General features: G+C 65.5%; 56 protein-coding genes, 1 other RNA gene, 1 pseudogene and 1 riboswitch (2 of these 59 only partly in view). Of the genes and pseudogenes, 26 read left to right on the top strand and 32 right to left on the bottom strand.

Features of this window, described 5'->3' with window-relative positions; translation table 11 throughout:
* Both LDO14_RS12735 and LDO14_RS12740 read left to right on the top strand, forming a co-directional pair.
* A protein-coding gene (locus LDO14_RS12735) for a M4 family metallopeptidase (protein ID WP_134163840.1) crosses the window boundary here: on the top strand, positions 1-637 show its 3' portion. 416 nt of this gene lie to the left of the window's left edge; only the last 637 of its 1053 coding nucleotides appear in the window; the start codon falls outside the window, past its left edge; the stop codon is at positions 635-637.
* Positions 638-694: 57 nt separating this feature from the next.
* The gene (locus tag LDO14_RS12740) at positions 695-1027 is read left to right on the top strand and encodes a protealysin inhibitor emfourin (RefSeq protein ID WP_056388014.1); all 333 of its coding nucleotides are present in this window, start codon (positions 695-697) and stop codon (positions 1025-1027) included.
* A 13-nt stretch (positions 1028-1040) separates the two neighbouring features.
* Here the strand turns inward: LDO14_RS12740 and LDO14_RS12745 are convergent, their stop codons facing one another.
* Positions 1041-2009, bottom strand: coding sequence for a helix-turn-helix domain-containing protein (locus LDO14_RS12745; protein WP_018768427.1), 969 nt, complete (start codon positions 2007-2009; stop codon positions 1041-1043).
* 81 nt (positions 2010-2090) lie between these two features.
* On the opposite strand from LDO14_RS12745, the gene LDO14_RS12750 reads away from it, so the two are divergent.
* The 3 genes from LDO14_RS12750 to LDO14_RS12760 all read left to right on the top strand — a co-directional run bounded on the left by LDO14_RS12750 (position 2091) and on the right by LDO14_RS12760 (position 7319).
* The gene (locus LDO14_RS12750) at positions 2091-2258 is read left to right on the top strand and encodes a hypothetical protein (RefSeq protein WP_166673023.1); all 168 of its coding nucleotides are present in this window, start codon (positions 2091-2093) and stop codon (positions 2256-2258) included.
* Positions 2259-2336: 78 nt separating this feature from the next.
* Positions 2337-6305, top strand: a complete 3969-nt coding sequence (hrpA, locus tag LDO14_RS12755; protein WP_223992019.1) for an ATP-dependent RNA helicase HrpA — start codon at positions 2337-2339, stop codon at positions 6303-6305.
* Between the two features lie 30 nt (positions 6306-6335).
* Positions 6336-7319 carry a beta-ketoacyl-ACP synthase III gene (locus LDO14_RS12760; RefSeq protein WP_134163838.1) on the top strand — a complete coding sequence of 328 codons (984 nt, stop codon included), beginning with the start codon at positions 6336-6338 and terminating at the stop codon, positions 7317-7319.
* A 25-nt stretch (positions 7320-7344) separates the two neighbouring features.
* Here the strand turns inward: LDO14_RS12760 and LDO14_RS12765 are convergent, their stop codons facing one another.
* From LDO14_RS12765 to LDO14_RS12775, 3 genes are read right to left on the bottom strand one after another with little or no spacing between them, the layout of a single operon-like run.
* Positions 7345-7773, bottom strand: a complete 429-nt coding sequence (locus tag LDO14_RS12765; protein WP_018768431.1) for an HIT family protein — start codon at positions 7771-7773, stop codon at positions 7345-7347.
* Positions 7770-8963 (bottom strand): NAD(P)-dependent alcohol dehydrogenase, encoded by a 1194-nt coding sequence (locus LDO14_RS12770; RefSeq protein WP_134163837.1) that lies wholly within the window; start codon positions 8961-8963, stop codon positions 7770-7772. Before LDO14_RS12770 ends, LDO14_RS12765 begins: the two co-directional genes overlap by 4 nt.
* Positions 8960-9874 carry a sulfurtransferase gene (locus LDO14_RS12775; RefSeq protein ID WP_134163836.1) on the bottom strand — a complete coding sequence of 305 codons (915 nt, stop codon included), beginning with the start codon at positions 9872-9874 and terminating at the stop codon, positions 8960-8962. The genes LDO14_RS12770 and LDO14_RS12775 overlap by 4 nt, the downstream gene beginning before the upstream one ends.
* Positions 9875-9982: 108 nt before the next feature.
* Between LDO14_RS12775 and LDO14_RS12780 the strand changes: the two genes are divergently transcribed.
* Positions 9983-11095 carry a PLP-dependent cysteine synthase family protein gene (locus tag LDO14_RS12780; protein WP_134163835.1) on the top strand — a complete coding sequence of 371 codons (1113 nt, stop codon included), beginning with the start codon at positions 9983-9985 and terminating at the stop codon, positions 11093-11095.
* Here the strand turns inward: LDO14_RS12780 and LDO14_RS12785 are convergent.
* Positions 11092-11748, bottom strand: a complete 657-nt coding sequence (locus LDO14_RS12785) for an MBL fold metallo-hydrolase (RefSeq protein WP_134163834.1) — start codon at positions 11746-11748, stop codon at positions 11092-11094. The genes LDO14_RS12780 and LDO14_RS12785 overlap by 4 nt on opposite strands.
* A 116-nt stretch (positions 11749-11864) precedes the next feature.
* On the opposite strand from LDO14_RS12785, the gene LDO14_RS12790 reads away from it, so the two are divergent.
* Complete coding sequence (locus tag LDO14_RS12790; RefSeq protein ID WP_018768436.1) at positions 11865-12326, top strand: Fur family transcriptional regulator; 462 nt, start codon at positions 11865-11867, stop codon at positions 12324-12326.
* On the opposite strand, the gene LDO14_RS12795 is transcribed toward LDO14_RS12790, so the two are convergent.
* The 5 genes from LDO14_RS12795 to LDO14_RS12815 form a co-directional block, all read right to left on the bottom strand.
* Positions 12304-13188 carry a metal ABC transporter permease gene (locus tag LDO14_RS12795; RefSeq protein WP_134163833.1) on the bottom strand — a complete coding sequence of 295 codons (885 nt, stop codon included), beginning with the start codon at positions 13186-13188 and terminating at the stop codon, positions 12304-12306. The two genes, LDO14_RS12790 and LDO14_RS12795, sit on opposite strands and share 23 nt — an antisense overlap.
* Entirely contained in the window at positions 13188-14003 is an 816-nt protein-coding gene (locus LDO14_RS12800) for a metal ABC transporter ATP-binding protein (RefSeq protein ID WP_134163832.1), read from the bottom strand. Before LDO14_RS12800 ends, LDO14_RS12795 begins: the two co-directional genes overlap by 1 nt.
* A complete protein-coding gene (locus LDO14_RS12805) occupies positions 14000-14977 on the bottom strand; it encodes a zinc ABC transporter substrate-binding protein (protein WP_134163831.1) in 978 nt (325 codons plus the stop codon). The genes LDO14_RS12800 and LDO14_RS12805 overlap by 4 nt, the downstream gene beginning before the upstream one ends.
* A 76-nt stretch (positions 14978-15053) precedes the next feature.
* A complete protein-coding gene (locus LDO14_RS12810; protein ID WP_018768440.1) occupies positions 15054-16124 on the bottom strand; it encodes a hemolysin family protein in 1071 nt (356 codons plus the stop codon).
* Positions 16121-17455, bottom strand: coding sequence for a hemolysin family protein (locus LDO14_RS12815; protein ID WP_134163830.1), 1335 nt, complete (start codon positions 17453-17455; stop codon positions 16121-16123). The genes LDO14_RS12810 and LDO14_RS12815 overlap by 4 nt, the downstream gene beginning before the upstream one ends.
* A gap of 593 nt (positions 17456-18048) precedes the next feature.
* Between LDO14_RS12815 and LDO14_RS12820 the strand changes: the two genes are divergently transcribed.
* The 4 genes from LDO14_RS12820 (at position 18049) to LDO14_RS12835 (ending at position 24004) form a co-directional block, all read left to right on the top strand.
* A complete protein-coding gene (locus LDO14_RS12820; protein ID WP_026265645.1) occupies positions 18049-21867 on the top strand; it encodes a multifunctional oxoglutarate decarboxylase/oxoglutarate dehydrogenase thiamine pyrophosphate-binding subunit/dihydrolipoyllysine-residue succinyltransferase subunit in 3819 nt (1272 codons plus the stop codon).
* A 155-nt stretch (positions 21868-22022) separates the two neighbouring features.
* The gene (locus LDO14_RS12825; RefSeq protein ID WP_134163829.1) at positions 22023-22622 is read left to right on the top strand and encodes a GDSL-type esterase/lipase family protein; all 600 of its coding nucleotides are present in this window, start codon (positions 22023-22025) and stop codon (positions 22620-22622) included.
* Between the two features lie 87 nt (positions 22623-22709).
* Positions 22710-23543 (top strand): DUF4097 family beta strand repeat-containing protein, encoded by an 834-nt coding sequence (locus LDO14_RS12830; protein WP_223992022.1) that lies wholly within the window; start codon positions 22710-22712, stop codon positions 23541-23543.
* A complete protein-coding gene (locus tag LDO14_RS12835; protein WP_018768445.1) occupies positions 23543-24004 on the top strand; it encodes a PadR family transcriptional regulator in 462 nt (153 codons plus the stop codon). Before LDO14_RS12830 ends, LDO14_RS12835 begins: the two co-directional genes overlap by 1 nt.
* 298 nt (positions 24005-24302) lie before the next feature.
* Here LDO14_RS12835 and rsrA read toward each other — a convergent pair whose 3' ends face one another.
* Together rsrA and LDO14_RS12845 are read right to left on the bottom strand one after the other, a co-directional pair.
* Positions 24303-24563, bottom strand: coding sequence for a mycothiol system anti-sigma-R factor (gene rsrA, locus LDO14_RS12840; RefSeq protein ID WP_018768446.1), 261 nt, complete (start codon positions 24561-24563; stop codon positions 24303-24305).
* Positions 24560-25333, bottom strand: a complete 774-nt coding sequence (locus LDO14_RS12845) for a sigma-70 family RNA polymerase sigma factor (RefSeq protein WP_223992024.1) — start codon at positions 25331-25333, stop codon at positions 24560-24562. Before LDO14_RS12845 ends, rsrA begins: the two co-directional genes overlap by 4 nt.
* Positions 25334-25608: 275 nt before the next feature.
* Between LDO14_RS12845 and LDO14_RS12850 the strand changes: the two genes are divergently transcribed.
* The 10 genes from LDO14_RS12850 to LDO14_RS12895 all read left to right on the top strand — a co-directional run bounded on the left by LDO14_RS12850 (position 25609) and on the right by LDO14_RS12895 (position 34093).
* A complete protein-coding gene (locus LDO14_RS12850) occupies positions 25609-26157 on the top strand; it encodes a DoxX family protein (protein WP_018768448.1) in 549 nt (182 codons plus the stop codon).
* Positions 26158-26163: 6 nt separating this feature from the next.
* Entirely contained in the window at positions 26164-27552 is a 1389-nt protein-coding gene (gene aroA, locus LDO14_RS12855) for a 3-phosphoshikimate 1-carboxyvinyltransferase (protein WP_018768449.1), read from the top strand.
* Positions 27536-28651 (top strand): ribosome small subunit-dependent GTPase A, encoded by a 1116-nt coding sequence (gene rsgA, locus LDO14_RS12860; RefSeq protein ID WP_223992026.1) that lies wholly within the window; start codon positions 27536-27538, stop codon positions 28649-28651. The genes aroA and rsgA overlap by 17 nt, the downstream gene beginning before the upstream one ends.
* Positions 28652-28695: 44 nt before the next feature.
* Positions 28696-29508, top strand: coding sequence for a histidinol-phosphatase (gene hisN, locus LDO14_RS12865; protein ID WP_018768451.1), 813 nt, complete (start codon positions 28696-28698; stop codon positions 29506-29508).
* A 152-nt stretch (positions 29509-29660) separates the two neighbouring features.
* Positions 29661-29774: riboswitch (SAM riboswitch) on the top strand.
* 36 nt (positions 29775-29810) lie between these two features.
* Positions 29811-31229, top strand: a complete 1419-nt coding sequence (locus tag LDO14_RS12870; RefSeq protein WP_223992028.1) for an aminotransferase class V-fold PLP-dependent enzyme — start codon at positions 29811-29813, stop codon at positions 31227-31229.
* A 102-nt stretch (positions 31230-31331) separates the two neighbouring features.
* Entirely contained in the window at positions 31332-32090 is a 759-nt protein-coding gene (locus LDO14_RS12875; RefSeq protein ID WP_142072213.1) for a class I SAM-dependent methyltransferase, read from the top strand.
* Between the two features lie 45 nt (positions 32091-32135).
* A complete protein-coding gene (locus LDO14_RS12880) occupies positions 32136-32849 on the top strand; it encodes a metal-dependent transcriptional regulator (RefSeq protein ID WP_018768454.1) in 714 nt (237 codons plus the stop codon).
* The gene (locus LDO14_RS12885) at positions 32821-33258 is read left to right on the top strand and encodes a CrcB family protein (protein WP_134163824.1); all 438 of its coding nucleotides are present in this window, start codon (positions 32821-32823) and stop codon (positions 33256-33258) included. The genes LDO14_RS12880 and LDO14_RS12885 overlap by 29 nt, the downstream gene beginning before the upstream one ends.
* The gene (locus LDO14_RS12890; protein WP_056388044.1) at positions 33255-33653 is read left to right on the top strand and encodes a CrcB family protein; all 399 of its coding nucleotides are present in this window, start codon (positions 33255-33257) and stop codon (positions 33651-33653) included. The genes LDO14_RS12885 and LDO14_RS12890 overlap by 4 nt, the downstream gene beginning before the upstream one ends.
* A 62-nt stretch (positions 33654-33715) precedes the next feature.
* Positions 33716-34093, top strand: a complete 378-nt coding sequence (locus LDO14_RS12895) for a hypothetical protein (protein ID WP_223992030.1) — start codon at positions 33716-33718, stop codon at positions 34091-34093.
* Between the two features lie 48 nt (positions 34094-34141).
* Here LDO14_RS12895 and LDO14_RS12900 read toward each other — a convergent pair whose 3' ends face one another.
* Positions 34142-35125 carry a trypsin-like peptidase domain-containing protein gene (locus tag LDO14_RS12900; protein ID WP_056388045.1) on the bottom strand — a complete coding sequence of 328 codons (984 nt, stop codon included), beginning with the start codon at positions 35123-35125 and terminating at the stop codon, positions 34142-34144.
* A 162-nt stretch (positions 35126-35287) separates the two neighbouring features.
* On the opposite strand from LDO14_RS12900, the gene LDO14_RS12905 reads away from it, so the two are divergent.
* Positions 35288-35752, top strand: a complete 465-nt coding sequence (locus LDO14_RS12905; protein WP_018768459.1) for a pyridoxamine 5'-phosphate oxidase family protein — start codon at positions 35288-35290, stop codon at positions 35750-35752.
* A gap of 12 nt (positions 35753-35764) precedes the next feature.
* Here the strand turns inward: LDO14_RS12905 and LDO14_RS12910 are convergent, their stop codons facing one another.
* Positions 35765-36820 (bottom strand): zinc-dependent alcohol dehydrogenase family protein, encoded by a 1056-nt coding sequence (locus LDO14_RS12910; RefSeq protein ID WP_223992032.1) that lies wholly within the window; start codon positions 36818-36820, stop codon positions 35765-35767.
* Positions 36821-36830: 10 nt separating this feature from the next.
* On the bottom strand, positions 36831-37709 hold the full coding sequence (locus tag LDO14_RS12915) for a hypothetical protein (protein WP_223992033.1): 879 nt from the start codon (positions 37707-37709) through the stop codon (positions 36831-36833).
* Positions 37710-37877: 168 nt separating this feature from the next.
* On the opposite strand from LDO14_RS12915, the gene LDO14_RS12920 reads away from it, so the two are divergent.
* Positions 37878-38348, top strand: a complete 471-nt coding sequence (locus LDO14_RS12920) for a pyridoxamine 5'-phosphate oxidase family protein (RefSeq protein ID WP_018768462.1) — start codon at positions 37878-37880, stop codon at positions 38346-38348.
* Between the two features lie 21 nt (positions 38349-38369).
* Positions 38370-39380 carry a zinc-dependent alcohol dehydrogenase family protein gene (locus tag LDO14_RS12925; RefSeq protein WP_223992034.1) on the top strand — a complete coding sequence of 337 codons (1011 nt, stop codon included), beginning with the start codon at positions 38370-38372 and terminating at the stop codon, positions 39378-39380.
* A gap of 4 nt (positions 39381-39384) precedes the next feature.
* Here the strand turns inward: LDO14_RS12925 and LDO14_RS12930 are convergent, their stop codons facing one another.
* The 16 genes and pseudogenes from LDO14_RS12930 to LDO14_RS13005 all read right to left on the bottom strand — a co-directional run.
* Positions 39385-40410 carry an ATP-dependent 6-phosphofructokinase gene (locus LDO14_RS12930; protein WP_018768464.1) on the bottom strand — a complete coding sequence of 342 codons (1026 nt, stop codon included), beginning with the start codon at positions 40408-40410 and terminating at the stop codon, positions 39385-39387.
* A complete protein-coding gene (locus LDO14_RS12935) occupies positions 40407-43592 on the bottom strand; it encodes an HAD-IA family hydrolase (RefSeq protein ID WP_223992036.1) in 3186 nt (1061 codons plus the stop codon). The genes LDO14_RS12930 and LDO14_RS12935 overlap by 4 nt, the downstream gene beginning before the upstream one ends.
* 87 nt (positions 43593-43679) lie before the next feature.
* Positions 43680-44141, bottom strand: a complete 462-nt coding sequence (locus tag LDO14_RS12940) for a pyridoxamine 5'-phosphate oxidase family protein (RefSeq protein WP_056388053.1) — start codon at positions 44139-44141, stop codon at positions 43680-43682.
* A gap of 116 nt (positions 44142-44257) precedes the next feature.
* Positions 44258-44626, bottom strand: a transfer-messenger RNA (tmRNA) gene (gene ssrA, locus LDO14_RS12945).
* A gap of 73 nt (positions 44627-44699) precedes the next feature.
* Entirely contained in the window at positions 44700-45173 is a 474-nt protein-coding gene (smpB, locus tag LDO14_RS12950; protein WP_009356865.1) for an SsrA-binding protein SmpB, read from the bottom strand.
* An 83-nt stretch (positions 45174-45256) separates the two neighbouring features.
* Positions 45257-46687 carry a M23 family metallopeptidase gene (locus tag LDO14_RS12955; RefSeq protein WP_018768468.1) on the bottom strand — a complete coding sequence of 477 codons (1431 nt, stop codon included), beginning with the start codon at positions 46685-46687 and terminating at the stop codon, positions 45257-45259.
* 29 nt (positions 46688-46716) lie between these two features.
* Entirely contained in the window at positions 46717-47631 is a 915-nt protein-coding gene (gene ftsX, locus LDO14_RS12960) for a permease-like cell division protein FtsX (protein WP_018768469.1), read from the bottom strand.
* Complete coding sequence (ftsE, locus tag LDO14_RS12965; protein ID WP_018768470.1) at positions 47628-48416, bottom strand: cell division ATP-binding protein FtsE; 789 nt, start codon at positions 48414-48416, stop codon at positions 47628-47630. The genes ftsX and ftsE overlap by 4 nt, the downstream gene beginning before the upstream one ends.
* Before the next feature lie 187 nt (positions 48417-48603).
* Positions 48604-49719 carry a peptide chain release factor 2 gene (gene prfB, locus LDO14_RS12970; RefSeq protein WP_018768471.1) on the bottom strand — a complete coding sequence of 372 codons (1116 nt, stop codon included), beginning with the start codon at positions 49717-49719 and terminating at the stop codon, positions 48604-48606.
* A gap of 73 nt (positions 49720-49792) precedes the next feature.
* Entirely contained in the window at positions 49793-50239 is a 447-nt protein-coding gene (locus tag LDO14_RS12975) for a pilus assembly protein TadG-related protein (RefSeq protein WP_018768472.1), read from the bottom strand.
* The gene (locus LDO14_RS21655) at positions 50236-50913 is read right to left on the bottom strand and encodes a hypothetical protein (protein WP_346656234.1); all 678 of its coding nucleotides are present in this window, start codon (positions 50911-50913) and stop codon (positions 50236-50238) included. The genes LDO14_RS12975 and LDO14_RS21655 overlap by 4 nt, the downstream gene beginning before the upstream one ends.
* Positions 50894-51307 carry a TadE family protein gene (locus tag LDO14_RS12985; protein WP_018768474.1) on the bottom strand — a complete coding sequence of 138 codons (414 nt, stop codon included), beginning with the start codon at positions 51305-51307 and terminating at the stop codon, positions 50894-50896. The genes LDO14_RS21655 and LDO14_RS12985 overlap by 20 nt, the downstream gene beginning before the upstream one ends.
* A 3-nt stretch (positions 51308-51310) precedes the next feature.
* The gene (locus tag LDO14_RS12990; RefSeq protein ID WP_018768475.1) at positions 51311-51607 is read right to left on the bottom strand and encodes a hypothetical protein; all 297 of its coding nucleotides are present in this window, start codon (positions 51605-51607) and stop codon (positions 51311-51313) included.
* A gap of 76 nt (positions 51608-51683) precedes the next feature.
* Entirely contained in the window at positions 51684-52625 is a 942-nt protein-coding gene (locus tag LDO14_RS12995; RefSeq protein ID WP_134163815.1) for a type II secretion system F family protein, read from the bottom strand.
* A complete protein-coding gene (locus LDO14_RS13000) occupies positions 52622-53479 on the bottom strand; it encodes a type II secretion system F family protein (RefSeq protein WP_223992045.1) in 858 nt (285 codons plus the stop codon). Before LDO14_RS13000 ends, LDO14_RS12995 begins: the two co-directional genes overlap by 4 nt.
* Positions 53476-53730, bottom strand: a pseudogene (locus LDO14_RS13005) (CpaF family protein); the annotation flags it as partial. The gene LDO14_RS13000 and the pseudogene LDO14_RS13005, both read right to left, overlap by 4 nt.
* Before the next feature lie 102 nt (positions 53731-53832).
* Between LDO14_RS13005 and LDO14_RS13010 the strand changes: the two are divergent.
* Both LDO14_RS13010 and LDO14_RS13015 read left to right on the top strand, forming a co-directional pair.
* Positions 53833-54165 (top strand): hypothetical protein, encoded by a 333-nt coding sequence (locus tag LDO14_RS13010; protein WP_223992047.1) that lies wholly within the window; start codon positions 53833-53835, stop codon positions 54163-54165.
* Complete coding sequence (locus tag LDO14_RS13015) at positions 54162-54404, top strand: hypothetical protein (protein ID WP_223992049.1); 243 nt, start codon at positions 54162-54164, stop codon at positions 54402-54404. The genes LDO14_RS13010 and LDO14_RS13015 overlap by 4 nt, the downstream gene beginning before the upstream one ends.
* Positions 54405-54859: 455 nt before the next feature.
* Here LDO14_RS13015 and LDO14_RS13020 read toward each other — a convergent pair whose 3' ends face one another.
* Positions 54860-55338 carry the end of a phage major capsid protein gene (locus LDO14_RS13020; RefSeq protein ID WP_223992051.1) on the bottom strand. 670 nt of this gene lie beyond the right edge of the window, so 479 of the gene's 1149 nt are visible here — the last part of the coding sequence; its start codon lies off the right edge, out of view; its stop codon occupies positions 54860-54862.

A 55338-nucleotide genomic window follows, 5' to 3' on the forward strand; every position in this document is an offset into this window, starting at 1 on the left:
TTTCTGGAACGGCACCCAGATGGTGTTCGGTGACGGCGACGGCGACGTCTTTGACCGGTTCACCAAGTCCCTCAGCGTTATTGGACACGAACTGGCGCACGGGGTCACCCAGTACTCGGCCGGGCTTGCGTACCGGAACCAGGCGGGCGCCCTTAATGAGTCGATGTCAGATGTCTTCGGCGCCCTCGTTGAGCAGTACGTCAAGAACCAGTCCGCCGCCCAGGCCAGCTGGCTGATCGGTGAAGGCCTCTTTACATCCAAGGTCCAGGGGCAGGCCCTTCGGTCCATGAAGGCGCCCGGAACGGCGTACGACGACGACGTGCTGGGCAAGGACCCGCAACCCGACTCCATGGACTCGTATGTCCGGACCAGCGCAGACAACGGCGGTGTCCACATCAACTCCGGCATCCCCAACCGCGCGTTCTACCTGGTGGCGAACGCCCTCGGCGGCAATGCCTGGGAGGCGCCCGGCCGCATCTGGTACGAGACCCTTACCAGCGGTTCGATGCCGCCGGCCGCAACCTTCACCGTCTTTGCCCGCGCCACGGCACGGGCCGCCGCGGACCTGTTCGGTTCGGGGTCAAAAGAGCATGACGCCGTAACGGGGGCGTGGGAAACTGTGAAGGTCAAGGTTTAACCACCCCGGCTGACCGTCACTGGCCGCCGGGCCACAGGGAAGCCCAGGGGCCATGCCATGAAGATCAAGGTGGAACGGAGCGGCGGGATAGCTGCGGTTACGCGGGTGTGGACGGTCGATGCGCAATCGGACAGCGACCTCAGCCAATGGCAGCCCCTGGTCGAGGCCTGCCCGTGGGATTCGGTACCCAAGACGCCAAGGGCAGCTGCCGAGCAATTTGCGGAAGCCCAACCGGACAGGTTCATCTACTCGATCCGGGCAGGGCAACGCAGGGCAGCACTTCCCGAGCAGGCCGTCACCGGACCCTGGCGGATTCTTGTGGACAGCGCACGGGAAGCGGCCGAGGAACTCCGCGCCCAGGAACGCCGCGACGAGCCCGCCCCGGGCTAGGGTGCAAAGGGTGCTACCCCGCCACAGCCAGTTGGCCGCGGAAAGCGCGGCGGTATGACTGCGGGCTGGTGTCCAGGACCTTGGCGAAGTGGTGCCGCAGCAGGACAGGGTGCCCGAAGCCGGACTCCCTGGCGATTTCTTCGATGTTCAGGTCCGTGGACTCAAGGAGTTCCTGGGCCCGGAGCACCCGCTGTGAATTGAGCCAGGCGGCAGGCGTCGCTCCGGTCTCGGACCGGAAGCGCCGGGCGAACGTCCTGGCCGACAGGTGCACGCGTGCCGCCAGTTCGCTTACCGTGTGCTCGCGGTCCAGGTTCTCCACCATCCAGCGCAGCAGCTCCTCCATGGGAGCTGAGCCGCAGGCCGGCATTGGCCGGTCAATGAACTGCGCCTGGCCGCCGTCGCGGTGCGGAGGAACCACCATGTCCCTGGCGATCGCGGCAGCCACCTTGGCCCCGAGTTCGACCCGCACAAGGTGGAGGCAGGCATCGATCCCGGCGGCGGTCCCTGCGGACGTAATGATGTTGCCGTCCTGCACGTAGAGTACGTTTTCGTCCACCTGCACGCCGGGATTTTCGGCGGCCAGTTGGCCGGAGTAGTGCCAGTGCGTGGTGCAGCGGCGCCCATCCAGCAAGCCGGCGCGGGCCAAGGCAAAAGCGCCCGAGCAGATGGACATCACCCATGCCCCCCTTGCATCAGCAGCCCTCAGCGCCTCGACTACGGATTCATGCAACTCGTCGCCCCTCCCGTAGGGGGCCATGATGACCAGGTCCGCATCTTCGGTGGCTTCAAGTCCCAGGCCCACGTTGAGGGTCAGGCCTGACTTCAACCGGACGTCGCCAGGCTCCGGCGTGCAGACGCGGAAGTCGAAGGCCGGGACGCCGCTCCCCCGGCCGGATCTGTCGATGCCGAATACCTCGCAGGCAGTGCCGAACTCGAACATCGAGAAGTTGGGAACCACGATGACGGCCACTGATTTGAGCATGCTTCCATTGTGGCAGGAATTATGTCTTTTTGGGCATTTCTGCCACTTTTTCCCTGTTGCAGGATGGAGAAGCATGGAGGCATGGAAATCCTCATAAGCCTCCTCATCCTCCTGATCCTCCTCGTGGCCGCAGCAACCATTTCAGCGCTTTTGCGTGATGGCCGGGGGCACACGCCTCCTGCTGAATCCCACGAAGCCTGGTCCGCCCTGGACCTCCCAAGCATCAACTACACGCTCCGCGTTTTCTAGGGCAGAACCAAAGGCGCCGGACACCTGCCGGCAGTACAAACGGGAAGCCGGGGCTCCCGCAGTAGACTGTCTGCAGCCATGACTTTTCATATCTCCTATCCCGCCGAGCTGCCGGTTTCCGAGCGCCGCGAGGACTTGATGGCCGCGATCGCGGCCAACCAGGTGACCATCATCGCCGGCGAGACCGGCTCCGGAAAGACCACCCAGATCCCCAAGATGTGCCTGGAACTTGGCCTGGGCGAGAAGGGACTGATCGGCCACACGCAGCCCCGGCGGCTGGCAGCCCGGACCGTGGCCGAGCGCATTGCGGAAGAGCTTGGCGTGGACATCGGCCAGGAGGTGGGCTTCCAGGTCCGTTTCACCGGTGAGGTAAGCAAGGCAACCAAGGTCAAGCTGATGACCGACGGCATCCTGCTTGCCGAGATCCAGCGGGACAGACTGCTGCGCAGGTACAGCACCATCATCATTGACGAGGCACACGAACGAAGCCTCAACATCGACTTCATCCTGGGCTACCTCAAGCGGATCCTGCCGCAGCGGCCGGACCTGAAGGTGATCATCACCTCGGCCACCATCGACCCGGAACGGTTCGCCCACCACTTCGGGACCCCGGAACAACCCGCTCCCATCGTCGAAGTCTCCGGCCGGACCTATCCGGTGGAAATCCGCTACCGGCCGCTGTCCCAGCCCAAGGCCGACGACGACGACCCCTCGGACGATGAACTCGAGGAGGACCGCGATCCCCTGGATGCCGTCTGCGATGCGGTGGACGAGCTCGCGGCGGAGGCGCCCGGTGACATCCTGGTCTTCTTCTCCGGCGAGCGGGAGATCCGCGACGCCGCGGACGCACTCCAGGCCCGGATCCAGTCCAACCGAAGGCTGTCCAACACCGAGATCCTTCCCCTGTTCGCGCGCCTGAGCCTGCAGGAGCAGCACAAGGTGTTCCACCCCGGCAGCAAGCGCCGGATCGTGCTTGCCACCAACGTGGCGGAAACGTCGCTCACGGTGCCGGGCATCAAGTACGTCATCGACACGGGCACGGCCCGCATCTCCCGGTATTCGCACCGCACCAAGGTCCAGCGCCTGCCCATCGAACGCGTCTCGCAGGCATCGGCCAACCAGCGCTCCGGCCGCTGCGGCCGGGTGTCTGACGGCATCGCCATCCGGCTCTACTCGGAGGAGGACTACGAGTCCCGGCCCCGGTTCACGGATCCGGAGATCCTGCGCACCAACCTCGCCGCCGTCATCCTCCAGATGACCGCCATGGGCGTGGCAAAGGGCCCCAAGGACGTTGAGGAGTTCCCCTTTGTCGAGCCGCCGGAAACGCGGGCCATCAACGATGGCGTTACCCTCCTTCGCGAGCTCGGCGCCCTGGCTCCCCCACGCCCGCAAGACAACGGCGGTAAGCCCGGGGCAGGCGGCGGCCTCACCGCCGTCGGACAGAAACTCGCCCAGCTGCCCGTCGATCCCCGCCTGGGCCGAATGATCGTGGAGGCCGGAAAACGCGGCTGCGTCCGCGAAGTCATGGTCCTGGCGGCCGCGCTGACCATTCAGGACCCCCGCGAACGGCCCACAGACAAGCAGCAGCTGGCCGCGGAAAAGCACAACCGCTTCCGGGACGAAAACTCGGACTTCACCGGCTACCTCAACCTCTGGAACTACCTGCAGGAGAAACAGCAGGAACTGTCCTCGTCGGCCTTCCGCCGGTTGTGCCGGGCCGAATTCATCAACTACCTGCGGGTTCGCGAGTGGCAGGACCTCTTCGCGCAGTTGCGCCAGCTTGCGCGGCCGCTGGGGATCGCCCTGGACAACAAGCGCCTGGCCGATCCCGTGGGCAACCATGACGGGATCCACATCAGCCTGCTGTCCGGGCTCCTGAGCCACATCGGAATCCTGGATGAGCGCAAGCGCGAGTATGCAGGTGCCCGCGGCAGCCGGTTCGCGATCTTCCCCGGTTCCGCGCTGTTCAAGAAGTCCCCCACGTTCGTCATGGCAGCGGAGCTGGTGGAAACCAGCCGCCTGTGGGCCAGGGTGGCGGCCAAATTCGATCCCCTGTGGGCCGAGCAGGTGGCACCGGACCTGGTGAAGCGCACCTACAGTGAACCGCACTGGTCCACGCGGCAGGGCGCGGTCATGGCCTACGAAAAGGTCACCCTTTATGGTGTTCCCATCATTGCCCAGCGGCGGATTAACTACGGCAGGGTGGATCCGGTCGTGGCCCGGGAGCTGTTCATCCGGCATGCCCTGGTGGAGGGTGACTGGAAGACCCACCACAAGTTCTTCCACCGCAACCGGGCGCTCCTGCATGAGGTGGAGGAACTCGAGGCACGCATGCGCCGCCGCGACCTGTTGGTGGATGACGAGACGCTGTTCGAGTTCTATGACGCCAGGATCGGCCCCGACGTGGTTTCCGAACGGCACTTCGATAAATGGTGGAAGGATGCCCGCCGGGAGAATCCGGACCTCCTGGACTACGACAAATCGCTGCTCCTCAGTGACGACGCCGATGACCTGGATGAATCGGCCTACCCCAAGACCTGGTTGCACAAGGGCTTCGAGCTTCCGCTGACGTACGAGTTCCACCCCGTGGCTCCTGGTTCACCGCCCAACCCGTCCGACGGCGTCACGGCCGAAGTTCCCGTCCTGTTCCTCAACCAGCTGGACGATGCCCCGTTCCGCTGGCTGATCCCCGGCCAGCGCGTGGAGCTGGTGACCGCGTTGATCAAGTCGCTGCCCAAGCAGGTCCGCAAGAACTTCGTTCCTGCCCCCGATGTTGCCCGGCAGGCGGTGGCGGTCCTCGAAGCGGACTTCGATCCTGCCCGGGATGAGCTGGAGCCGTCGCTGGAACTCGCGCTGCGGCGGATCCGCGGCGCCATCATCCCACCCGGTTCCTGGAACTGGGACGCCGTGCCTGCGCACCTGCGCGTGAGTTTCAAGGTGGTGGACAGCGGCGGCAAGGTGCTGGGCGAAGGAAAGGACCTGGCCGAACTGCAGGAGAGGCTGGCTCCTGCCACCCGGCGTGCGATTGCAGACTCGCTCGGCGCCACGCCGGCCTCCACTGCGCCCGGCGCCGGCGGCAAGGCCCAGCAGCGCAGGAACGGCAAGGCGTCCGACGCCGGAGCAGCCGCACGCCCGCAGGCTGCCGGGGTGCCGGGAACCTCCGCCGCGGCCGGGTTCGTGGAGCAGGAAGGCCTGACGGAATGGAGTTTCGGCACCATCGAACGCCAGGTGAGCAGCATGGTCAAAGGCCACACCGTCACCGGGTACCCGGCCCTGGTGGACCAGGGAACCTCAGTGTCGCTGCGGGTCTTCCAGACGCAGGAGGAACAGCTCGACGCGATGCGCGGCGGCGTGATCCGCCTGCTTGCCCTGCGGGTTCCGGCGCCGGACCGCTACGTCCTGGAGCACCTGAGCAACACGGAAAAGCTGACCTTCAGCCAGAACCCGCACGGCTCGGTATCCGCCCTCATCGCGGACTGCGCGCTGGCGGCCATCGACAAGCTCACGCCCGCAGACCTTCCCTGGGACCGGAAGGCCTTTGACCAGCTGTATGAGCTGGTGCGTGCCGAACTGATCGACACCGTCTTCACGGTCACCACCGTGGTGGAGCGCATCCTGGCCAGCACCCGCCGGATCGAGAAGCAGCTCAAGGGCACCACCAGCCTGGCCCTGATCAGCGCGCTCAACGACGTCAAGAGCCAACTGGAACAACTGGTGTATCCCGGTTTTGTGGCACGCACGGGCTACGCACAGCTCAGCCAGATGCCCCGGTACCTGGCGGCCATCGAGAAGCGGCTGGAGCGGCTGCCCGGCAACGTCCAGCGCGACGCCCTTAACATGGCTGTCGTCCAGCGGCTTGAGGACGACTACGACGATGCCGTCTCGGCGCTGCTGCCCGGACGGCGGGCAGGACGCGAGTTAACCCAGGTGCGCTGGATGATCGAGGAACTTCGGGTAAGCCTGTTCGCCGTCGAGCTCGGCACCGCGTATTCAGTGTCTGAGAAGCGGATCCGCGCCGTGCTCAACAAAGCACTGGCCCCCGCCTAGCGGCGGCCAGCCACCAAGGAGAGGAATCCAATGAAGCTCACGCTTGCCCAGGGCCCGGCAGGGACAGAGATTGCAGGGCTCGGCCACGCCCAGCCCGCGCGCATCATGGACAACCATGAGCTCGAGGGCATGATGGACACCAACGACGAGTGGATCCGCCAGCGCACCGGCATCGTCACAAGGCACATCGCCGGCGAGGGCGAGACAGTGGTGGACCTCGCGGTTCCGGCGGCACGGATGGCCCTGGCCGATTCGGGCGTCGCGGCCGCGGACGTCGACCTCGTGGTGGTGGCCACCACCACGGCCGCCGAACGTTCCCCCAACACCGCGGGCCGGGTGGCCGAGGCGCTGGGCCTGGGACGGGACGGCCGGGGACCGGCCATCATGGACGTCAATACGGCCTGTTCGGGCTTTGAGTACGCCCTCGGCGTGGCCGACCAGGCCATCCGCAGCGGCAGCGCCTCCCACGCGATCGTCGTTGGCGCGGAAACCCTCTCAGCCGTGACCGACTGGACGGACCGCGCGACGGCGGTGCTCACCGCGGACGGCGCCGGCGCCGCCGTCGTGCGTCCGTCGGAGACGCCCCGCATTGGCCCGGTGGTGTGGGGGTCCGAGGGCGGCATGGCCGATGCTGTCCGGATCTCCCCGCCGTCGGGCAGGTTTTCGCAGAACGGCCGCGAGGTGCTGCGGTGGGCCCTGACCAAAGCGCCGGAGCGTGCCCGCGAGACGGTGGCCAGGGCGGGGCTGGCAATGGACGACATCCAGGTCCTTGCCGCGCACCAGGCCAACCTCCGCATCATCGAACCGCTGGCCGAGGCCCTGGGGCTGTCGGACCGGATTGTCATCACCGACGTCACCGAGTCCGGGAACACGTCCGCTGCCAGCGTGCCGCTGGGGCTGAGCAAATGGTGGCACTCCGGAAGGATCCCGGCGGACGTCCCCGCACTGCTTTTCGGCTTCGGCGGCGGCTTCACCTATGCGGGCATGGTGGCGATGACGCCGCGCCGGGACTGATCTCCCTGCCAGCCTTCCCCGCGTCCTACCTGCCGGGCACGAACTCCCCGTACCCGGCGGCCCGGAGGCCGTCGCGCAGTTTCTCCGCGTTGGCGTCGAGGACTGCGGGGTCCGGGTTCTGGTCCGCCGATCCGAAGTCGAAGTCGGCCATGCTTTGCGATGGCCACACGTGGACGTGCAGGTGGTTGATTTCGTAGCCCGCCACGATAAGGCCCGCCCGGCGTGCCCCGAAAATGTCCACCTGGACGGCACCGATGCGCCGTGCCACTTCCATGACCTTGGCCAGTGTTTCCGGCGACGCGTCCGTCCAGCGGTCCACTTCTTCGGTGGGAACCACCAGCGTGTGGCCGTCCGCGAGCGGGCCGGTGGTCAGGAACGCCGAAACGTCGTCCTCCCGCCACACAAACCGGCCGGGGATCTCACCCTTGATGATCTTCGTGAACAGTGTGCTCATGCGTCTGTCTCCTCAGCGGCTGCCTGCAGCGTGCCGGTATCCAGCACGAACCGGTACTTAACGTCTCCTGCGACCATCCGGTCGTAAGCTTCATTCAGCTGGGCAGCGGTCACCATCTCAATGTCGGCCACCACGCCGTGTTCAGCGCAGAAATCCAGCATCTCCTGGGTCTCGGCAATCCCGCCGATCAAGGACCCTGCATAGGCGATCCGGCGCCGGATCAGAGCACCCGGGTTGACCGGCGGCATCGCCTCGGAGGGCAGTCCCAGCTGGAACAATGCCCCGTCCACGCGCAGGGTGCGGAAGAAGGGGTTCAGGTCGTGCGGGGCGGCAACGGTATCGATGATGAGGTCCACCGTGCGGTCCGCGGCCGCCATCGCCTCCCCGTCCCGGGACAGGACAACCTCGTCCGCGCCAAGCTCCAGCGCGGCCGCCACCTTGGACTCTGACGTGGTGAATACCACCACCTTCGCCCCCATCGCCTTTGCAAGCTTGACGGCCATGTGGCCGAGCCCGCCCAGCCCGACGACGCCCACCACGTCCCCTTCCCCGACGTCGAAGTGCCGCAACGGGGAGAACGTGGTGACGCCGGCGCACAGCAGGGGCGCGACGGCGGCCGGGTCCAGCGACGCCGGGACACGCAGGACGTACCGGCGGTCCACCACGATGGACGAGGAATACCCGCCCTGGGTGATTGCGTCACCGTTCCGCCGGTCCTTGGCACCGTAAGTGCCGGTCATCCCGTTTTCGCAGTACTGCTCAAGGCCGTCAAGGCAACTGTCGCACTCGCGGCAGGAGTCCACCATGCAGCCCACGCCCACCCGGTCGCCTATGGCGAAGTCGGTAACGTCCGCGCCGATCCTGCTGACGGTTCCCACGATTTCGTGGCCGGGAACCAGGGGGTACGCCTGGCCGCCCCATTCTCCGCGGGTTGCGTGCACGTCGGAGTGGCAGAGCCCGCAGAACTCGATGGCGATCTCCACGTCGTCCGGCTTGGGCGCGCGCCGGGCCACGGTCAGCGGCACCAGTCCGCTCTCCCGGGAGACCGCACCCCAGGCGCCGGCAAGCGACCCGGCTTCAGCGGCGGGGGCAGCATCAGATACGGGCTCCAGAGGGTTGGAGGGGTCGTTGGGTTGGGCTGGATCTATGGGTTTTGCTAGGGGCGGTGGTACCGGGCGTCCTGGTGTCATAGTGCGACGCTACCCCCGCCGCCTGCGGAGTTTCCAGCCGGCCTTCCGCCCTCCCGGGTCTCCGTTCCGCCGCCCCCGGGTTCCGGACCCATGGCCACCGGCAGCCCGGGCCGGTTGGACCACTCCGAAAAGGAGCCTGGGTACAGGGCTGCCGGAAACCCGGCGAGTTCCAGTGCAGCCACCTCGTGGGCGGCCGTGACGCCGGACCCGCAATAGACGGCCACCGGGAGGCCTGCCACCACGCCAAGGGATTCAAACCTCCGCCGCAGCTCTTCCCGCGGCAGGAACCGCCCGGCGTCGTCCACGTTCCCCGTGGTGGGGGCGCTCACCGCTCCAGGAATGTGTCCGGCACGGGGATCAACCGGTTCGACCTCGCCCCGGTACCTCTCCCCTGCCCTGGCATCGAACAGCAGCCCATCCCTCGGCCAGGCTGCGGCAGCACCGGCGTCGACCACTGGCATCTGCCCGCTGCCCAGCTCCACGTCGCCGCGCGCGGGATGGACCGGGCCCGGTTCGAGGGGCAGGCCGGCGGCACGCCAGGCGGCCAGGCCGCCGTCGAGCAGGTACACCTCATTGAGGCCGGCATCGCGGAGCATCCACCACACCCTTGCGGCCGCCATGTTCGCGCTGTCATCGTAGGCGACCACGACGTCGCCCTTCCTGACGCCCCAGCGCCGGGCCGACTCCTGGAACTGTCCGGCGGAGGGCAGGGGGTGCCGTCCCCGGTCCGCAACCGCCGGGTCGGACAGCTCGGAGGCCAGGTCCACGAAGACGGCACCCGGCAGGTGCCCTGCGAGATAGTGTTCGTGGCCGTGCGGATCGCCCAGGACCCAGCGCACGTCCAGCAGCACCGTCCGGCGCCCGGCGCCGAGCCTGGCCTGGAGGGCGGCAACGTCCATCAACGGTTTCATCGGTGCTCCTTCTGCAGCGTGCTGACGGCGGACGCGGGATATCCTGCCTGGACGGCCGCCGGTCCCACTCTAGACGGGGAGTTCCCGGCCCGCGGGTAGGCTGGACTGGTGACGATCGAGGGCAGCACCGGCAGGAACGATGGCGGAACGGACCGGGACTGGGCCGACCAGGCCATCCGCACCATCACCGCCGAAAACAACCGTTCCGCGGACACGCACCTGTACTCCGTGCCGCTGCCGGAACAGTGGGGCATCCGGCTGTACCTCAAGGACGAGTCCACGCACCGCTCCGGCAGCCTGAAGCACCGGCTGGCCAGGTCCCTGTTCCTGTTCGGGCTGGTCAACGGCTGGATCCGGGCGGACACCACCATCGTGGAGGCCTCAAGCGGCAGCACCGCGGTCTCGGAGGCCTACTTCGCCCAGTTGCTGGGTTTGCCCTTTGTCGCCGTGATGGCCCGCACCACCAGCCCGGAAAAGATCGCGCTGATCGAAAAGTTCGGCGGCTCCTGCCTGCTGGTGGAGAACGCCACGGATGTGTATTCGACAGCCGAAGAAGTAGCCGCCACCTGCAACGGGCATTACATGGACCAGTTCACGTTCGCGGAGCGGGCCACCGACTGGCGCGGGAACAACAACATCGCCGAATCGATCTTCGGGCAGCTCAGCCTGGAGCCGCATCCGGTGCCGGAGTGGATCGTGGTTGGCGCCGGTACGGGCGGAACCAGCGCCACGATCGGCCGGTATCTGCGCTACCACAGCCATCCCACACGGTTGCTGGTGGTGGACCCGGAGAACTCGGCCTTCTATCCAGGCTGGCTGGGGGAAACAGCCGGACGGCCCACCGGCCTGCCCTCGCGCATCGAAGGCATTGGCCGGGCCCGGATGGAGCCGAGCTTCATCCCTACGGTGATCGACCGGATGGTCCAGGTGCCGGATGCCGCCTCGGTGGCAGCAATGCGGCACCTGAACTCATTCGCCGGCCTGCATGCAGGTCCCTCCACCGGAACCAACCTGTGGGGAGTCTGGCAGACGGTGGCCCAGATGCTGTCCGAGGGCCGCAAGGGCAGCATCGTGTCGTTGATGTGCGACGGCGGCGAACGGTATGCGGGCAACTACTGGAACCAGGACTGGCTGGCTTCCCAGGGGCTGGATCCGGCGCCCTACGAGGCCGTGATTTCGCGCTTCCTGGACACCGGGGAGTGGACCGGCGCGCCGGCCTAAACCTCCACGGACTCGCGGGCGGCCAGGTGCCTGTATTCGGTGCCGTACTTGGCGCCGATCCGCTTGACATGGCCTTCAACGATGCCCAGGCCGTTGTCGTTGAGCAGGCCGTCATGGATCTGGAAGGCGCGCGGCGCCCGCACACCGATGACGAAGTCAACAACCTCGGCGGACTTGCTCCACGGCGCGTGCAGCGGGACCAGGAGCGTCTGGACCTGGATTCCGTCCGGGATGATGAACGAGTCCCCCGGGTGGTACACGTTTCCGTCCACCAGGAAACCGATGTTGGCAACCACCGGGATCTGCGGGTGGATCAGGGCGTGCTGGCCGCCGAAGCTGCGGATGTCGAAGCCGGCGGCCTGGAAGGATTGGCCGGGTTCCACCGTATGGATGCGGTCTGCCGCGGCGGCGGCTTCCCGGCGCAGTTGCCCGGCCACGCCCCCGGGGGCATACAGCGCCAGGCCCGGGTCTCCTTCGAGGGCGGCCACCACGGCCTTGGTGTCAAGATGGTCTGCGTGTTCGTGGGTCACCAGGACTGCCTGCGCCCCTGACAACGCCTCGGCTGATTCGGAGAAGGTGCCGGGGTCCAGGACCAGGATGCGGCCTTCCTTCTCGAGCCGGATACAGGCGTGTGTGTACTTGGTCAGCTTCATAGCGCCAGCCTAGGGTCCGCCCCGGAAGCCTGTCCACGGACCCTGTCCTGCACTCCGGCCCATGAAGCTCCGGCTGGTAATCTTGGTGTTTGCCCCCCACGGAAGCGAGTTCGTCCATGCCGATCGGCGTCAAGGCTGATTCCGCCGCCCCATCCCCGGCAGGAGGCGGCAGGGAACAGCGCGTTACCAAGCAGCGCAAGGCCGTCAGTGCGGCCCTGGACCACCTGGACGACTTCGTCAGCACGCAGGAGCTGTACCGCATCCTGCAGAACCAGGGCGTGTCCGTGTCATTGGCCACTGCCTACCGGATCCTGCAGTCACTGGCCGATGAGGGATTGGTGGATGTGCTGCGCAATGGCGACGGCGAGGCCGTGTACCGGCGCTGTGCGGTGACCGCGCATCACCACCACCTGCTGTGCAGGAACTGCGGAAAGGCGGTGGAGGTGGAGGCACCCGCCGTCGAAACGTGGGCGGTGCGCACGGCCGCCGAGCATGGGTTCACCGAGGTGGACCATACCGTGGAGATTTTCGGCCTGTGCCCTGACTGCACCGCCCTTAAGGCTGCCGGGAAGCTGTAAGGACCCGCCCGTTGATGCCGCGCGCGGCGCGCACGGAGCTGATGCCGCGGCACGCCACGTAGATCAGGAACGACAACGTGGTGACGTAGGGGCTGATGGGGATCCGTCCGCCCAGTGCCAGCAGGATTCCGCCCACCGTTGCGGTGACAGCAAAAACGACGCTCAGGACCACCGCCGCAACCGGCGACGACGTGACCCGCAGTGCCGCGGCCGCCGGCGTAATCAGCAGCGCAAGCACCAGCAGGGCGCCGACCACCTGGATGGACAAGGCCACACTGACGCCCAGGAGGACCATGAAGACGAGGGCCAGCGTGCGGACCGGGACTCCCCGCGCCTCGGCGAGTTCGGGATCCACGCTGGCGAAGGTGAGCGGCCGCCAGATGGCCACCAGCACCAGCATCACCACAACGGCGGTCCCGGCGAGGGCCTGGAGCTGGACGGTGTCCACGGAAACGATTTGCCCGGTGAGGAGCCCGAACTTGTTTGCGGCCCGGCCCTGGTATAGGGACAGGAACAGGATTCCGAGTCCCAGGCCGAACGGCATGATCACGCCGATGGTTGAGTTCTTGTCCCTGGCCCGGACACCCATCAGGCCCAGCAGCAGCGCTGCCGCCACCGATCCTATGAGCGAGCCAAAAACCACGTCCGCACCGACCAGCAGGGCGAAGGCGGCGCCGGCGAAGGAAAGTTCGGAGATGCCGTGGACCGCGAAAGCGAGGTCCCGCTTCATGACGAACGTGCCCACGAGGCCGCCAAGGAGCCCCAGGATGGCGCCCGCCCAGATTGAGTTCTGGACCAGGACCAGCAGTTCGCCGTAGTTGTCGAAGTTGAAGATGGCACCGAGGATGCTGTCGGCGTCCATTACGCTGTTTCCCCTGCCAGGGCGTCAGCCTCGGCGTGGTGGTGGGTGGTGGCATCGGGCAGGCCAACGACGACGATCCGGCCGTTGGCGTGGATCACCTCCACCTGGGTGCCGTAGAGGTCAGAGAGCACTTCCGTGGTCATGACCTCTTCCGGCGTCCCCACCCGGAACCGTCCCCCTGCCAGGTACAGGACCCGGTCCACGTAGTCGATGATGGGGTTGATTTCGTGGGTAACGAAGACAACGGCGCTGTTGTGTTCGCGGCTTTGTTTGTTGATCAGGGCGCTGACTGCCTGCTGGTGGTGCAGGTCAAGGGACAACAGCGGCTCATCGCAGAGCAGGACCTGCGGATCCGTTGCCAGTGCCTGCGCCACGCGGAGCCGCTGTTGCTCCCCGCCGGAGAGCTGGCCAACGGGGACCTTGGCGTAGTCGGAGGCGCCCACCAGTTCCAGGAGCTGGTCCACCCTGCGGTTTGTCTTGCCGGCCGACAACCGGATGCCCCACCGGTGCCCGTCGACTCCCAGGGCCACCAGGTCGCGGGCACGCAGGGGCGTGTCCTGCGGAAACGACTTCTGTTGTGGAATGTAGCCGATCAGGTTGCTGCCGCGTTCCACGGGCCGGCCGCCCAGGAACGCTTGTCCGGAGTGCAGCTTCTGCAGGCCCAGGAGGACCTTCAGGAAACTGGTTTTGCCGCTGCCGTTGGGACCCAGCACGGCGAAGAACTCACCGGGCCTGATGTCCAGGTCCAGATCCTCCCAAAGCGTGCGCTGACCGAACCTGAGGCACGCCCCGCTGAGGCTGACGACGGATTTCACCTGTTTGACTCCAGAATTTTGCTGACGTTGTTCACATTGTCCGTCATCCACTGCACGTAGGTCTTTCCCTCAGGCAGGGTTTCGGTGAAGTCCACCACCGGAACCCCTGCGGCTTCAGCAGCCTTCTTCAGTGCTTCCGTCTGCGGGCCCTCGGTCTGCGCGTTGTAGGCCAGCAGCCGCACTGTCCCGGAAGCCACCAGGTCTGTGGCCTCCTTCATGGCGGCGGGCGGGACGTCAGTGCCCTCCTCGATCGCGGCAGTGTAGGCCTCAGGTGTGGCGTTCTTCAGGCCCGCATCTTCGAGCAGGTAGAGGGGAACGGGTTCGGTGACCGCAACCTGTCCTCCGGCCGCCGCGCCTTTCCGGGCCTCCAGCTTGCCGTGCAGGTCTGAGAGGGAGGCCTTGAAGGCGCCGGCGTTGGCTGTGAACGTGGCGGCAGAACCGGGATCCAGCATGCCGAGCTTCGCCGCAACACTGTCGGCCATCCGTTCCATGGCCGGCAGGCTGTACCAGACGTGTTCGTTGAAGTTGCCGTGATCGTGCCCGCCAGAGCCTTCGGCGGCCGGCCCGGTCGAGGCGGAAGCCTCCTCCTCCGGGTGGGCAAGGCCGGAGACTTCGACGGCGGTCAGCACCGAACCGCCGTCGAGCTTGCTGCTCTCCACCAGGGTATGAAGGAAGTCGTCGTAGCCGCCGCCGTTTTCGATGACCAGCTGCGCCTTCGAAACAGTGAGGCGGTCCTGGGCGGTCGCTTCATAGGAATGCGGATCCTGGCCGGCGTTGTTGATGATCGCGGTCACGCTGACCTTATCCCCACCGATGCTCCTGGCAATGTCGCCGTACACATTCGTCGAGGCCACGACGTTGATCCCCTGCGTGGAAGCGGGCGTCCCGGACTGCTGCGGGCTGCACGCACTGAGCAGAAGGCCAAGGCCCGTCAGGGCGGCAAGGAAAGAGCTGGCGGCGGCGGTACGGCGCACGGAAAACCTCAGTTCACGCAGATGGGGAGGACGACAGTGCAAGCCTATACCTAAATGCGAATGATTCCTATTTAGGTCAATTTCCGTTCGGCTGGCCCAACCGGCGGATTCCGGTGGCCTGCGTCGCGTCCCGGATTTCACCGACGAGCTGTTCGATGACGTCCTCAAGGAAGAGCACACCCCGCGTCTTGCCGTCCGGGCCGATCACGCGTGCAAGGTGGGATCCCGTGCGCTGCATGACGGACATGGCTTTTTCGATCTCGTCCCCCAGCGCCAGGTTGGCCAGCGAGCGGATGCGGCTCTCGGCAATCGGCAGTTCGTAGGCGGACTCCGGAATGGACAGCACATCCTTCACGTGGAGGTAGCCGTAGAGCATGTCGTCGTCATCAAGCATGGGAAACCGGGAGAATCCCGTACGGCTGACGGCCTTTTCAAACTCCACCGGAGTGGTGGAAGCCCCCAGCATGACCAGCTTCCCGAGCGGCACCATGATGTCCTCCGCCGTGTGCTCCGAGAACTCCAGGGCACCGGTAATGAGCCCGGCGTCGTCGTCCACCAGGCCGTGGCGGGTGGACTCCTGGACGATCGACTGCACCTCCTCCAGCGTGAAGGAGGACGTCACCTCATCCTTGGGCTCGATCCGCATCAGCTTAAGGATGTAGTTGGCGGACCAGTTGAGGACTGAAATCACCGGATGGACCAGCCGCGAGATGAACAGCAGCGGCGGGGCCAGGAGCAGCGCGGCCTTGTCCGCCACGGACACCGAGATGTTCTTGGGCACCATCTCGCCGAATGTGACGTGGAGGAAGGTCACCAGCATCAGGGCCACGGCGAAGGCTGCAACGTCCGCAGCTTCCGCCGGCAGGCCCACCGTCTCGATGGGGACAGCAAGCAGGTGGTGGATTGCCGGCTCGGCCACCAGCAGGATCAGCAGGGAGCAGACGGTGATGCCAAGCTGCGCGCAGGCCAGCATCAAGGACACGTTCTCCATGGCGCGCAGGGTTGTCTGGGCGCGCTTGGATCCGGTGTCGGCCAAGGGCTCAATCTGGCTGCGGCGCGCGGACATGATGGCAAACTCAGCCGCCACAAAAAAGGCATTGCCCAGCAGGAGCAAGCCCAGCCAGAGGATGCCCGCCCAGTCACTCATGGCTTGCTCCTGTCATTGGCGTCCTGTGCAGCCGGTTGATCCGCCGGGTGGAAGCAGATGCGGTCGATTCTCCGGCCGTCCATCCTGGTAACGCTGAGCGTTCCGCCGCCCACCGGGACGGAGTCCCCCACCACGGCGATCCGGCCGAGTTTGCTCATGACGTAGCCGCCCACGGTCTCGTAGGCCGCTTCGTCCGGAACACTCAGCCCCGGGATCTGTTCGGACAACTCGTCCGGACGGAGGAGCCCGGGAAAGTACCAGTCGCCGGAGGCGCTTTGCAGTAGCCCCGGACGGACCTTGTCGTGCTCGTCCGCCACCTCGCCCACGATTTCCTCCACCAGGTCCTCAAGGGTGGCGATGCCTGCCGTACCCCCGTATTCATCAAGCACGACGGCCAGCTGGAGGTTTCCCTCGCGGAGCTCGGCCAGGAGTGCATCAAGGTGGATGGTCTCGGGCACCCGCAGTACCTCGGTCATGATGGCGCCCGCTTCAAGGTTGCGGCGCCGGTCCCACGGAACGGCGACGGCCTTCTTGACGTGCACCAGTCCGCGGATGTCGTCGGCGGACTCGCCAATAACAGGGAACCGGGAGTACCCGGTCCTGCGTGCCGCTTCCACCACGTCGGAAACCGGCTGGTCGGCGTCGATTGTCTCGAGCCGGATGCGCGGCGTCATGACGTCCGCGGCCGTCCGCGTTGAGAAATTCAGGGTGCGGGCGATGAAGTTGGCAGTCCCGGCGTCGAGCGTTCCCATCGCAGCCGACCTGCGGACCAGCGAGGCAAGCTCCGCCGGAGTCCGCGCGCCGGAAATTTCTTCCTTGGCTTCCAGCCCGAAAACGTTCAGGACCTTGTTGGAAAAGCCGTTCAGGACCAGGATGGCCGGTTTGAAGATCGCCGTGAACATCAGCTGTGGCCGGGCCAGCGCCCGGCCCACGGGGAACGACAGCGCGATCGCCATGTTCTTGGGCACCAGCTCACCCAGGAGCATGGACAGCAGCGTAGCCAGCACCATGGCGAGGATGAGGGAGATGGACTGCACGGCCACGGCGGGAAGTCCGACGGCGGCCAGCGGCGCCTCGAGGAGGTGGCCAACCGAGGGTTCCATGACGTAGCCGGTGAGCAGCGTGGTCAGGGTGATGCCGAGTTGGCAGCTGGACAGCTGGGTTGACAGCGATTTGAGGCAGGTGAGCAACGGCACAGCGCCGCTGTCCCCGTCGTCAATGGCACGCTGGACGGTGGATTGGTCCAAAGCGATGAGGGAAAACTCGACGGCCACAAAGAATCCGGTGCCGGCGATCAGCAGCAGGCCTGCTGCCAGGAGGAGCCACTCCATTCAGCATCCCGCCTGGAGCGGCAGGACCGCCGGGAGCGCAGCCGACCGGAAAAGGGAGGAACTGCTTCGGCCCGGCGGAGGATGGTCGGCGGATCCCGAGGACTGGTCCGCACGGGATGCGGCAAGCTGGGCCGCTGGCTGGTGATGGGCGCGTTGTCGGGGTTTGCCGGCTCTGGGGGCGGACTGTGCGGCGCTCCTCGTGGAGCTCCGCTGACAGTGCCCAGGCCGGCACCTAGATTTACTGTCCATAAGACTTTCAGTCTACAGGAGCGGCCCCGGCCGGATGCGCGGCAGTCCGCCGCCGGGGCGGCCCGGCCTCCGGCCGCCCCAGCACTTTGCGGGGCTTCCCGGCGACCCTTGGCGCTCCAGGAGCCGGGCGTATCAGATGGCAATTCAGATGCAATTTTGGGCTCACATTCAGCCCCATGTTCGTCACTTCATGATTTGGGTCACCCTTATTGGCAGTTAACACAAGATGCTCACTAGACTTGCTAAGGGTCTGGGTTCAGAGGACGCAGAGACTGGTTCGATCGCAGTGCTGAAGCACCGGGGGGCCAAAGAGAAATCAAACTCATGGAAGAGGCGTATTTCAAGTGCCAGAGCAGCCAAGCCACCGTCTACCAGAGGAATTTGGCGGGAACGAGTGGCTCGTTGACGAACTGTACGAGCAGTACCAACAGGACAAGAACGCCGTGGACGCCAAGTGGTGGCCGCTGTTTGAATCTTTCGACTCGGGTAACGGTTCTTCCAACAATGGAAATTCCGCGCACGCTGCCAATCCTCCTACGCGCGAGCTGCCCGTGGTGAAGACGGCACCCGCTGCTTCGGCACCGTCGCCGGCCGCGGCCCCTGCCACTCCCCCGGCGGCACCCGCCGCCGCCCCGGCTGCCGCTCCTGCAGCAGCCCCTGCGCCGGTCAAGAAGGCCCCCGCCACGGAGGCACGCGACGGCGGCAAGAAGACCGAAGCAGGCACCGGCTCGCAGCCCATTCCGGCGCAGCTGCCCAAGAACGTCAAGGCCCCCACCGCGCCGGAGGAGGACGTCGTCTCCGTCCTCCGCGGACCTGCCAAGGCCATCGCCACCAACATGGTCACCAGCCTTGAGGTGCCCACGGCCACCAGCGTCCGGGCGATTCCGGCCAAGCTGCTCATCGACAACCGCGTGGTCATCAACTCGAACCTGGCCCGCGCCCGCGGCGGCAAGGTCTCCTTCACGCACCTCATTGGCTACGCAGTCATCCGGGCCCTTTCCCAGTTCCCGTCGATGAACGTGTACTACGACGAGGTGGACGGCAAGCCCGTTGCGGTCCAGCCGGCCCACGTCAACTTCGGCATCGCCATCGACATGCCCAAGCCCGACGGCACCCGCCTGCTCATGGTCCCGAACATCAAGAAGGCCGAGACCCTCAACTTCGCCGAGTTCTGGCACACGTACGAGGACCTCATCAAGCGCGCCCGCAACGGCAAGCTCACCGCCGAGGACCATCAGGGCACCACTGTCTCCCTGACCAACCCCGGCGGCATCGGCACCGTGCACTCAGTGCCGCGCCTTTCCAAGGGCCAGGCGGCCATCATCGGCGTCGGCGCCCTTGACTACCCGGCCGAATTCCAGGGTGCCAGCGAAAAGATCATCGCCCACAACGCCATCAGCAAGGTCCTCACCCTGACCTCGACGTATGACCACCGCGTCATCCAGGGCGCCGGCAGCGGCGAGTTCCTCAAGCTGGTGCACCAGCTGCTGCTGGGCGCACAGAACTTCTACGACGAGATCTTCGAAGCCCTCCGCATCCCCTACGAGCCTGTCCGCTGGAGTGCGGACCTGCAGGTGGATCCGGCTGACGAGATCAACAAGGTTGCCCGGATCCAGCAGCTGATCCACTCCTTCCGCGTACGCGGCCACCTCATGGCGGATACCGATCCGCTGGAGTACGTGCAGCGCAAGCACCCGGACCTCGACGTCCTCACCTACGGCCTGACCCTCTGGGACCTGGACCGCGAATGGCCCACGGGCGGCTTCGGCGGCAAGCCGATGCTGAAGTTCCGCGACATCCTCGGAGTCCTGCGGGATGCCTACTGCCGCACCACCGGCATCGAATACATGCACATCCAGGAGCCTGCCGAGCGCAAGTGGTTCCAGGACCAGCTGGAACACCCCTACTCCAAGCCCAGCCGGGAAGAGCAGCTGCGGATCGTCTCCAAGCTGAACGCGGCCGAGGCCTTCGAAACCTTCCTGCAGACCAAGTTCGTGGGGCAGAAGCGCTTCTCGCTGGAAGGCGGCGAGTCCCTGATTCCGCTGCTGGACGCCATCATGTCCGATGCAGCCGATGACGGCCTGGACGAGGTTGCCATCGGCATGGCCCACCGCGGCCGCCTCAACGTCCTGACGAACATCGCCGGCAAGACCTACGCACAGGTGTTCCGCGAATTCGAAGGCACGCAGGATCCGCGCTCCGTCCAGGGCTCCGGCGACGTCAAGTACCACCTGGGCACCGAAGGTACCTTCACCTCGGACACCGGCAAGGAGACCAAGGTCTACCTCGCCGCCAACCCGTCCCACCTGGAAGCCGTGGACTCCGTCCTCGAGGGCATTGTCAGGGCCAAGCAGGACCGCCTTGACCAGGGCGAGTCGTTCCCCGTCCTGCCCATCATGGTCCACGGCGACGCTGCCTTCGCCGGCCAGGGCGTGGTTGCGGAAACGCTCAACCTGTCCCAGCTGCGTGGTTACCGCACCGGTGGAACCATCCACATCGTGGTCAACAACCAGGTCGGCTTCACCACCGCCCCGTCGTCGTCGCGCTCATCCACGTACTCCACGGACGTTGCCAAGATGATCCAGGCACCGGTCTTCCACGTGAACGGCGACGACCCCGAGGCTGTGGTCCGCATCGGCCAGCTCGCCTACGAATTCCGCCAGCGCTTCCACAAGGACGTCGTCATCGACATGGTGTGCTACCGCCGCCGGGGCCACAACGAGGGTGACGACCCCTCGATGACCCAGCCGCTGATGTACAACCTGATCGAGGCCAAGCGCTCCGTCCGCAAGTTGTACACGGAGTCGCTCATCGGCCGCGGGGACATTACCGAGGAAGAAGCCGAGCAGCTGCTCCGCGACTACCAGGAACGGCTGGAGCGGGTCTTCGCCGAGACCCACGCCGCCCAGACCTCCCCCATCCCGATCGTGACCGCGGATTCCGCTGCCGTGTCCGATATCGAGCGGCCCATGGCCCAGCAGTCCGATTCCAGCGTCAGCGCACCGGCCTCCACGGCCATCAGCGCCGACACCCTGGCCCGGATCGGCAAGGCACACGTCGAGATCCCCGATGGCTTTACGGTCCACCCCAAGTTGAAGCAGCTGCTGGAAAAGCGCGAGCAGATGTCCCGCGAAGGCGGCATCGACTGGGGCTTCGGCGAGATCGCAGCCTTCGGCTCCCTGATCATGGAAGGCGTCCCCGTACGCCTTGCCGGCCAGGACTCCCGCCGCGGCACCTTCGTACAGCGCCACGCCGTCTTCCACGACCGTGCCAACGGCAAGGAATGGCTGCCGCTGGGCAACCTTTCCGACGACCAGGCCAAGCTGTGGATCTACGATTCACTGCTGTCCGAATACGCGGCCATGGGCTTCGAGTACGGCTACTCCGTGGAACGCCCGGACGCCCTGGTCCTCTGGGAGGCCCAGTTCGGCGACTTCGTCAACGGTGCGCAGACCATCATCGACGAATTCATCTCCTCCGCAGAGCAGAAGTGGGGCCAGCGGTCCTCGCTGGTCCTGATGCTCCCGCACGGCTACGAAGGCCAGGGCCCGGACCACTCCTCGGCGAGGATCGAGCGCTTCCTGCAGCTCTGCGCGGAAGACAACATGATCGTGGCCAACCCCACCACGGCGGCCTCGCACTTCCACTTGCTGCGGCGCCAGGCGTACAACCGGCCGCGCAAGCCGTTGATCATCTTCACGCCCAAGCAGCTGCTGCGCCTGAAGGCTGCCGCCTCGTCCGTGGAGGACTTCACCAGCGGCACCTTCCGTCCTGTCATTGGTGAGCATGAGCAGCTGCCGGCCACCGCCGTCGAACGCGTGCTTCTGGTCTCCGGCCGCCTGTACTACGATCTCCTGTCCACCCGGCAGAAGACCGGCGACAAGACCACCGCCATCATCCGCGTGGAGCAGCTCTACCCGCTGCCGCACCAGGAGATCGCGGCGGAGCTCGCCAAGTACCCCAACGCCGAAGTGGTCTGGGCACAGGATGAGCCTGCCAACCAGGGCCCCTGGCCATTCATCGGCCTGCACCTGCCCGAGGCCCTTGACCGGCGGGTCCGCCTTGTGTCCCGGCCGGCATCCGCCTCCACGGCAGCCGGCTCCATGAAGCGGCACGCTGCGGAACAGGATGTCCTCCTGAAGCAGGCATTTGCACGGAAGTAAGCAGTAAGGCTGCCCGGCCGGAGTCGAAATACCAGACTCCGGCCGGGCAGTTCTGTTTAATGGATGGACAGCGCCGCCCCGTACCCCCGCAGCCGCGGCGGCGACGATGCAGCGGCCGTACCGAAGTAAACCCGTACCGAAGTAAAGAGGAACGCGTGGAAGACAGGAAGCTGCGGATCGCAGCTGTAGGAGACGAACTGCTGGCCGGACTGGGGGATCCCCGGGCACTTGGCTGGCTGGGCCGCGTCCTGGCCCGCACTCCCCAGGACGGAATGCTCCTGGAAAGCTACGCCCTCCCCTGTCCGCAGGAAGGCACCGAGGGGCTTGCGGCACGTTGGCTGGAGGAAGCCGGCCGCCGTTTCAGCCCCCAGGCGGAGAACCGGCTGGTCATCGGCCTGTCCGGGCGGGACATTGAATTCGGTCTTTCCACCGCACGGAGCAGGCTGAACCTGGCCAATATCCTGGACTCGGCGTCACAGAACCGGATCGAGGTATTCGTCGTGGGGCCGCCTCCCACGCTGGACCCGGCCCAGAACCGGCGGCTTGACGAACTGAACACCGCCTTCGCCGATGTCACCACCCGCCGCAAGCACCTCTACGTCGACACGTTCTCGCCCCTGCTGAACCACGAACAGTGGCGCCAGGACCTTGCCGCAAACGGTGGCACGCCCGGCCAGGCAGGCTATGGCCTCATGGCATGGCTGGTGCTGCACCGCGGCTGGTTCCAGTGGCTGGGACTGGAAGCCCCCCAGTAGTAGCCCGCTCGAGATATATCTTGACCCTGCCCGCCTGCGGCGATACGTTGTAGGGGCTACGCGATATATCGTCTTTTGGAGGGGACCATGGCCGAGCAAAACTGGAGTGTGACAGACCCGCAAACCATGGACGTCGACGGCGTGACGGCCCTGAAGCTGGGCATGGTCCGTGGCAGGTTCAGGATCACGGCGCACGCGGGGTCCCAGGTGCGGCTGGAGTTCGCCGACGTGCACGGCGATCCGGTAGCCGTGTCACTGAACAGCGGCAGGCTCGAAGTGCGGCACCAGCTGCACGGAGCCCAGGGCTGGTTCAAGAACCTCATGGAGACGGTCAACCACAGCAGCGACAACTCCGCGCTCATCACCATCGCTGTTCCCCAGGGTGTGGAGGTGGAGGCCGGGACCGTCAGCGGGGACGGGCTGGTTTCGGGCGTCTCTGCCCGTGTCCGGCTGAACACCGTGTCAGGTTCCGTAGTGGCGGACAGTACCTCCGGCGAGCTGCAGGTCAATACCATCAGCGGCAGCGTGGAGGTCAGGAACCACCGCGGGGTATTCATGGCCAAGAGCGTCTCAGGCAGGGTTACCGCCTCCGGATACTTCACCAACGTGCGCACCAACACCGTCAGCGGGCACCTCGACGTTGAACTGCTCGACTTCACCCGGGACTTCGGCTCCAACTCGGTGTCCGGGGATCTGGCTATCAGGCTGCCGCACGACGTCGGCGTCGACATCGTGGCCAAGTCCGCCGGCGGAGCGGTGATCCTTGACGGCCGGCAGTGCCTCCTGGCCAACGGCAAAGTGGAGACCATTGCCGGGCCTGACGGGCAGCTGATGCTCGTCCGGACCAATTCGGTATCCGGCAAGACGTCCATATCCCACGCTCCTGCACCCCTTGACGGCGACGGGGAAGCGCAAGGCTGATGCCGCCCGTCTTCGCACACGGTGCGTTGCGCCTCTACCTGCTGGCACTGCTGGAAAGCGGGCCCAAGCACGGGTACGAGCTCATCAAGGCGCTCAAGGAAAGGTTCGCGGGGACTTATTCGCCAAGCGCCGGAACCATCTACCCCCGGCTGGGCAAGCTCGAGGAGGATGGCCTGGTGGCCACCGAGCCGGCCGGGCGGCGCACCAACTACCGCATTACAGCTGCCGGCCTTGCCGAACTGAACCGGCGCCGCGACGATCTGGCGGGGGTCGAGAATGACATCGCCGTCTCCGTCCAACGGCTTGACGTGGAACTGATGGTGCAGAAGTTCCATGATGAGCTCTGCGCGGACCTGCGGCGGCAGGCCATGCGCCGCCCCATCAGCCCTGTGACGCTGGAAACCGTCAGGACAGCCCTCGACGACGCCCGCGCGGCCATCCGCAGCACCCTGCAGTCCTAAGGCGGCGCCTGCTGCCGCACTTCCGCAGGTCATCCGCCCCTACCCGGTTCGCGGGCCGCCACATCATGTGGGAGACTTGAGGGCAGCTCTTTTGAGTACCAACAGTAAGGAGGCCAGCTATGAGCAAGCGTGCACGCAAGCGTCGTGACCGTAAGCGTGGCGGCGCGAACCACGGGAAGCGCCCCAACACCTAGGCAAATGCCAGGAACTACGGTTCAAGCGAAGGACCCCGCAAGCCAAACGGCTTCCGGGGTCCTTTGCTGTCTGCGGCCCTGACCGGCGCAACGCGTGCCTGTTCCTAGGCCTCCACGGGACGGATGGTGTGGATCCTGTCCAGGATGGCGTTCTTCAGGTTGTCCGGCGCGGACTCCGTGCAGGAGCGCTTGACCATATTGCGGATGACGCACTCCAGGTCATACTGTTCCGTGCACTCAGGGCAGTCATCAAGGTGGTTCTTGATTTCCGTGAGGTCCTCGCGGGTCAGCGCCCCGTCAAGGTATTCGTAGATGCGTTGCATCCTGGTGTCGTCGCAATCGCCCAATCCCTGGCAGTCGCTCATTTCCTGTTCTCCTGTGCTTTGCTTCCTGCCGCATCCGAGGCATCTGCGGCCGTTTTAAATCCCCGCTCGGCGGCGTATTCCGCGAGCATGTCCCGCAACATTCGCCGGCCGCGGTGGAGCCGGGACATCACAGTGCCGATGGGCGTGTTCATGATGTCCGAGATTTCCTTGTAGGCAAAGCCCTCAACGTCGGCGAAGTAGACCGCCAGCCGGAATTCTTCGGGGATGTCCTGCAGCGCCCGCTTCACGTCCGAATCCGGAAGGTGATCCAGGGCTTCAGCCTCGGCTGAGCGCAGTCCGCTCGAGGTGTGCGACTCCGCCCGTGCCAGCTGCCAGTCCTCAATGCTGTCCGAGTTGGACTGCAGGGGCTCACGCTGCCTCTTGCGGTAGAGGTTGATGTACGTGTTGGTCAGGATCCGGTACAACCAGGCTTTCAGGTTTGTTCCCGGCTTGTACTGGTGGAAGGCCGAAAAAGCCTTGGTGTAGGCCTCCTGGACCAGATCCTCCGCGTCGGACGGGTTCCGGGCCATGCGCATGGCAGCGGAATACAGCTGGTCGACGTACTGCATGGCATCCCGCTCAAAGCGAAGGCGGCGCTCCTCCACGGTCTCCGTGGCGACGTCCAGCGTGGCATCCTCGGCATCCGCTTCCGCGGCCAATGATTCAGGGCCTGCCTGTCCGGCAGGCACAGGCGCGGTGCCGGCCCTGCCGTTTGCTTCGCCGGGGGTAGCCTCATACATGGCCGCAACGGCCGGATCCAGGGTGTTCATTGCCTTCAAGTCTACTGTCAGGCTCCCTGCCCGGGGCGTGCCGTATTCCGGCGGTTCCGAGGCCAGCTTGTCCACTGCCACCGGGCCCGCCTGCCTGGTTCCGTCCAACACCTTCCCCAAGGGCCAACTCCGCTCTGTTTCGGGTGAATGATTGTCAGGCCCCTGTTGCGGACCTGTTTGCCATAACCGCCTCCCACGGGCAAATATTCCCCAAAAGTGCAAGACTAGGACCGACTCCGCCGCTCGGCGCGGCTCGTCCATCCAGGAGGAAATCCATGTCCTTTGTCCGCACGCTCGCACGGCCCATGCTCGCCTCCAGTTTCGTTCTCGCCGGACTGGATAAGCTCAGGAACGCAGACGACACCGCTCAGCAGCTCTCACCGCTGCTGCGCAAGGCTGCAGCCTCGCTTCCCTTCCAGGCGAACGAAACCACCCTCGCACGTGTGATTGGCGGAACCCAGGTAGGGGCCGGCGTCCTGTTCGGCCTTGGCAAGTTTTCCCGGCTCTCCGCGGGCCTGTTGACGGTGATTTCGCTCCTGAACACCTTCGTTGAATGGCGCAGCGCGGATATCAGCAGCAAGGAAGGCCGCGAAAGCCGCCGGAACCAGCTGCTCAAGAACCTCTCGCTGAGCGGCGGCGCCCTGCTCGCTTCCGTGGACACCGCCGGCAAGCCCGGCCTGGCCTGGCGCGCCGAGCACCTGGCGGCCGATGCCCGTCGGAACGCCTCGCACCTGGCCGCCGACGCGCGCAGGACCACCACCAAGAAGCTGAACAAGGCGGACAAGGCCGTGCGCCGCGCCGTCGAACACGCTACGGGAGCATAAAAACGAATGACCGCAGCAGTTGCCACCCGGGACGGGTCCGGAACGCCTGTCCAGCACTGGGCCGCACCCTTTGCGTCCCGGCCCGTTAACGCCACCGTGACGGTGCCCGGATCGAAGTCCCTGACCAACAGGTACCTGGTCCTGGCAGCCCTCGCGGACGGCCCGTCCCGGCTGCGGGCCCCCCTGCATTCCAGGGACTCCGCACTCATGGTCGACGCACTGCGGCAGCTCGGTGCCGTCATCACCGAAGTGCCCGGGGACGGTGCCTTTGGGCCCGACCTGGAGGTGGTTCCGCTGCCGGCGGCAGCGGCCGCGTCCCACACCAGGATCGACTGCGGACTTGCCGGCACCGTCATGCGGTTCGTTCCGCCGCTGGCGGCGCTCCGCAACGGAGCCAGCGTGTTCGACGGCGATCCCCACGCCCGCAAGCGCCCCATGGGAACCATCATCGAGGCCCTCAAAGCCCTGGGCGTGGCCGTTTCCGCCGAAGACGGCAGCGCGCCGTCGTCGCTCCCTTTTGTGGTGGAAGGCAACGGCGCAGTCCGCGGCGGCCATCTGGTGATCGATGCCAGCGCCTCCTCGCAGTTCGTCTCCGCCCTCCTCCTGGTGGGCGCAAGGTTCGACGACGGCCTGCACCTGGAACACGTGGGCAAGCCGGTACCCAGCCTGGACCACATCAACATGACAGTGGCCGTCCTGCGCGGTGCCGGCGTTTCAGTGGACGACTCCGTCCCCAACCACTGGGTGGTGGCGCCGGGACCCATCCGCGCCTTCGACCAGCGGATTGAACAGGACCTTTCCAACGCCGGGCCCTTCCTGGCCGCGGCCCTGGCCACGCGGGGCACCGTACGGATTCCCAACTGGCCTGATGAAACGCAGCAGGTGGGAGACCTGTGGCGCGGAATCCTGGCCAGCATGGGCGCCTCGGTCACCCTGGCTGACGGTGTCCTGACCGTCACCGGCGGCCCGGAGATCAAGGGCGGCAACTTCGCGGACACCAGTGAACTGGCTCCCACGGTCGCGGCCCTGTGTGCCCTTGCCACGGGGCCTTCCCGCCTCAGCGGCATCGCCCACCTGAGGGGACACGAGACGGACAGGCTCGCGGCCCTGGTATCGGAGATCAACCGGCTGGGCGGCGACGCCGAGGAAACCAGCGACGGCCTGGTGATCCGGCCCACCCGGCTGCACGCCGGCGTCGTCCACAGCTACGCCGACCACCGCATGGCCACGGCCGGCGCAATCCTGGGACTCGCCGTCGAAGGCGTCCAGGTGGAGGACATCGGCACCACGGCCAAGACCATGCCGGATTTCCCGCAGCTGTGGGCCGGCATGCTGGCCCAGGGAGAAGGGTCCGCCGCCGGACCGGAAGGGCGCGGCAGTGGCGCGGAGCACTGATTCCTGGGACGAATCGGACGTTCGGATCCGTCCCAGCAAGAAGGGCTCCCGGCCGCGCACCAAAGACCGCCCCAGCCACGACGACGCCGTGACCGGACGGATCATCACGGTGGACCGCGGGCGGTACACCGCGGTAGTGGACGAGGACTCGGAGAATGAGCGCGTTGTCATTGCCGCGCGCGCCCGGGAACTTCGGCGCTCGCCCGTCGTGGCAGGCGACTTCGTCTCGCTCGTGGGGGACGTCTCCGGCGCGCCGGACACGCTTGCCCGGCTGGTGAAGATCCAGGACCGCCACACCCTCCTGCGCCGCAGCGCCGACGACACCGACCCCGTTGAGCGCGCGGTGGTGGCCAACGCCGACCAACTGGTGATCGTGGTGGCTGCCGCCAACCCGGAACCCCGCACGGGGTTCATCGACCGCGCGCTCGTGGCCGCATACGACGCCGGAATCGAACCCATCCTGCTGGTCACCAAGGCCGACGTCAAAGACCCCGCGGACCTGCTTTCCAACTACACGCACCTGGACTTCCCGGTGATCATCAGCAAGACGGCGGATGCGCAGGCGTCGGGAATCGATGCCCGGTCCGATGACGGGCTCTCGGCGCGGCTGGACAGCGCCGCAGTGGCGGCGCTGCGGAACCATCTCGATGGCAAGGTCACCGTTATGCTGGGGCACTCCGGCGTCGGCAAGTCCACCATGGTGAACGCCCTGACCGGCGCCGAGCGGGCCACCGGCGGCGTGAATGCCGTGACCGGGCGCGGCCGCCACACCTCGTCGTCGGCCCTTGCCTTGCGGTTGGCGGACGCGCCTCCCGGCAGCTGGATCATCGATACCCCCGGCATCCGTTCCTTTGGCCTGGCGCACGTGGACCCTGACCGCATCCTGCGCTCCTTCCCGGACCTCTCCCCCGGCATCGAGAACTGCGAACGGGGCTGCAAGCACACCGCAACCGCAGTGAACTGCGGCCTCGACGACTGGGTGGCAGGCGGACACGCAGGTCCCACCGGCGCGGCCCGGCTGGCCTCGCTGCGGCGCCTGCTTGGCACGGACCCGAGGATGGAAGCACAGGAAACCAAGGAGCTCGGCAGCGTCAACTGACGCGTTCTCCCGGCAGAACCGTCCACAGACGGTAGTTTGGAACCATGATCCAACCCGCTTCGAGCTACAACGATGACCTGCGCCTGGCCCATGTCCTGGCCGACTCCGTGGATGACCAGACCATGAGCCGCTTCAAGGCCCTGGACCTCCACGTTGAGACCAAGCCGGACCTGACGCCGGTCACCGACGCGGACAAGGCCGCCGAGGAAGCCATCCGGGGCCAGCTCTCCCGTTCACGCCCCCGCGACGCCGTCCTGGGCGAGGAATTCGGCAGCACCGGCCACGGTTCCCGGCGCTGGATCATCGACCCCATTGACGGAACCAAGAACTTTGTCCGCGGCGTTCCCGTATGGGCCACGCTGATCGCCCTCGTGGATGAGGGCGAACCGGTGGTGGGCGTCGTCAGCGCCCCGGCCCTGGGCAAGCGCTGGTGGGCGGCGAAAGGCATGGGCGCGTACATGGGCAGGTCCCTTGCCGCCGCCACCCGCCTTCGCGTGTCCAACGTGTCGAAGCTTTCCGACGCCTCCCTCTCCTACTCCAGCCTGGGCGGGTGGAAGGAACGCGGAAACCTTGACGAGTTCCTCGGCCTTACCGAGGATGTCTGGCGGACCCGGGCCTACGGGGATTTCTGGTCGTATTGCATGGTGGCCGAGGGCTCTGTGGACATCGCCTGCGAACCCGAGCTGAACCTCTATGACATGGCTGCCCTGGTGCCGATCGTGGTGGAGGCCGGCGGCCGGTTCACATCCCTGGAAGGCGAGGACGGCCCGTTCGGCGGGAACGCCCTGGCCACGAACTCAATCCTGCACTCGGAGGTCCTGCACCGATTGAACCCGTACCTGGACGATCTGCTGTAACTCACGCGCTTTCCACGTTTGAACGAATAATGCGACGCCGGACACCTCCCAAGGCAGGTGCCCGGCGTCGTTTATTCGGCGGCGCGTAACAAAGCCCTTAACAATTGCCGCGGCTTCAGTCCTGGCCGCCCCATGTCCTACGCTTTTATGCAGGTCACGAGTGCCAGCGCAAAACCCCGGTTTGCTGGCCGGCAACCCTCCATTCGCGGTGGGGTGCCCCGGGTGACGACCAGGCCGGTCCGGAGCGGATGCGGCAAGCGCGGATTCCACTATGCCGGAGTCCTGTACCAAGTGAGGTCTCTGTGACAACTGCCACCGTCTCCCCCCAGCCCGTCATTGCCGAAGCTGCCGTCCCCCATGCACGCCACGCCGCAGCCGGCCGGCCGCTCGCTGCGGTCACCGGCGCCGAAATCCAGGCGCCCCTGATTTCAGGCGGCCACGTGCGGTACGCCAACCTCGATTACGGCGCCTCCGCCCCGGCACTGTCCGTAGTGTCCGCTTACCTGAATGAGATCCTCCCCTACTACGCCAGCGTCCACCGCGGGGCAGGATACGCATCCCAGATCAGCACCTCCGTGTACGAGAACGCGCGCAGCATCGTCAGGGATTTCGTGGGCGGCCGCCCGGATGATTCGGTCATCTTCACCCGCAACACGACGGATTCGCTGAATCTGCTGGCCGGCTGCCTTCCCGTGACCGATGGCCGCCACGACGGCGAAGTGCTGTACCTGGACATCGAACACCACGCCAATCTCCTGCCGTGGCAGGGCGTCCCGCACCGCAGCATCGTCGCCGCCGACACCATCACCGGCACCCTTGAGGCCGTACGTGCCGAGCTTGGACAGGGCGGTGTCAGCCTGGTCGCGGTCACCGGGGCCTCCAACGTGACCGGCGAAATCCTCCCCATCCGGGCGCTGGCCGCGCTGGCCCACGAACATGGCGCACGGATCGTGGTGGATGCGGCCCAGCTCGCGCCGCACCGCCGCATAGACATCAGCGCGGATGACGTCGACTACCTCGCCTTCTCCGGCCACAAGCTGTACGCGCCCTTCGGCGCCGGCGTCCTGGTGGGGCGCCCGGACTGGCTGGACGCCGGCGTCCCGCACCTCGCCGGGGGCGGCGCCGTCAAGGAAGCCAGGCTCGACGGCGTCAGCTGGGCCACCGGCCCGGCCCGCCATGAGGGGGGCTCGCCGAACGTCCTGGGGGCCGCCACGCTGGCCCGCGCCAGCCAGGTCATTGCCGGCCTGGACCAGGAACGCTGGCACGCCCACGAGTCCGCCATCCGCTCCTTCCTGGTGGAGGGACTCCAGCGGATCGACGGCGTCACGGTTCACCAGATCTTCAAGGACACCAACCCCGAAACGGACACCATCGGGGTGGTCAACTTCTCCGTCGAGGGTTACGACGCAGGACTGGTGGCTGCGTACCTTTCGGCAGAGCATGGCGTGGGCCTGCGTGACGGGCGCTTCTGCGCCCACCCCCTGCTGAAGCGCCTGGGCCTGCCGTCCGGTTCCCTCCGCGCCAGCTTCGGCGTCGGTTCGCGCCTGGAAGATGCCGAGCGCCTGCTGGCCGGCATCCAGGCGCTCCGGAGCAACGGGCTGGGCTGGGACTACGTGGTGGACGCAGGCCGCTGGGTCCCTGCCAACGACACCCGCACCTACCCGCACTGGGCGCCCAACACCCCTGGAACAGCCGGCGCAGCGCCCTGCATCGACGACTGACGCCGGAGACCGGCCACTCCTGTTTCAGCCGGCTGACCGTGTGCCAGGGGAATGCGGTAAATTCGAAAGGTACCGCAGGACGTCAGCTGAAGGAGGCCACGCGTGGTTCGGGGTGGCCCCAAGCTTGATCACGGGCGGCGCAGGGAACTGGGCCAGAGCTTCCAGGACGGCGGCAGGCACTACCAGCGCGTCCGGCCCGGCTACCCTGAGGAGTCAGCCCGGTGGCTGGTGCCCGCCGACGCCCATGAAGCCCTCGACGTGGGTGCCGGTACCGGAAAATTCACCGCGCTGCTGCTGGACATGGGGCTGGACGTCACGGCCGTGGACCCCTCGGCGGACATGCTCGCCCAGCTTACGGAACACTACCCGGCTGCCACGGCGATGCCGGGGACTGCCGAGGCCACAGGCCTGCCCGACGCCAGCTTCGACGTCGTCACCGTAGCCCAGGCGTGGCACTGGTGCGACGCCCTGGCGGCAAGCACCGAACTGGCCCGCGTGCTGCGCCCGCACGGAACCCTCGGCCTGGTGTGGAACCAGCTGGACACCTCAGTGCCCTGGGTGCACCGGCTCTCCCGGATCATGCACGCAGGCGACGTCTACCGGCCGGGGCACAAGCCCGTCATCGGCCCGGAGTTCCAGGGGCTCGAAGGGCATGTCACCCACTGGCAGGACACAGTGGACACCACGGACCTGATGGAACTCACTAAATCCCGCAGCTACTACCTCCGGGCCGGCGAGGCAACGCGGGCCAAGGTCCTGGCCAACCTGGACTGGTACCTGCACGAACACCTTGCCTACACCCCTGACCAGGAAATCGACCTTCCCTACCTCACCCTGGCTTGGCGGGCCGTCAAGGCATGACGGCGCATCCCGTATGGCGCCTGCAGAGCCGGTAGGCTTGGATTCGTGAAGACCAGCGCGCCCTCCTCCTCGATCGAGGATTACGTCAAGGTCATTTATTCCTTTACCGAATGGCAGGACAAGCCCATCACGTCCTCCCAGCTCGCACAGCGGCTGGGGGTGGCAAATTCCTCGGTTTCGGAAATGGTCCGCAAACTCAAGGACCAGGGCCTGGTGGACCACAAGCCCTACAGCGCCGTCACGCTGACCGAGGCCGGCCTGCGGCTGGCGCTGTCCATGGTCCGGCGCCACCGGCTGATCGAGACATACCTTGTCCAGCGGCTCGGATACAGCTGGGACGAAGTCCACGATGAGGCTGAACAACTCGAACACGCCGTATCGGACACGTTCATCGAACGGGTCGCCGCCAAGCTCGGGGACCCGAAGCGTGACCCGCACGGCGATCCAATCCCCACGGCGGACGGGCAGGTGCTGATGCCGCGCGCGCACCTCCTCGCCGAGCTGGACCAGGGACATACCGGCAGGATCACCCGGATCAGCGACGACAACCCGGAACTGCTGCGCTACCTGGCCGCCCAGGCCATCGACCTTGATGCGGACGTCGAGGTGGTGGGACGGCGGCCTTTCGGCGGAGCCCTGGTGGTGCGGATCGGTGGTCCCGGCGGCGCCCGTGAGTACGATTTCGCTGAGGAAATCGCCTCGGCGCTCTGGGTCTCCAGCGACGCGCCGCATGCCGGCTGCGCCCTGGACGGGCTCTGACGTGGCGTTGCCCACCGCCCGTGCCTGGCTGGCTGTTGCCGCCGGCGGACTGATCGGCAGTGAGCTGCGCTACGGGCTGGGCCTGGCGTTTCCGGACGCGCCCGGTTCGGTCCCGTGGGCCACGCTGGGCATCAACATCAGCGGCAGTTTCGTCCTCGCGGCTTTGACCACCGTCTGGATGGCACGCCCGCACACGGCCTTCTGGCTGCGCGCCGGCATCGGGCCGGGCCTGCTGGGTTCCTTCACCACCTTTTCCGCGGTCATTTTCGCCTCCGACCAGTTGGCACGCGCGGGTGAGCACCCCGTATGGCTCCTTTACCTGGGCTTGTCGCTGTTGCTCGGCCTTTCGGCGGCAGGCCTGGGCTGGCGCACCGGAAGGCTCATCGCCCGGAACCGGGGCCCGGCATGATCACGGCAGCCCTGGTGGGAGTGTTTGGCGTGGCCGGGGCGCTGCTGCGGTTCGGGATCGACAGCTGGTTCGCACACCACAGCAGCATCCGCAGCGTCCGCACCGATGGCCGTGCGGCGTTGCACTGGCCCTGGGCCACCCTGCTGGTCAACGTCGTCGGCTGCTTCATCATCGGTCTGGCACACGGCCTGACCGCCGGGCTGGGACTGGGCGCGGAATGGCAGGTGGGTTTGGCCACCGGACTGGCCGGCGGACTTACCACCTTCAGTTCGTGGACCACCGCCACCATCCGCCTGCTCAGCGAAGCACGGTTCGGCGCCGCGGCCCTGAACGTGGCGGTTAACCTGGGCCTTGGCTTTGCTGCCGCGGCCGCTGGCAGTGCACTGGCTTCCTAGCGACGCTGTTCCCGTTGGGGGCCCGGCCGGCGATTTGGCGGCCTCCCGTATGGTGGAAGGTGATGATCAGCAGACGCGACGCCGCAATAACCCTTGATGTTCCCCTTGAGATGGCGCAGCGCCACGGCCTGCCGAAGTGGATGACGGAGGCCGAACTCCGCGCCATCCTCGACAATCCTCCGACATGGCTGGTGCAGTCGCGCGCCAACCGGACGGGCAAGCGGCCGGTGTGGGTGCACCTGGAATGCGCCGTCTGTGGCTATGAGGAGGCGGCCCGGCCCAAGAAGTGGTGGCCGGACTTCACCTACGTGGTATGCAGCCATCATGCGCCTTCCGATGTTCCCGCCGTCCGCCCCGGGTGCGTCCGCAGCGAGTACGACGGCGTGGGGACCCGTTTCGTGGGCATCGCGGACGTGGAAGCGCCTCCGCTCCGTCCTTAGGCCCGCCCAGGTGACGTGCCCCGGGGACCTTCGGTCCGGCGTCGGGCATTATCCTGCGCCGTTGCCTGTCATTTCTTCCGGGACGGCGGTGAGGTGCAGCTCGGTGCCGTCGCGGAGTACCTTCACGTCCAGCGGCTCGCCGATGGCATCGGAAAACAGGAGCCGCTGCAGGCTTTCGGCGTTGCTGACGGGACGGCCTCCGGCGGTGACGATAATGTCACCCGCGGCAAGGCCTGCTTTGTCCGCCGGCGAGCCGGGCAGGACCTCCACGACGCGGAGCCCTTCGCGCAGCCCGCTGCGGATCACAGCGCTGGGGTTGAGCTGGATGGGCGTGCTGACAAGGCCCAGGTAGGCACGGCGTACCCTCCCGTCTGACAGGAGCGCGGAGATGATCCTGCGGGTGGTGGCATTGATTGGTATGGCGAGCCCCAGCCCGGCGCCCGCCACTGCGGTGTTGATGCCGACGATCCTGGAGTGCGTGTCCGCCAGCGCTCCACCGGAGTTGCCTGGGTTCAGCGCTGCGTCCGTCTGGATAACGTCCTCGATCACCCTCCTGTTGCCGCCCGCCCAGACTGGAATGGCCCGGCCCAAACCGCTGACCACGCCCGCGGTGACTGACCCCGCCAGGCCCAGTGGGTTTCCGACGGCAATCACAAGCTGGCCCACGCGCAGGGTCTCGGCCGCGCCGAATTGAGCAGGTGGCACCTTGGGCCGCGAACCGTGGACGACTGCTAGATCGGACAGGGGGTCGGCTCCCACCAGTTCCAGTTCCATCCGGCTCCCGTCTCCAAACACCGCAAAACCGTGCCGGGTGCCTGCCACGACGTGTGAGTTGGTGAGCAGGTATCCGTCCTCCGTGAAGAGAACGGCCGAGCCGGCGCCCACCCTCACCCTGCCGTTGCCCCTATTCGCGGTCATCTCGATGGCTGCCACGTGGGGCGTAACCGCTGCCGCGACACGCATGACCGTTTGCGAGTACGAGTCCAGGACGTCCTCGTCTCCGGTGGATATGGGTTCCCGCGCCTGTTCCATGACGCACCTCCGGTCTGGTGCCGCTTCCGGCAATCCATGCCCTTTACGGGTCCTTACGGGAGACAACAATGGCCGGGCACGGTCCACTCCCGGTGGAGCTACGCCGTGGGTGAACGCCGGCATTGCGGTGCGGTGCGGCTGTCAAGGCTTTAGGATCGGAGCATGACTGACTCCCCTGCAGGGTCTCAAACGGAAATACTGAACGCTGAGGAGTGCTGGCGGTACCTTCGGTCCTCCTATATCGGGCGGCTGGCGGTCATCAACGGTGACGTTCCCGAGATTTTTCCCGTGAATTTTTCGGTCGCCGGCGACACCCTGCTGTTCCGCACGGCGCCGGGGACCAAGCTCCGTGCCCTGCTCAGCGGCTCGGTTGCCGCCTTGGAGGTGGACGGCCTCAACCCATACGCCACTCAGGTCTGGAGCGTTGTCGCCAAGGGCAGGCCGCAGCCATTCGATGAAGCCAGCATGAAGCTTCCGGAGGAAGACGCCGACCGGGAACCTTGGGAACCGGGGATCAAGGACCACTTGGTGGCCATTACCCCCACCGATATCACCGGCCGCCGTTTCGCTGTCACGCCGCGGACCCGCTGGTGGCCGCCGGTCGATTTTTCCGCCGACTGGCTGTAGCGGCCTCCGGTCTCACGCCGTGATGATCACTTTGAGGGCCTTGGTTTCGGCTGCCCGGGAAAACGTGTCGTAGGCGTCAAGGAACTGGTCGAAACTGAAATGGTGCGTGGCGAACTTCTCCGCCCTGATCTTTCCCTGGGCCACAAGCTTGAGCAGCATGGGCGTCGTGTTGGTATTCACCAGCCCCATGCTGATGTTGATGTTTTGGATCCACAGGTTTTCCAGGTGCAGCTCCACCGGTTTTCCGTGCACCCCAACGTTCGCCACCGATCCACCCGGCCGCACTACGTCGGTGCACATGCCAAATGTTGCCGGCACGCCAACAGCTTCGATGGCCACATCGACGCCCTGTCCGCCGGTCAGGGCCAGGACCTGTTCCTTCCAGTCACTGCTGCCGGAAAGGACAGTGTGCGTGGCGCCGAACTCCCTTGCCTTCGCCAGGCGGTTGGCGTCCAGGTCGATGGCCACCACAGTCGCTGCGCCGTACAGTCCTGCCGTGGTGATCGCCGCCAGGCCCACCGGCCCGGCACCAACAACGGCCACGGTGTCGCCGGGCTTCACCCGGCCGTACTGGACACCTATTTCGAATCCGGTGGGGAGGATATCGGAGAGCATGACGGCCTGTTCGTCGCTGACGCCCGCGGGCAGCAGGTGCAGCGAGTTTTCGGCGTACGGCACGCGGACATACTCCGCCTGGGTCCCGTCGATCAGGTGTCCGAAGATCCACCCGGTGCCTTCCTGGCCCTCGCCTCCCAGGCAGTGCGAATAGAGTCCGGTCTTGCAGTTGGCACAGTGGCCGCAGGATTTGATGCACGAGATGATGACACGGTCATTCACCTTCAGGCCGGTCACGGAAGACCCGGTTTCCACGATGGTTCCCACCGCCTCATGTCCCAGGATCCGGCCCTTTTCGACGGCGGGTACGTCACCTTTGAGGATATGCAGGTCGGTGCCGCAGATCGTGGTGGTATCGACCTTGACGATGACGTCGCCGGGTTGCTGGATCCGGGGGTCGGGGACATCAGTCCATGACTTGTCACCCGGTCCGCCGTAGACGAGGGCTTTCATGTGTCTCTCCTTACTGTGTGGGACGGATTCTCCGACGTTCGCCGCCGGCTTGCGCGGACAGCTGATGGTTGGGCTGCGGGCCGGCGGGACTGGCTGCCGGCGGATCCAGTGCCTGGAGTTTGGCTATGTGCAGGCTTCCGAGCACCAGGAAAAGCCCCGAGAGCCCAAGGGCGGGCAGCAAGGCGGCCAGGCTTGGTTCTGCACCGAACAGGGGTTTGACCAGTTCACCCACCGCCAGGGAGAAAATGAGGGTGAAACCCAGGACATACAGGGCCGGGAGAAGCAGCAGTCCCGTACGGTGGCCCCGGTACGTGAGGAAGGACAGGATCAGGAACCCGGGCATGATGAAGCAAAGGTCCAGGATGAAGATCGAGTAGAGGGAGTCAATCTGCTCGCCGCTCCGCATCAGGGGCAGGAGCACCCCGATCCACAGAGGGTAGAAGATCAGCGGCTGAAGGATGGCACCGGCCGCTGACACCAGCCTCAGTGCACGGGGAAGGGAGGCGGATGGCGCGTCGCGGTCCATGGTGGCCCCGGCGGTGACCATGGCCCAGAATGACACTGCGAAGACTGCCATGTAGAGCAGGTACAGGCCGTTGTACGTCCGCTCAATGACGTAAATCCCGTATGCGTAGAAGAGGTAGCCAAGGAGCCCCAGTGCCACGATCTGGTATTTGGCCCTGTTCGGGCCAACCGCGTAGGCCAGGTACAGCAACGCGAGCCCGGCCGCGACGGAGAGCAGGTCCTGGGAGTAGGCGCCGGGGATCAGGTCAGCGGCAACCACCCTGTTGTAGATTCCGGGCCGCCAAAGCCCCGTTGCCGCAGCGGCGAGCGCCAGCAGTCCGGCAACAGCCCACAGCAGGCGGTTGAGGAACAGATGGGTCAGCATGGGCCACCTTTCACCGGAAGATGAGCGTTTCCCGGGCGTCCCCACAGCGTCCCATTGGGCCGGCCGGACCCCAAGTGCCATTGGTCCTTCCTTGGGCATTGGTCCTTCCTTGGAGGCCGGGCCTTTATGCCCTTACGGCAGGCGGGAGAGTTGCCTACGCTGTGGCCTATGACTGAGAAAACGAACGTGCCTGTGCCGGAAATCCTTGACGCGGACGAGTGCTGGACGCTCCTCGCCCAGACCGGGGTGGGGCGCCTGGCCGTCATCGCCGATGGCCATCCGGATGTCTTTCCCGTCAATTACAAGGTGGACGGCAGGACGCTGGTTTTCCGCACCGGCGGCGGTACCAAGCACCAGGCCCTCCAGTCGGAAGCCACCGTGGCCCTCGAAGCAGATGCGGTCAGCTCCCAATTCGGGCTCGCATGGAGCGTCGTGGTCAAAGGCACGGCTGTTGAAGCGACGCCCACGGGCCCTGACCTGGATGACGTCAAGCGGGCGCTGTTTCCATGGCAGGGCGTGGGGCAGGAGCACTTCATTCGCATCACGCCGGAGTCAATAACGGGGAGGCGCTTCACGGTGGACGCACCACTGCTGTGGCAAACCTCGCTGGACGACGCAACCCGCGCCGGTTTCGAGTAGGAATTACGGGCAGGAGACACCGTGCGCGCATGGTGGGTGAACGGGCCGGGCCCCATATCCACCCACCCGCTGGTTCAGGGACTCCGTGCCACTCCCACGCCTGCGGCCAACGAACTCCTGGTGGAAGTGACTGTCTGCGGTGTTTGCCGCACCGACCTCCACCTCGCTGAAGGAGACCTGGCACCGCACCGTGCGCAGACTGTGCCCGGGCATGAAGCAATCGGCGTGGTTGTTGAGGCAGGAGTTGCCTGCTCCCGGTTCAGGACTGGCGACAGGGTGGGTGTGGCGTGGCTTGGCGGGGTTTGCGGCAGGTGCGACTACTGCCGCCGGGGTGATGAAAATCTGTGCCAGTCGCCCGTCTTCACCGGCTGGGACAGGGATGGCGGCTATGCCGAGCACTTGACGGTGGCGGAGGACTTTGCCTACCCGGTACCTCCAGCCTTCCCGGATGAGCAGGCGGCACCACTGCTGTGTTCGGGCATCATCGGGTACCGCGCGCTGAAGCGCGCCGCCCTTCCCGTGGGTGGCCGCCTTGGCATTTACGGCTTTGGCAGCTCTGCCCACATCACCGCCCAGTTGGCGCTTAAACAGGGCGCCTCCGTGTATGTCATGACCCGGTCTGACGGCGCGCGGTCGCTCGCCCTGGAGTTGGGAGCTGATTATGCGGGGGACGCTTATGACCAGCCGCCGGTACCGCTCGATTCCGCCATTCTTTTCGCACCGGTTGGAGACCTTGTCCCGGCTGCGCTGCGCGCCCTGGACCGGGGCGGAACGCTTGCCATCGCCGGAATCCACCTAAGCGACATCCCGGCCCTCAATTACACCAGGGAGCTCTTTTTTGAACGGCAGGTGCGGAGCGTGACAGCCAATACCCGGGCTGACGGGCGTGAGTTCCTGGCTCTCGCAGCCAGGCTTTCGCTTACCCTCACCACCACGGCCTACCCGTTCCAAGCTGCGGCCAAGGCACTTGAGGACCTGGCTGCCGACAGGATTACCGGTTCGGCAGTCCTGCGGGTCCGGCCGGAACAGTAGCCTCTCATCCAAACAGGACGGCGGCCTCCTGGTACCGCGCTTCAGGGACCACCTTCAGTTCCCCCAACGCTTCTTCAAGGTCGACGTTGACAATGTCCGTGCCGCGCAGCGAAACCATGGTGCCCCACCTGCCGGCGGCTGCCGATTCGACGGCGGCCAGGCCCAGCCTGGTGGCAAGGACACGGTCGAAGGCCGTGGGTTCGCCGCCACGCTGGATGTGGCCCAGGACGGTGGCGCGCGTTTCGATGCCGGTCCGCAGCTGCAGTTCTCCTTCAAGCAGCAGTCCGATGCCTCCCAGCCGCGGGCGTCCGAAAGTATCCAGGCCACGGGGCGCGTACGGTGCTTCGTGGCCTTCAGGAGCGAAGGCCTCGGCCACCACCACGAGCGGAGCCCTGCCCCGGTCACGGGCTGACAGCACCCACGAGCAAATTTGGTCCAGGGACACCGGATGTTCAGGTATCAGGATGGCGTGCGCGCCCGATGCCATCCCGGAATGCAGTGCTATCCAGCCCGCACTGCGGCCCATGACCTCGGCCACCATGCACCGGTGGTGCGACTCGCCGGTGGTCCGGAGCCGGTCGATGGCTTCGGTGGCGGTCTGCACCGCAGAATCAAAGCCGAAGGTGTAGTCTGTGGCGCCGAGGTCATTGTCGATGGTCTTGGGCACTCCCACCACGTTGATGCCCTGGGAGCAGAGTTCCCGGGCGGCTGCCAGTGTTCCCTCTCCCCCAATGGCAATCAGGCCGTCCAGTTCGTTGTGCCGGACGCAGGCACGGACACCCTCGATTCCATTGCCCACCAGCGGGTTGGTCCGGGACGTGCCCAGGATGGTTCCACCCAGGCGGGCGATCCCACGGACACTCGTACGGGGCAAAGGGTAAATGTCCTGCTCCAACACACCCCGCCAACCGTCCCGGAACCCGATGAATCCATAGCCATGCGAAACGTGCCCGCCCAGCACGGCTCCCCGGATGACCGCGTTCACGCCCGGGCAGTCACCGCCACTGGTGAGGATCCCCAGCCGCTTCACCGGACCACCACCCCCGAAGCCCGGACAGGCAACGGAAAATGGAGGGTTTGCCCGGGAGGAAGGACCTCGTCATTGCCATGCACCTGCACCTTGATGGGGCCGGCGTCACCGGGAGCAGAGGCGATGCTCATGTCCCCGTCCTTGAGATGTATGCGGAGGCGGTGTCCCCGGTAGAGGACCTCAAAGGCAACGGCGCGCAGCCCGGTGGGGAGGTTGGGTGCAAACAGGATCGTGTCACCGCTGAACCGGAGCCCCGCAAAGCTGCGCTGGACCACGTCGATGGTTCCGGCCATCGCGCCCAAATGGATGCCCGCGCGCGTGGTGCCGTGCTGGGTATCGTCAAGATCGGCGTCGAGCGCTTCCCGGAAACTGTCCCACGCCCGGTCCGCGTCCAGGCCCGCAAGGACGGACGCGTGGGCAACCCTGCTCAGGGTGGAGCCGTGCGCCGTCCTGGCCAGGTAATACTCGATCGTCTTGTTGAGGTGTTCCGCCGTGAATGCATACTGAAGCCGCCGAAGAATGCTGACCAGTCCGTCGTGCCCCAACAGGTACGGGAGCATCAGGACGTCGGCCTGCTTTGCCAGCTTGTAGCAGTTGGTACTGTCATCTTCGGCCTCGAGGATGAGGTCCAGCCGCTCAATGTCGCCGTACCTGTCCCGGTAGTGGTCCCAGTCGAGTTCCTTCAACGACCCGTAGCCCTCGAACTGGCTAATGACGCCGTCCTCGTGAAAGGGGACGTACATCGCCGATCCCACGTGCGCCCACCCGGCGGTTTCCTCCTCTGTGACACCCAGGCGTTCCATGAGTACGGCACGTTCGCTGCCGTGCAGGAAGGCCATGATTCCCCTTGCCGTGGAGCAGGCCCATGCCGCCATGACATTGGTGTAGGCATTGTCGTCCAGGCCGGGTCCGTCGCTGCCGGGATAGCCTGTGTGGTATTCGTCCGGTCCCACGACGCCGCGCAGGTGGTAACGGCCCTCCTGCTGGTCGTAGTCCGCCAGTGAGCGGAAGAAACGGGCAACCTCGATCACCAGTTCCGCCCCCTTTTGCAGGAGCCAGATCTTGTTACCAGTGGTCTGGAAGTACTGCCAGGCATTGAACGCGACAGCAAGTCCGGAGTGCACCTGCAGGTGCGAGTGGTCCTTGACCCACCTGCCGGACCTGTCGTTGTACAACCATTTGGGCGTTTCCTCGGTTCCGGCGCTGGCGCTTTGCCACGGAAATTTCGCCCCTGCCAGACCTTCCAAGGCCGCGGCATGCCGGGCGGCGGGAAGCCGCCGCCACCTGTAATCGATGACGGCACGCGCAACCTCAGGCGTCCTCGAGGCGAGTACCGGCAGGACGAACAGCTCATCCCAAAAGACGTGGCCCCGGTAGCCCTCGCCGTGGAGTCCACGCGCCGTCACGCCGGCATCCAGTTCGGTCGTATGGTGTGTCAGTGTCTGCAGCAGATGGAATATGTGCAGGTTCAGGACAAGGCGCACCTGGACCGGGGCATCGATCTCCACCATGAACGGCCGCAGCTCGCGCCGCCACGCTTCCTCGTGCGCCGTCAGCAGCGAATCGAAGTCCCCGGGGATACGCGCCAGGACCGCACGGGCGCCGGCTTCCGGAGAGGATATGGCACGGTCACGGGACGTCATCACTGCCACCGTTTTGGTGATCCGCACCGGGGCGCCGGCGCTGAGGGACAGCAGAAGAGTCTGGAAATGGAAGGCCCCTTTCCTGCCCTCCTCAACTCCCTCCGCTTCCGGGAATACCTGTGTTCGATAGGCCGCGGCGATTCGGATGAGGCTCTGGGTAGTTTCCACTTCGACGACGGAGGCAGCGTGCGCGGACGGCTCAGGGATGGAGCGGTGGGAGGCTGTCCTGTCAGCGATGTGGACGTCCGAACCCTGGGCATGTTCGGGGAGGTTGGCGTTGCGGACCCCGGCGTTGACACCGCTGCGGGCCTCCACCTGACCGCTCCAGCCCAGCGCGGTGATTACCGTCTCAAGGACCAGCAGATGGGGCTCTGCCATGGACGCGAAACGGGTTTGCACTACTTCCAGCCTGCGGTGGTCGGCTGTCTCCAGCAGCAGCCGCCGCTCCAGTACCGCCCGTCTGAGGTCCAGGACCCTGTGCTCGCGGACCGAGGTCATTCCGCCCTCCGACCACCACTGCTGGCCCGGCAGGCGCAGGTCGAGCGGCAGGCAGTTGGGGGCGTTGACCATGTGTTCTTCCAGCAGCGTCTCGCCGCCGGCTTCCGCGCGGACACGGTTGTAGACGCCGGCGAGGTACATGCCCGCGTAGCTGAAGCTGCCGCCTTCGGGCGCCGCCCCGCGGACGCCCATGTAACCATTGCCCAGCGTGGTCAGGGCTTCCCGGTGTCCCTCGTGTGCGGCGTCGAAACCTTCATAGACGAGGTGCCAGGCGTTGCCGATGACCTGGCCCAGATCCAGCTCCCCCACGTCGTTGAGGACGGTATGGGCGCCGGCTGCCTCAAGCTGCCGGCGGTTGCCGGTCCGGTCGATTCCGACAACGAGGCCGAAGTCACCCCGGCGGCCGGCCTCAACCCCCGCCGCGGAGTCCTCGATCACCACCGCATGTGGCGGGGAGACCCCAAGCCGCGATGCGGCCGCAAGAAAGACGTCCGGCGCCGGTTTTCCGCGCAGGCCGAGCCGGGCCGCCGTCGTTCCGTCCAGCACCACCCTGAAGAGATCCTGGATGCCCGCCGCTTCCAGGACCAACCCGGCGTTCCGGCTTGAGGTGACCACAGCAGTGGGCACTGCCGCGCCCGCAAGCCTCTGCAGCAAATCCAGGGTGCCTGGGTAACTCTGGACGCCGTCGGTCCGGAGGTGTTTCAGGAACAGTTCGTTCTTCCAGGCACCCAGGCCGAACCCGGTCCATGCGCCGGCTTCGTCCGTCTCGTTTCCCTTTTCAACCTGCACGCCCCTGGCAGCCAGGAACCGTACCACCCCCTCCTCCCGCGGCATCCCGTCGATGAAGGTGAGGTAGTCATTCCTGCTGAGCGGGGCACGGTTGGCGCCGGCAGGGACTCTTGGGTCACGCAGGATCCGATCGAACGCATCTTTCCAGGCAGCCTGGTGGACCAGCGCTGTATTGGTGACCACCCCGTCCAGGTCGAAGATGACGGCGTCAAACGGTGGCTTGGCAGCAGCGGCGGTGGGCGACCCGATCATAGGTCAGTGGTACCAGCAAAGCGGGCATTCCGGACAGGGCCCTAGGGCCCGGCGCGGCCGCCGGGTCACGACGCGGCCACTGGAACCCTATGTCTTTGCGCCGGCTGTGTGCCCTACGTGGCTCCACCAGGTCAACGGGGACGTGATGGAAAAACGCCTGCCCGTTACGGAGTTGGGAACGATCCGGACAAAGTGGTCCTTTTCACCGGCCTGCCAGGGAAACAGGGTAAGGCCTGCTCCCTTCATCAGTTCCTCCGATGGCTCGAGGATGACGGCCTTGCCTTTGACCAGGACGCTCCATGCTTTGGCGTCATCATGGCCGTCGGCTTCCAGGGCGACGGCGAGCGGCCCGCCTGCTGCGCGCAGTTTCGTTCCCTCCCCCGTCCGGAAGACCAGCGATTCGTGGTCCACTTTGTAGTTGACCGGGAACACCTCCGGGTATCCGTTCACCAGCACTGCCAAATGGCCGACGGATACTCCACGCAGGAGGTCCCAGCACGTTCCGGCGTCCAGGACTTCGGTAGGCGTTTGCGGCGGATCGTTGTGCATGCAGTCGAAGGTAACGGCTTGCCGGGCCAGCCCGGTAGAGCATTTAGGCCCGGGTCCCCTTGCCTTGACGGGCAAAGAAAAACACCCCGGTCCGAAGACCGGGGTGTTTTACCCGTGGGTGGAGATGGGGGGAATTGAACCCCCGTCCGATGTCGTGTTGTCAGGGCTTCTCCGGGCGCAGTTTGCGTCGGATTTTCTCGGCCCCAGCCATGCTGCAAACAGCTGGCTGATCCGGGCCCAGTCATCTAAAAGTCCCGTTTACTCCGATGACGGGAGCAAACAGCAGTGGCTATCTAAATGACGCCAGGATCCGGGGCGATAGCAACCCCGGGCTGACGGACTGTCTTACTGCTTAGGCAGCAAGAGCGAAGTCAGTGCGCTTAGATTCGGCACTTATTGGTTTGCAGAAAGCGTTTACGAGATAATTCTGCATCCTCGGCCCGCTTCACCTGTCGCGACTAACACCGTCGAAACCGATCATCCCCGTATTTTGTTACCAAACCGGCTGGCAAGCCTGCCGGACTATCCATACTAACGCATGACCCGTGGAAATAATTCCTACCGGCGCCGGTTGCGCTCGCGCATCTCACGCTGGGCTTCACGGTTGTCCTGCTGTTCCCGCAGCGTCTGCCGCTTGTCGTATTCGCGCTTGCCGCGGGCAACACCGATTTCCACCTTGGCCTTGCCGTCCACGAAGTACAGCTGGAGGGGAACAATGGTGTAGCCGGACTCCCGGACCTTGTGGGAGATCTTGATGAGTTCTTCCCGGTGCAGCAGCAGCTTGCGGCGCCGGCGTGCCGCGTGGTTGGTCCAACTGCCCTGGTTGTATTCGGGAATGTGGATGGCTTCCATCCACAGTTCGTCGTTATAGAACGTGCAGAATCCGTCCACCATGGAGGCGTGGCCCTCACGCAGGGACTTCACTTCGGTGCCCATCAGCGCGATGCCGGCCTCGTAAGTGTCCAGCACGTGGTAATCGTGCCGGGCCTTGCGGTTGGTGGCCACTACCTTACGGCCACTTTCTTTAGGCACGGGGAAACTCCTCGGGTTCAGGTCGGGTGCCTCCGGGCCTGCGGCGCGGAGCTATACCAGTCTACGGCAGCAGCGCTTCGCCCCTACAGCAATCCCATGGGGTCGACGGCGGCACCATTGAGCCAGGTTTCGAAGTGGGCGTGGCAACCCGTGGAGTTGCCGGTGCTGCCGGAGTAGGCAATGAGCTGGCCCTGGGAGACCCTCTGCCCATTCGAAACCACGATGCTGGAGTTGTGGTAGTAGATGGTGGTGAGCGTATTGCCCTGCACCACGCCGTGATCGATCTTGACGCGCCAACCGCCACCATCGGCGGAATTCCAGCCTGAGCTGAAGACCTCACCGGCCGCTGCCGCATACACGGGCGTGCCACAGGCTGCGCCAAAGTCGATTCCGGTGTGCATGTATCCACCGGTGCCATAGAAGTCGATGGTTCCCGGCGGGGTGGTGCGGTAGCCAAAACCGGAGGTGATGGGGATGCTGCCGTCGAAGGGGTGGCGGAGGCCAAACGCCGACGGCGATCCCGCGGCGGGCGGGACGTACGGCTGCGCGGGCGGGGCCGGGCGGTTTGCGGCGGCCGCGGCCGCGGCCGCCGCAGCGGCAGCAGCAGCCGCCTGCCTGCGCTGCTCGGCTTCCCAAGCTTCACGGGCCCTGCGGTCGCGTTCGGCGATCTCGTTGGCCACCTGGTTCTGGTTGGCCTGGACGCCGGCCAACTGGGCCTGGATGCCGGGCTTTGCCGCCTGGAGTTCGGCATCGAGGCGGGTGGTGTCCGCAATGAGCTGGTCGACTTGGGCCTTCTTGGCCGCAGCCTCGTCGCGGGCGGCCTTCTCCCGCTCCAGGGCGGCGTCGGCCTTGGCCTTGAGGTCCTTGATCTCAGCTTCGACAGCTTGCAGGCGCGCTTCGGAGTTGACGTTGGTGGCGTTCTGCTGGCTGAGCTTGTCCATGGCTGCGTTCTGGCTGCGCATGGCCTGGTCCGCAAGGTCCATGGTCTCGGTCAGGCTGCTGCCGCTGTTGGAGCCGAAGAAGAGCGACAGGTTCGAAGGAACGCCGCCGGATTTGTAGGCCTGGGTGGCGATCTGCCCAATCAGTTTCTTGGTGTCCGCGATCTTTTGCTTGTCCGTCTCCAGCTGCTGGGTGATCTTGGCCTTGTTCTGCTGGGCCATGTCCACGCGGGCCGACAGCGCCTCTACCTCCTTGACAGCCCCGGCTACCCGGCCCTGTGCCTCAAGGAGTGCCTGCTGGGCACCGGGCAACTGTCCCTGGTAGATCACCAGGTCGCTGGCGGCCTTGGCGATCCGGGAATCGACGAATTCGAGGGATGCCTGGACGCGTGCGGCTTCGGCCTCGAGCGCGGCTTGGCGGTCTTCGAGGTCGTCGGCGAAAGCGACGGGTGTGGCAAGGGCCATCCCGGCCGAAAGGATGACGGTGAGCACGCCGCTGACGATCCCCAAACGGCGGGCAGCGGCCCGCCCTCGGCTGTGCCGGGGGCGGGGCAAGGTTTGGTGAATGAGGTTCATGGGCATTCCTAGGTCGCGGTGTGCACAGCCTAAACGCGCAAATATCTACGTAAGGTCAAGAGAGACGAAATTCCTGCCAAGGATCCGCCAAGGATTATCAGCGCCGGGGCGATGATCAGGGTCTGCCCGGATGAGATAAAGGCCGTATCCGGGTATTGCCGCGACATATAGTCGCCCAGGAAGTATTGCGCTACGGCCCACAGGGTGCCCGAGGCCAGGGCAGCGCCGATGACGGCTGCTATGACGCCTTCCAGGATGAACGGCAGCTGGATCACGGTTTTTGAGGCACCGACCAGGCGCATGATTCCGGTTTCGCGGCGCCGGCTGAACGCGGAGAGCCTGATGGTGGTGGCGATCAGCAGGATGGCGCAGACGATCATGACCCCTGCGATGCCGACCGCCACAAGGGACGCACCGTTCATCACCGAGAAGAGGCGTTCGAGGAGCTGGCGCTGGTCGATCACCGTTTCCACGCCTGGCTGGGAGGAAAACGTCTCGCTGATGATCTGGTACTTTTCCGGGTCCTTCATGTTGATCCGGAACGATGCGGGCAGCTGGTCCGGCGTCACGGAATCGACGATCGGAGAGTTCGAAAACTGGTCCTTGAAGTGCTTGTAGGCCTCATCCTTGGACTCGAACTGAAAGTCGTTGATGTACTGCGCCACGGCCGGGGACTCAAGGAGCGCGTTCAAGCCCTGTTGCTGCTCAGGGGTGACTGGCCCGGAAGCGCAACCCGGCGCCGTCGAACCTTCACTGCAAAGGAAGATCGCCACCTGGACCTTGTCGTACCAGTAGCCCTTCATCTGGTTGATCTGCATCTGCAGCATTCCGGCCGCACCCACGAAGGTGAGGGACACGAACGTCACCAGGATGACCGAGACCACCATGGAAAGGTTGCGGCGCAGCCCGCTGCCGATTTCCGAAAGGATGAATGCGAGCCTCACCGCTGGGCCTCGCCTTCAGCGCCGTTGCCCGGCAGGCCGCCGTCGGGCGTTTCCCTGCCACTGGCGTCCTTAAGGCGCCTGGACTGGCCGACGACGGGAATCATCGAGGTGTACAAGGCCTTGGCTTCGTCGCGGATCACCACGCCGTTCCTGAGTTCGACCACCCGTTTGCGCATTTCGTTGACGATGTCGTCATCGTGGGTGGCCATCACCACGGTGGTTCCGTTCTGGTTGATCTTGTCCAGGACGCCCATGATTCCCATGGACGTGGTGGGGTCCAGGTTTCCGGTGGGTTCGTCCGCGAGGAGGATCCCGGGCCGGTTGACCACGGCACGCGCGATGGCCACGCGCTGTTGCTCGCCGCCGGACAGCTCGTGCGGCATGCGGTGTTCCTTGCCTTCGAGGCCGACGGTCTTCAGGACCTCCGGGACGGTGTCGCGGATGACGCTGCGGCTCTTGCCGATGACCTGCATGGCGAACGCCACGTTGGCGAAGACATTCTTTTGGGGCAGGAGGCGGAAGTCCTGGAACACGACGCCGATGCCCCGGCGGAGGCGCGGAACACGCCAACTGGAAATCTTCGCGACGTTTTGGCCCGCCACGTAAACAGCGCCGGAGGTGGCGCGGTCTTCCTTCAGCACCAGGCGGAGGAAGGTGGATTTTCCGGAGCCGGACGCACCGACAAGGAAGGCGAATTCGCCGCGGTCAATCTCAAGGGTGACAGAGTCCAGCGCCGGACGGGCTTTCTGGTCGTAAACCTTGGTGACATTTTCGAATCGGATCATGGCCCTAAGTACCCTGCAGGGCATGGCTGATTCTTGTGATGCAGCCCAGTTCTGCAGCCGGTGCACGGGTTTTCGTTTGGGGAAAGTAGGGCCCCGGCCCCTCGACTATACGCAGGGTCCCCCGTGCTTCGACCTGCTTTCGGGGGCGTGTCGCTGGATCAGCTGCAGGATGGCGGGGCCGGCAGGCCTACTTTTCGGCGTTGCGGTTGTCAGTACGCCAGCGGATGCCCGCATCGATGAAGTCGTCAATCTCGCCGTCGAACACTGCGGACGTGTTGCCCACTTCGTGCTCGGTGCGCAGGTCCTTCACCATTTGATACGGGTTCAGAACGTAGGAGCGCATCTGGTCACCCCACGAAGCTTTAACATCGCCGGCCAGCGCCTTCTTCTCCGCATCCTCCTGCTCCTTCTTCAGCAGCAGGAGCCGGGACTGCAGCACGCGCATGGCGGCGGCGCGGTTCTGCAGCTGCGATTTCTCGTTTTGCATGGAAACCACCGTGCCGGTCGGGATGTGGGTGAGGCGGACGGCGGAGTCCGTGGTGTTGACCGACTGGCCGCCGGGGCCCGACGAACGGAACACGTCCACCCTGATTTCGTTGTCCGGGATGTCGATGGAGTCCGTCTGCTCGATCAGCGGAATGACTTCCACTGCGGCAAAGGACGTCTGGCGGCGGCCCTGGTTGTCGAACGGGCTGATCCTGACGAGACGGTGGGTTCCGGCTTCCACGCTGAGCGTGCCGTACGCGTAGGGAGCCTTCACCTCGAAGGTGGCCGACTTGAGCCCGGCCTCCTCCGCGTAGGACGTGTCCATGACGGTGGTGGGGTAGCCGTGCCGCTCGGCCCACCGGAGGTACATGCGCATCAACATCTCGGCGAAGTCTGCGGCGTCCACACCTCCCGCGCCGGCGCGGATGGAGACCACGGCTTCGCGTTCGTCGTACTCGCCGGACAGCAGGGTGACCACTTCCAGGTCCTTGAGGGCTTTCCTAATGGACTCAAGTTCTGTCGCGGCCTCCCCCATCGAGTCCGCGTCGTCCTCGTCCTGCCCAAGCTCAACGAGGACTTCAAGGTCGTCGATCCGGGATGCCAGGCTGGTGAGTCGCTCCAGTTCGGACTGGCGGTGGGAAAGCCGGGAGGTGATTTTCTGCGCGGCCGCGGGGTCGTCCCAAAGGTCCGGCTCCCCTGCCCGCTCGCTGAGTTCGGCGATGTCTTCCTTGAGTGTCTCCACGTCGCTGACGCGTTCAATGGACTCGTAGGTGGCGCGCAGCGCCCGGATTTCAGCGGAAAAATCAATATTGGCCATGGTTGTTTAAGCCTACGCTATGGAGCGGTACGGCCCGGCGCTGCCAGGATCATTGGCTCAGCGGGTGCATGACTCAGCGGGTCAGGCGTGAGCGGGCGGTGGACGTCGCTTCGATTCGGATGCCATCAGGGACAAGGAAGTTCACCACAGGTGGGTGCACGTCTGCCGTGAGGACCACGACGGCGGTGGAACCGTCAGGTGTACCCGTTGTAGCGGCGACGGCGAGGCCTGAGAAACGCTGCGAGGCTGGGCTCCTCGAGACGAAGTCGGCAGCTACATTGCGGACGCGCGCGGGATTAAGGACAGCCGAGGGGCTTCCACCCTGGGATGTGACTTCTCCCAGGGTGTAGCTGTCGGCCGCCGCAAGCGATGCCCCGTCTGCCAGGGACAGCAGGCGCTTGTGCTCCAGATAGACGGCAGATATGCCGACGACGACCGTCGCCACCAGAAGTGCCAGGGTGATGTAGCCGAGAATCATCACCATGACCTGGCCGCTCTGGTCCGATTCCCGGCGTTTCACCGGTACCGGCCTACCAATTGGGTGGAAGACGCCTCAACCTCCGTGGCTGATAATCCGTCGGCGAACGGAATGAACGGCAGCGGTACGCTCAGGCTTACGGTGACAGTCACCGTGGTTCCGGCGGCCTGGCAGTCAGCAGGGTTGCAGGTCGTGGCCATGCGGGCCCTGTCTGCCTGGTGCCCGAAGTCGGAAAGGGCGAGGGCCACGGCCTGCTCCGCAGCTGCCTGGGCTGTGGAGGAATCCGGCTGTGCCACATAAACCTTCGCCGCCTGGTCCGCGGCACCCACCACGGCGAAGGAACCGCCCTGGATTTGCCCGACGGTGATCACGAAGTACACCAGCGGGACCATCAGCAGAAGTGCAAGGAACGTGAACTCGACTACCGCACTTCCTTGCTCGTGTCCGCTCCCCTGCTCCTCATGCACAAAGCCCTGCTGCTGGCGCTCCCCGCGAGCAGGCCTGGGGCAGTGGGATGGGTCGCCCACGTGCGTGCCCCCGGCACGCTCCCTGCAGAGCACTTCTGCCACGCGGGCCGTGACCAGGAACAGATTGGAACCGGCCTGTGCGCTGGAGCGGGACTGGGCACTGGAACAGGACTGCGCACTGGCGCGGGGTGGTCCGTCGGGGTGGGGCAACGGGCTGGCGCTGAACGGATCAAGGCTGGACAGCCGCATGCCCTTTCACCTCCAGCAGGTCCCGGGGCCCAATCAGACCGATGACCGGCATTGGGGACCGGACAGTCACTTCCAGGGTGCGCATCCCCTGGACAGTTACTTCCTGCGTACTGACCTGGTCAGCAAAGCCTTCGTTCAGGGCCATGCTGATGAGGCTGCGGGTCCGCTCTTGCGCGTCGGCGGCATTGCGGTCAGCGAGTGTGCCGTACCGGGCACCAGAGGCAGCAGCATCAATAAGTGTGTTCCGGACATGCAGAACCAGGGTCAGCTGAATAATCGCAAGGAAGAACATCGTCAGCAACCCGCCAACCAGGACGAAGTCCACCACGGCTGAACCCCGCTCGCCCGGCCTGGGCAGCACTGGCTGCACGGGTCCGTGAGCGGACGGCAGCATGGTTCAGTTCCCCACCTTGTCCATTGCCTGGTTGAACATGGCCTCCAAGGCGGGGCCCGCGAGCGCCAGCAGGGCTGCAACCAGGACCGCGGACATCAGGGTTATCATCACCCATCCCGGAACGTCACCTCGTTCAGGGTTATCGTTACCGATGGTCGGAGGCACCTGAAGGTCTTCCCTGCCTTCGGTGTACTGTGCACCGATAGGACGCCCCCTCCCGGCTGTCGCGGGCACCTTGAGCTGCAGTAGAGCGGCAAGGCCAAGAAGCAGCAGTGCACAGCGGGTTCCCATGGTTTTCATCTTGAGTCCTATTCCTGGTTCCTAAGGTGGGCTTTAACTAATGGCAGCGGGTCCGGGCTTCGGGTCTTTCTCCCCATCAGAAGCCCAGGTTGATGGCGGCCAGGCCGGGGAAGACAGCAAACACCACGGTCAGGGGAAGCACCCCGAAAACCAGGGGCACCATCATTGCGATTTCCTTTTTCCCGGCAGCTTCCATCAGGTCCCGCTTGGCCGAATCGCGGACGTCCTGCGCCTGCGCGCGAAGCACGTCCGCAAGGGGTGTTCCTCTTTCCACCGCAACGATGATGCCGTCAACAAACCTGACCAGCGGCGCAAGGTCGGTGCGCGCAGAGAACTCCTGCATTGCCAGAATCAGCGGCTTGCCGGCCCTGGTCTCCGCGAGGATCTTCGAAAATTCCTTGGACAGCTCACCGTTGGCACTCCTGCAGACGCGATCCAATGCGCCTGTTGCGCTCTCCCCTGCGCCGACGGCCAGGGCCATCAGTTCGGCAAGGCTGGGAAACTCGGCCATCATCCGCGCTTCCCGCCGGCGGACCTGGGCGCCAAGCCAGTAGTCCCGCAACACAAAACCCGCTGCAGTACTGCCGATAATTACCGCCGCTGCCAAGAGCGGGCTGAACCTGCCCGCTGCGGCTCCAATGAGCATGAAAGTCGCTGAGAGGACAAAACCCGCAGCAGCCCACAGCAACTGTTCAGCGCGGAAGTCGATGGCAGACTTGTTGATTCCTGCCTGGGCCAGCCGCCGGCCCGTGGCACCAGGCGTGGGGTTCAGTCTTCCCAACGCGGACAGCCAGTCCCGGAAGACGGGACGGAAAATTCGTTCGAGGGGGCCGAAAGGTGTCAGGTTCTGCTCGCCGGCGTGCAGGAGCCTCGACTCCAGGTTTTGCGACTTAAGTTGGGGCTCTATGCGTTGGGAAAGCGTCAGGGCGCGCATGGGAGGTGACCGGAAGATCACGAGCCACAAACCAAGGCCAAGGCCGATACCGCAGATTACTGCTGCAGGCGGGATGACGATCATGGGAGCACCCTTTCGTCCTGTGGCAGGGCCCCGATCTTCAACATCACCGTGTAGCAAACAAGCGAGACCACCAAGCCGCCGAGCAGGACTGCGGCGCCCATAGGCGTGTTGTAGGCCTGGATCGCCTCCGGCCTGCTGGCAAGCAGGATCATCACGATCCAGGGTGCCGCGACGGCAAGCCGGGCGGCATTGATGGTCCACGACTGCCGCGCCTCGAGCTCGCTGCGGGTCCGGGCATTCTCCCGCAGGAATTCCGCCAAGGTGCCCAAGAGCTTCCCCAGGTCCGAACCGCCTACCTCCCGGGTCAGCCGGAGCGCTTCGACGATGCGGTCGGCCACCGGGTCAGCCAATCGCTGCTTCAACTTGTTTAGAGACCCATCAAACTGGCCTCCGGCGCGATAGTCAGCGCCGAACTCACGAAAAATGGGCCGCAATTCCTCAGGTCCCTTTTCTCCAAGCTGAATGAGGGCCTCGGGCAGGGGCAGGCCCGCACGGATCGCAGAGCGCAGATGATCCACGACGTCAGGCCAGAGTTGGCGCAGCAGGGCCGTCCTCTTTTTGGCCCGCCACCTGAGGATGGTGACGGGAAGCCATGTGCCGAAAAGTCCGAAGCAGCCGGCAATGGGCCACGAATGGCTAAGCCCGTAGAACACCAGTGCTACAAAAACCCCGAGGCCCAAGCAAGTACCGGCCAAACCGCGGGCTGAGACCCTGTCGACCCCGGCAACCGCGAGCAGGTCAGCCAGGTGGCCGGGCTTTCGCACGCGGTTCCCGGGGTCCGGCGTTTCCCAACAGGACCACCAAATGAGGAAGAGGCCCATCCCTAGCGCCGCCCCCATCAGCGCCGGGATCATCGCGGATCCAGCAGCGTGGCGAGGTCGTATCCTGCCCGCGAAAACTTCTCAGCTGCCGGCATGGCGTTGGCCCGTGGTTGCAGGATTCCATTCTCCAGGGCGAAAACCAGTGACGACTCGATGATGCCGTTTTCCACGCGGCGCCCCAACGATAGGATTTGGGTCACTTGCCGACGCCCATCGGGATGCCTGCTGCAGTGCACTACAAGGTCGATGCAGGATGCAACGGTGGGGACCACGAACGCACTAGCACATAATGTCAAAGCACTACCGAAGGGAAATGTCTTCCCGACAGGATAGGATCACGGCATCCGCTGGGGATGCGGTATCAACACAAGGGGGAAGGTCTCACCATGACTGCCACAATCACCATGCCCAACACCGTCGGGGAACTCATCGGACAGGCTTTAGCAAAGGGCATGCATCCGTCAGATTACCTGGCAGAGCTTGGGCCAATCCCTAGGCCGCCGGCCGGTTTCAGCCTGGACGAATCAAGCACTGAAGAATTGCCCGTCTGGACCGGGCCTACATTCGAGGGCAACGGATGGAAGGTAACAACCGACTGGACCATAAACGACGGCGTGACGTTCTACGTTGACGGCGACAGCGGCAACGCCATCCAAGGAGCAGAAGCCGGGAAGATCGCCGCTGCGCTTGCTGAAGTATCCAAGCTGGCCGCAGCATGAGCCAGGGGCCGGAAGACCTCTTCAGCCCGGAAGAGGAAGCGCAGATCCAGCGGGACGCCATCAGGAATAAGATCAACGACGACTTGGACATATTCGAGCAGACGCTCGACGCGATCAGGGAAAACCCTGAGAACGTCGGTCCAGGAGTGCACGAGGCCATGCAGGAAGCGGTAACGCTCTACAAAGGGTGGATGAAACAGCAGGGCATTGGTATGCCACAGCCGGACGTAGATATTTAGCACGCGTGTGCTGTTTCACAGATAGAGCCCCGCCGGGCGTCATCCTGGCGGGGCTCTTACTGTTCCTTCTGGCCGGCGCCCCTTGTGTGAGGGATGGTGAGTCCTTTTCAGGCTCCACCGGGGCCTTGCCCGTCCTGCGCTGGTTCCCAGATTTTCGCGGTCAGTTCAGCCGCTACTCAAACCATCGTTCGGCCCCTATCGGATGATGAGGTACCCGTGACGTTGACGCTCTGAGACCAGATTAACAGCACGGGGACCTAAACGCTATTGAAAACCATTAGCAATAGTGATATTTCGCGCACGCGCACGCGACCCCCCTCTCAGGGAGGCGGGGGGAGAGGACAGCTACCGCGGCGAAGCTGTCCGCGTCTTCGACGTTCCAACATTCAGACGCCCCTCCCCTAGTCACGCAAAAGCGCCCGGCCAGTAGTTGACCGGGCGCTTCCTGTTGCTGTTTACAGTCCGGTGATCTTCAGCAGGGCTGTAGGCCGGGTGACGCCGAGTGCGAGGCGTTCCTCGCAGCGGACACGGGTGATGTTCTTCACGAAGTCATCCGTGCTAACTCCCATGTCGGTGGTGATGCCCTGGCGGATGAATGCCTGGGTGCCTTCCGCAAGGTTGCCGATAAGGCCGGTGCCTACTGGCATGGTGGTGGTGACGGCGACAGGCAGTCCCCACAGGGTGTTGGCTTCTGCTGCGGTGGGGTCAGCGCCGAGCAGGTAGCGGCCGGCGGTGTCCTTGCTGCGGCGGATGCTGGACCAGGTGGTGGGGTGGAAGACCAGCAGGTCCGGGTCCACGTAGGACGGGCCGGTGCGGAGGTCGGCAATAGCCTGCTCCACTGCGTCCAGTGCGGTGTCCGTTGCCTTGGCGCGGGTCAGCATCCCGGAAGTGTTGAGCAGGCCAAGCAGGTTTTCCCCGGTGCCGTCGCCGTTGA

It is taken from the genome of Arthrobacter sp. NicSoilB11 (assembly GCF_019977375.1).
GTDB lineage: Bacteria > Actinomycetota > Actinomycetes > Actinomycetales > Micrococcaceae > Arthrobacter.

What these genes read in the sequence shown, in the direction of transcription:
- LDO14_RS12905 (WP_018768459.1), top strand. Translation starts at nt 35,288, where the DNA reads ATGACTGACTCCCCTGCAGGGTCTCAAACGGAAATACTGAACGCTGAG.
- LDO14_RS21655 (WP_346656234.1), bottom strand. Translation starts at nt 50,913, where the DNA reads ATGCGGCTGTCCAGCCTTGATCCGTTCAGCGCCAGCCCGTTGCCCCAC.
- LDO14_RS12910 (WP_223992032.1), bottom strand. Translation starts at nt 36,820, where the DNA reads ATGAAAGCCCTCGTCTACGGCGGACCGGGTGACAAGTCATGGACTGAT.
- prfB (WP_018768471.1), bottom strand. Translation starts at nt 49,719, where the DNA reads ATGGCCAATATTGATTTTTCCGCTGAAATCCGGGCGCTGCGCGCCACC.
- LDO14_RS12790 (WP_018768436.1), top strand. Translation starts at nt 11,865, where the DNA reads ATGCCGATCGGCGTCAAGGCTGATTCCGCCGCCCCATCCCCGGCAGGA.
- LDO14_RS12995 (WP_134163815.1), bottom strand. Translation starts at nt 52,625, where the DNA reads ATGATCGTCATCCCGCCTGCAGCAGTAATCTGCGGTATCGGCCTTGGC.
- LDO14_RS12770 (WP_134163837.1), bottom strand. Translation starts at nt 8,963, where the DNA reads ATGACACCAGGACGCCCGGTACCACCGCCCCTAGCAAAACCCATAGAT.
- LDO14_RS12815 (WP_134163830.1), bottom strand. Translation starts at nt 17,455, where the DNA reads ATGGAGTGGCTCCTCCTGGCAGCAGGCCTGCTGCTGATCGCCGGCACC.
- LDO14_RS13000 (WP_223992045.1), bottom strand. Translation starts at nt 53,479, where the DNA reads ATGATCCCGGCGCTGATGGGGGCGGCGCTAGGGATGGGCCTCTTCCTC.
- LDO14_RS12835 (WP_018768445.1), top strand. Translation starts at nt 23,543, where the DNA reads ATGCCGCCCGTCTTCGCACACGGTGCGTTGCGCCTCTACCTGCTGGCA.
- LDO14_RS13015 (WP_223992049.1), top strand. Translation starts at nt 54,162, where the DNA reads ATGAGCCAGGGGCCGGAAGACCTCTTCAGCCCGGAAGAGGAAGCGCAG.
- LDO14_RS12775 (WP_134163836.1), bottom strand. Translation starts at nt 9,874, where the DNA reads ATGAAACCGTTGATGGACGTTGCCGCCCTCCAGGCCAGGCTCGGCGCC.
- LDO14_RS12765 (WP_018768431.1), bottom strand. Translation starts at nt 7,773, where the DNA reads ATGAGCACACTGTTCACGAAGATCATCAAGGGTGAGATCCCCGGCCGG.
- LDO14_RS12810 (WP_018768440.1), bottom strand. Translation starts at nt 16,124, where the DNA reads ATGAGTGACTGGGCGGGCATCCTCTGGCTGGGCTTGCTCCTGCTGGGC.
- LDO14_RS12955 (WP_018768468.1), bottom strand. Translation starts at nt 46,687, where the DNA reads ATGAACCTCATTCACCAAACCTTGCCCCGCCCCCGGCACAGCCGAGGG.
- LDO14_RS12795 (WP_134163833.1), bottom strand. Translation starts at nt 13,188, where the DNA reads ATGGACGCCGACAGCATCCTCGGTGCCATCTTCAACTTCGACAACTAC.
- LDO14_RS12920 (WP_018768462.1), top strand. Translation starts at nt 37,878, where the DNA reads ATGACTGAGAAAACGAACGTGCCTGTGCCGGAAATCCTTGACGCGGAC.
- LDO14_RS12890 (WP_056388044.1), top strand. Translation starts at nt 33,255, where the DNA reads ATGATCACGGCAGCCCTGGTGGGAGTGTTTGGCGTGGCCGGGGCGCTG.
- rsrA (WP_018768446.1), bottom strand. Translation starts at nt 24,563, where the DNA reads ATGAGCGACTGCCAGGGATTGGGCGATTGCGACGACACCAGGATGCAA.
- LDO14_RS12760 (WP_134163838.1), top strand. Translation starts at nt 6,336, where the DNA reads ATGAAGCTCACGCTTGCCCAGGGCCCGGCAGGGACAGAGATTGCAGGG.
- LDO14_RS12935 (WP_223992036.1), bottom strand. Translation starts at nt 43,592, where the DNA reads ATGATCGGGTCGCCCACCGCCGCTGCTGCCAAGCCACCGTTTGACGCC.
- LDO14_RS12845 (WP_223992024.1), bottom strand. Translation starts at nt 25,333, where the DNA reads ATGAACACCCTGGATCCGGCCGTTGCGGCCATGTATGAGGCTACCCCC.
- aroA (WP_018768449.1), top strand. Translation starts at nt 26,164, where the DNA reads ATGACCGCAGCAGTTGCCACCCGGGACGGGTCCGGAACGCCTGTCCAG.
- LDO14_RS12940 (WP_056388053.1), bottom strand. Translation starts at nt 44,141, where the DNA reads ATGCACAACGATCCGCCGCAAACGCCTACCGAAGTCCTGGACGCCGGA.
- hisN (WP_018768451.1), top strand. Translation starts at nt 28,696, where the DNA reads ATGATCCAACCCGCTTCGAGCTACAACGATGACCTGCGCCTGGCCCAT.
- hrpA (WP_223992019.1), top strand. Translation starts at nt 2,337, where the DNA reads ATGACTTTTCATATCTCCTATCCCGCCGAGCTGCCGGTTTCCGAGCGC.
- LDO14_RS12885 (WP_134163824.1), top strand. Translation starts at nt 32,821, where the DNA reads ATGCCGGCTGCGCCCTGGACGGGCTCTGACGTGGCGTTGCCCACCGCC.
- LDO14_RS12830 (WP_223992022.1), top strand. Translation starts at nt 22,710, where the DNA reads ATGGCCGAGCAAAACTGGAGTGTGACAGACCCGCAAACCATGGACGTC.
- ftsE (WP_018768470.1), bottom strand. Translation starts at nt 48,416, where the DNA reads ATGATCCGATTCGAAAATGTCACCAAGGTTTACGACCAGAAAGCCCGT.
- LDO14_RS12740 (WP_056388014.1), top strand. Translation starts at nt 695, where the DNA reads ATGAAGATCAAGGTGGAACGGAGCGGCGGGATAGCTGCGGTTACGCGG.
- LDO14_RS13010 (WP_223992047.1), top strand. Translation starts at nt 53,833, where the DNA reads ATGACTGCCACAATCACCATGCCCAACACCGTCGGGGAACTCATCGGA.
- LDO14_RS12850 (WP_018768448.1), top strand. Translation starts at nt 25,609, where the DNA reads ATGTCCTTTGTCCGCACGCTCGCACGGCCCATGCTCGCCTCCAGTTTC.
- LDO14_RS12745 (WP_018768427.1), bottom strand. Translation starts at nt 2,009, where the DNA reads ATGCTCAAATCAGTGGCCGTCATCGTGGTTCCCAACTTCTCGATGTTC.
- LDO14_RS12900 (WP_056388045.1), bottom strand. Translation starts at nt 35,125, where the DNA reads ATGGAACAGGCGCGGGAACCCATATCCACCGGAGACGAGGACGTCCTG.
- LDO14_RS12985 (WP_018768474.1), bottom strand. Translation starts at nt 51,307, where the DNA reads ATGCTGCCGTCCGCTCACGGACCCGTGCAGCCAGTGCTGCCCAGGCCG.
- LDO14_RS12750 (WP_166673023.1), top strand. Translation starts at nt 2,091, where the DNA reads ATGGAAATCCTCATAAGCCTCCTCATCCTCCTGATCCTCCTCGTGGCC.
- LDO14_RS12915 (WP_223992033.1), bottom strand. Translation starts at nt 37,709, where the DNA reads ATGCTGACCCATCTGTTCCTCAACCGCCTGCTGTGGGCTGTTGCCGGA.
- LDO14_RS12785 (WP_134163834.1), bottom strand. Translation starts at nt 11,748, where the DNA reads ATGAAGCTGACCAAGTACACACACGCCTGTATCCGGCTCGAGAAGGAA.
- LDO14_RS12990 (WP_018768475.1), bottom strand. Translation starts at nt 51,607, where the DNA reads ATGAAAACCATGGGAACCCGCTGTGCACTGCTGCTTCTTGGCCTTGCC.
- LDO14_RS12895 (WP_223992030.1), top strand. Translation starts at nt 33,716, where the DNA reads ATGATCAGCAGACGCGACGCCGCAATAACCCTTGATGTTCCCCTTGAG.